This is a genomic window from Wolbachia endosymbiont of Rhagoletis cerasi (genome assembly GCF_018454475.1).
Classification (GTDB): Bacteria; Pseudomonadota; Alphaproteobacteria; order Rickettsiales; family Anaplasmataceae; genus Wolbachia; species Wolbachia pipientis.
Genome location: NZ_JADCNC010000005.1, coordinates 1 through 57,671, shown reverse-complemented (window position 1 = coordinate 57,671; position 57,671 = coordinate 1). Strand labels below are relative to the sequence as shown.

Genomic DNA, 57,671 nt, shown 5'->3' with positions numbered 1-57,671 from the left:
TTTTGTAACGAAATGTATAGAATTTGTAACATTAATTCGCGTGAAAACGAGCAGATTTCCATTTGGTCCCTCGTGACAAGAAACTTTGTTAACCACTTGAGGTAGAGAAGCAGATGACCTTACCCACAGAAATGATGAAGAAATTAGGAATATTTTTTACAAAAAGGACAATACTAACAAAAGAACTTTATTCTATTTAAAATATAAAGTTACAATAAATTTTCCTGTCATCTCCAAATAAATTACATTAACTTAGTATTGTATATTGTTAATAACTTAAAGAATACAACCATTTTCAGCAACAAAAACCAAAGGTCTTGAGATACAAGATATTTGTATGGTTATACCAACTCTCATTGTTGGCCAGTCAAATAGGAGACATTGCAGAGTTGTTTAATTGTGGAGCTGGCAAGAGAAGTAATAAATTTGCACAAAGCACCCTCAAGCAGAGCAATTGTATCGTATATTTTATTGCGCAAAATGTTCTGTTTTATATATAACCAAAGCCTCTCAACAGGATTTAGCTCAGGTGAGTACGGAGGTAGGTATATAATATCGATATTTTTAGGTACCTTTAAATTTTTTGACCTATGCCAACTAGCACAATCCATAACAAGAAAAGCCTCTCGTGTTTCTAGATATTGCGACATCTGCTCAAGAAATATGTTCATGCAATCAGTGTTGACATTTGGTGCAAATAAGCTAGAACTCTCTCCATTTCTAGGATTAACCGCACTATAGAGATAGAAATTTTGCCTACCTAATTTTGTTTTAATCTGTGTTCTAATCCCCTTTTTAAACCACCCATGTCCAACCTTTGAATGTGTGCCAAACCGTGATTCATCAAAGAAAAATAGCTCTTTTTCTGGATACTTGCTAATAGCTCCATTGAGATTTTTTTTTGAATTCCTCTTGTTTGCTTTTATCTTGTCCATTATGAACTGGTCTTGGTGTAATATATGAGAATTTCATCTTTTGCATATAGCGGTGTACTGTAGATTTGCTGATATTTAATCTGAACTTTTCCTGGATTCTTATTCTCATTTCTTTAATGGTAATATTAGGATTTTCTTCTATCCACTCTTCAATTTGCTGTAGTTGAACCTGATTTAATTTAGTTTTTCTACGGCGTTGTGGAGAAGCAAACAGTTTTTCTTCTCTGCCAAATTTCAAGAGTTTTACCCACGAAGTTAGTGCGCTTCTTGAAATGCAATATATTTTTGCTACAGCCGTTATACTGTACTTTTTTGCTGCAATTACAGCATTTAGTTTTTTTGAAACATATGCATTATTCCTTACTTTCTTCAGCATTTCTTTTGCTGATTCTACTACTTTTTCATCCAATAATTTTGATCTTAATGCCATTTATACCTCAACTATTTTACTTACTTCATTATGGCTTTTCTTCCATCTTTGTCCATCTGTTTGCCGTGTAATGGGAATTGGTATTACTATGATAGTTCCTTTTTTAAGAAAGTTTTAAATTTCATACCTAACAATAAACAACTTTAGGTTTAAATTTATGAAATCAGTTGTTATATACATCAGCAAATACGAATTTAACTGGTGTTATGGACTTAAATAAATTTACCGAAAAAGCAAAAAGTCTAATTCAAAGTGCTCAAATGAAAGCGTTGGGAGCTGGGCATCAGATTTTTATGCCTGAGCATTTACTAAAAGTGATGCTTGAAGATGAATCAGGTTTAGTTCAGGATTTGATAAACGCTTGTGGTGGAAGTGTGCAAAGTATTTCTGATGCTGTGGATAGCGCAATAAAAAAGTTGCCAGTAATTGAAGGTCCAGGAAGTGGTGGCCTTCAACTTTCAAGAGAAATAGCAAAAGTTTTTGAAGATTCAATTGGTATTGCAAGAAGAAATAAAGATTCATTTGTTGCTGTTGAGCGTTTACTACAGGGCCTCACTGCACAAAAAGATGATACTGTAGGCAAAATTCTGGCAGAGAATGGTGTGACTCCACAAAAACTGAACTCAGTTGTTGCAGAAATGAGAAAGGGCAGCAGTGCGGACTCGCCAAACAGTGAGGAAAAATTAAACGCGGCAAAGAAATATACAAAAGATGTTACAGAGCTTGCTATGCAAGGAAAGCTTGATCCTGTAATTGGTCGTGATGAAGAGATCAGAAGAACTATGCAGGTATCACTGAGGCGGACAAAAAATAATCCAGTGCTGATCGGTGAACCTGGTGTTGGAAAAACTGCAATAGTTGAGGGGCTTGCAAATAGAATTATTGCAAACGATGTGCCACTTGGTTTGCATGATGCAAAGGTCTTAGCTTTGGATCTTGGAGCACTAATTGCTGGCACTAAGTTTAGAGGAGAGTTTGAGGAAAGGTTAAAAGCAGTGATTAATGAGATTTCGAGAGCGGAGGGAAAAATTATATTATTCATCGATGAATTGCACACTTTAGTTGGAGCAGGAGCAACAAGTGGTGCAATGGATGCCTCGAATCTGCTGAAGCCTGCTCTTGCGCGTGGAGAAATTCGCTGTATAGGAGCCACAACTTTAGATGAATATCGTCAGCATATAGAAAAAGATCCTGCGCTTGCAAGGCGTTTCCAGCCCGTGTTTATTTCTCAACCAACTGAAACTGATACCATTTCAATACTGAGGGGTTTGAAGGAAAGATATGAGGTGCATCATGGTATAAGAATTACAGACGGTGCAATAATTGCTGCTGCAACGTTGTCCAATAGATATATAACAGATAGGTTTTTACCTGATAAAGCAATTGATTTGATTGATGAAGCAGCAAGCAGGGTGAGAATTGAAATGGATAGCAAGCCTGAAGTTATTGATGAACTTGAGAGAAAGGTTATACAGCTAAAGATTGAAGCAGAGGCTCTAAAAAAAGAAAGTGATGAAAATTCTAAACAGCGTTTAAAAAAGATAAATGAAGAGATCGAAAACCTAAATAGCAAATTTGCTGACTTAAACAGTAAATGGCAGATGGAAAAGAATAAAATAGCTAGAATACAAGAAACAGCCGAAAAATTAGATAACGCTAGAAAAGAGCTGGAATTGGCTCAGCGGAGTGGAAATTTAGGAAAAGCAGGAGAGCTGATGTATGGTGTGATCCCTCAGCTTGAGAATGAATTAAAAAATCAGGAAAAGGTTACTGATAGTTTCTTAAAGAAAGAAGTGACTGGAGATGATATTGCAAACATTGTTTCAAAGTGGACAGGAATTCCAGTTGATAACATGATGCACAGCGAAAAGGAAAAACTTCTCAACATGGAGAATGGAATAGGAAGAAGAGTAATAGGGCAGAAAGATGCAATAGAAGCGATAAGTAATGCAGTTAGGCGCTCCCGCTCTGGGGTGCAAGATACTAATCGACCTTTTGGTTCATTCTTATTCTTAGGCCCAACCGGGGTTGGTAAAACCGAACTTGCGAAAGCCTTAGCTGAATTTCTGTTTGACGATCAATCAGCGCTTTTGCGTTTTGATATGTCAGAATACATGGAAAAACATTCTGTTTCAAAGCTAATTGGCGCGCCTCCAGGGTATGTTGGCTATGAGCAAGGTGGCAGATTAACCGAAGCAGTAAGAAGAAGGCCATATCAGGTTATTCTGTTTGATGAAATCGAGAAAGCAAATCCAGATATATTTAATCTATTGCTGCAAATCTTGGATGAGGGTAGACTCACTGATAGTCATGGCAAATTAATTGATTTTCGCAACACCATACTGATTTTAACTTCTAACCTTGGCGCTGAGATAATGCTAAAAGGGAATGTTGATTCTGTAAGAAATGAAGTGATGCAAATAGTTAAATCAGCATTTCGTCCAGAATTTTTAAACAGGCTGGATGAAATTATTATATTCCACAGTTTAACCAGAGATGACATCTATAAAATTATAGATGTTCAATTTTCTTATTTACAAAAAACACTTGCTAAGCGTAAACTGAGTATAAGTTTGTCGCAGGAAGCTAAAGAACTAATAGCACAAACTGGCTATGACCCTGAATATGGAGCAAGGCCCTTAAAAAGGGTTATACAAGAGTGTATTCAAAATAATTTAGCTAAATTAGTTTTATCAGGGGAAGTAGTAGAAAATGATGAGCTAATAGTGTACGCTCTTGATAATGAAATCTTAGTTAAAAAGGTTTAAGTTCACTGTGTATTTTTGTTAAAAAAAATGTGTATAGATCATAATGTTGACACTGAGTCTTTATTTAAGTTAGCTGATCAAGAAAATCAGCAAGATAAAGAAAAAATTAAAAAATTTATTAAGTATTTTTATAGTTTTGTTTATAAAAGCGACCTAAAAGCCAATGATAAGTTTTTGCTATATATTGTAAACGATGCTTACAATTTTGTTTCTCAAAAAGAGAAAGATGAAAGTAAGTTAGTAGTAAGCAATATAGATGATATACCAGGAATAGAAGGCGATTTTACCACGATTAAGATAACAAACGATGATATGCCATTTTTGGTTGATTCTGTTATTGCAACTATTAAATCGCACAATTTAACCATATGCTATTACAGCAACAGCATAATTAACATTAAAAGAAAAGATGGCCTAATAGACGAGATTTACCCTTTGGAAGAAAGCAATGGAGTCAAAGAGTCAGTCATATATGTAATTATCAAAGGTATAAGTGACAGCTTTGTTGATACATTAAAAGAATCTCTACAGAAAACGCTGAAAGCGGTTAATTGCGTTGTGAAAGATTGGCACTTAATGCTCAAGAAACTTGATGAGGCAAGTCTTTCTGTCATCCCAGCTGGGATCCAGGAAAAGGACACGTGGATTCCAGTGTCCGCTACTCGAATGACACCAGACCGAAATCAAGAGCAAAAAGATTTTCTAGTTTGGTTAAAGAATAATAATTTTGTATTTCTAGGTTATCAAGAATATATTGCTGGTAAAGATGAAAAACTCGTCTGTGATGGCAAAAAGGACCTTGGCCTGATGAGAGTAGGTCAAAGTACGTTGATTCCTTCTGCAAACCTTGATTCCCTATACATATTGAGATCAGATCTAATCTCAATAGTCCATCGGCGTACATACATGAATTGTATAGGAGTAAAAGAATTTGATGACCAGGGTAATGTAGTAAAGGAACGGCGTTTTTTCGGGCTATTTACTTCTGTAGCGGAGGTCCAAGATATTCGAACTATTCCAATAATAAAAGATAAAGTTAAAGTTATAGAAAAAAATGCAGGATTTGTAACCGGGGGCCACAACAATAAAGCTTTGATTTCTATTTTGCAAGTGTTCTCTTGTGATGAATTATTCCAATCAAATGAAGACGAATTATTTAAAATTTGCATTTCGATCATGTCTCTTGCGATTAGGCCAAGGGTCAGATTATTTTTAAGAAGAGTCGGGGATTTTATTAGTTGCATAGTGCTGATACCGATGCGTTATGCTAGCGCTAGGCTAATGTTCAAGATACGTGACATATTGAAGGATGAGACAAGTGCAGGAAGTTCAGATATTTATAACAATCACATTATCAATGAATATGATTTGATGAAATTGCATGTAGTGCTAAAGACCAAAAATGCTAGCGTTCTTGATGATGAAGTTTTGCGTATCGAAAACAAATTAAGAAACATTACAGAAAAGTGGGAAGATCGTTTTATAGACAATTTATACAATACTTTTAGCACTGTTGAGGATATATTCATCCGTTATTGCAAGGCATTTCCAATAAGCTATCAAGAGAGTTTCGAACCTCATGACGCATATTACGATATGAAAAAATTGGAGATAGTGAGGAAGAAAGGAGTTAGCGAGGTCGATTTAAGACTTACTCGTGATAATCTTAATTATCAATTAAAGGTTTATACTCCAAACAATGGAGGCCTTGAATTATCGAAGATATTAAGGATCACTAAGAATTTGGGAGCTAAAATTCTATCTCATAATGGCTATTACATAGAAATTAACGGTGGAATATGGATACACCATTTTGTGTTGTCAAGAGTCGATGAATTAATAGACAACATTACTCTAAAAGAGCAATTTGAAATAACACTTGCGAAAGTGTTTAGCAAGGAAATTAAAAATGACTATTTCAATAGTTTGATCATTATTGCTGGGCTCAAGTGGAAGGAAGTGCTTCTGATTAGAGCGCTAAGTGCCTATCTAAAGCAGACGTCATTTAACTACAACCCAGAATATATCCAAAAGGTAGTCTCAGAGTATCCAAAAGTAGTAAAGTATTTGATACAACTATTTCATGCAAGATTTGATCCTAACATAGACATTGATAGAGCAGAAACTACGGACATTGTCAGAGAAAAAATTGAGGAACTTCTAAAAGAGATCAGCAATGTTTCACATGATTACGTTTTGCGCTCGATATTTAACTTGATAATGGCTATTTTAAGGACCAGTTATTATCAAGACGATAAACCATATTTATCTACAAAATTTGACTCAAGTAAAATAAATGGTTTGCCTGATCCTCGTCCGTATCGCGAATTGTATATTTATTCAAACCTTTTTGAGGGAATACATCTAAGAGGAGGGAAATTAGCCCGTGGTGGCTTAAGGTGGTCGGATAGGACGGAAGATTTTCGCACTGAAGTTTTGGGGCTCATGAAAGCTCAGATGACAAAAAATGCGGTTATTGTCCCTGTTGGTGCAAAGGGTGGATTTGTAATAAAGCAAGCTTATAAAGATAAGAATATTTTAAGAGAGAAAAGTGTTGAGTGCTATAAGAGTTTTATTAGAGGAATGCTTGATATTACTGATAACGTGGTTGATGGTGAAATAATTCCACCAGAGAATGTGATTAGGTATGATGAAGACGATCCATACTTGGTAGTTGCAGCAGATAAAGGCACTGCTTCATTTTCTGATTATGCCAACCAGATAGCCTCTGAATACAATTTTTGGCTTGGCGATGCATTTGCATCTGGTGGATCAGCAGGTTATGATCACAAAAAAATGGGTATTACAGCCAGAGGTGCATGGATTGCAGCACAGAGGCATTTTTGGAAAATGAATAAGGATATTTACCAGGATGCAACTGTTATTGGAATTGGGGATATGGCTGGCGACTTATTTGGAAATGGTATGCTGCTTTCAAAAAATATACATTTAATCGGCGCATTTAACCATATGCATATTTTTGTTGACCCAAACCCTGATGCAAAAAAGAGTTTCACAGAGCGTAAACGTCTCTTTGAGTTACCATTTTCAACTTGGATGGATTATAATAAAGATTTGATTTCTAAGGGTGGAGGAGTATTTGAGCGTAGCAGTAAGCAAGTAAACATTTCTCAAGAAATAAAAAAGTGCTTTGATATAACAGAAGATATGCTACCTCCAAGTGATTTGATTAGATATCTATTGAAAGCAAAAGTGGACTTCATATGGAATGGAGGAATCGGCACGTTTGTTAAGGCAAAGAGTGAAAATCATAGCATGGTCGGTGACAAAGCAAACGATGAGTTAAGAGTGAATGGTAAAGATATTAGAGCTTCTATGTTTATAGAGGGTGGAAATCTTGGTTGTACACAGTTTGGAAGAATAGAATATGCTGAAAAAGGTGGATATATCAATGCAGACTTTGTTGATAATTCAGCCGGAGTGATATGTTCGGACCTTGAAGTTAACATTAAGATTGCATTTGTTTCAGCTATGAAAGCAGGGGGTATTTCTTTAGAAAAAAGGAATGAAATACTGGCAAGTATGGTGGATGAAGTTGCATCCAAAGTGCTTGAGAACCACAACAAAATTGAAACAAAAGCATTACTTCTTGAGTGTTTGCAAGCTAAAGAGAGATTGGAGCAGCACCACAGGTTACTGCTCAGTTTAGAAAAATCTGGGCTGTTAAACCGAAGCGTAGAATTTCTTCCAGCTGACGAAGAGGTAGCAAGGATGTTAACCGGTGCAGAAGGTTTCAGTTCTCCTCAGCTTTCTATTCTAATATCTTATGCTAGAACAGCAATAAAAAATAAAATTATACATTCCGATCTGCCTGAAAAAGATCTTATATCTAATGACTACTTGCTAGGTTATTTTCCTAAAAAGATGTTAACAGAGTTTAAGGATTTCATATTAAAACACCAACTTCGTAGAGAAATTATCTCCACTTGCTTTGCAAATGATGTTGTAAATAGGATGGGCTGTATATTTATTAATAATTTAGTTGAGAATACTGGAATTAAGGTACACGAAGCAGTTAACATATATATCGTTGTTAACCACCTATATGATTTAAATAACCTGTGGCAGAAAATTGATGAATTGGATGGAAAAATTGATATTAACTCATACTTGCAAATAGTGAGAAATGTGCAGAAATTTATTGGCAGAGTATCGTTTTGGTTAGTAAAAAATCTTAGCTTTGTAGAATTGGATGATGTTACAAAATTTAAAGATGCAATTGAAACTTTAGGCCATGATGTTTTAGATGAACACCTGTTAAAGGTCTATAATCATGGATACACTTCTTTAGTGGAACTTAATATAGATAAAGATCTAGCAAAAAAAATTGCTGACCTGTGCGTTCTTACTTATGCACTGGATATTATATCTGTTGCTGAACAGACATCTTTGTCCATTCTTGATGCTGGTAAAATATACTTTGAGTTAAAGTCGCTGTTAAGATTCGATCTGATTAGAACAATTGCCATCAAGATGAAAAGCCGCTCTTCTTATTGGGATCGCAGCTTAGTTAATGATTTATTGGACGATTTAAGCAATTACCATCACAAGCTAGCTGTTAAAGTCATAAAAGCTACTGATAACCCCGAAGATAAGGTTCAAACCTGGGCTTGTAATGATAAGGACTACATAGAACGTTATAATAGTTTTTTAGATGAGATGGTTGCTTCTAAACTTGATTTAAGCAAATTAATATTTATAATCAGAAGGATTAAAGTACTTGCTTCATAGGAAAATGTTCAATATAGGTCTTTCAGAAATTTTAGTTGTAGCTTTAGTGAGCATAATTGTTCTTGATAAAAATAAGGTACCTGTATTTATTGATTTTATTAAGACTATATATAGGTATTTTACAATTGTAAAGTTAAAAGCCAAAAGGTTATTGAAGGATGCCGGAATTGAAGACTTATATAAAGAGTGTAATACTGAGAAAGTAAATTACATAGTTGGTAAAAATGGTAAGCTTTATCCTACTTATGATATAGATAATACATCTAAAGATAATGACAGCGAAGATTCTGGTAGTAGATGATGTACTATCTAATGTCAAGCTTTTAGAAGCTCGACTAAAAGCAGAGTACTATACGGTTATCGTAGCTCATGATGGTGAAGAAGCTATAGATTTAGTAGCAAAGCAACAGCCTGATATTATATTACTTGATATCATGATGCCAAAGATGAATGGCTTTCAAGTTTGTAAGGAGCTAAAGAGTGATCCCTTGACAACCCATATTCCAATAATTATGGTAACTGCACTGCATGACACTCATGATAGAGTGCAAGGTATTAATGCTGGCGCGGATGATTTTCTGACTAAACCAATAAACGAAACTGCTTTATCTGCACGAATTAAGTCTCTCACGCGCTTAAAAATGATTATAGATGAATTGCGTTTAAGAGGAGAAACCAACGCTGAGATTGGCGGAGTAGCAGGAAACAGTATTATGGATTATTCCAATCAGATTTTTGATGCTAACATACTTGTTGTAGATGAGGACGTCTTTCAGGCAGAGCAAATATATAATGTACTAAAGCAACGCTTTAGGTCAATTAAAATACTGAGTGATCCAATAGAGGCATTAAAGGTTGGTATTAAGGATAATTACGACTTGATCATTTCTGATATGCAGTTTTCCAAAACTGACGGCTTGCGTTTGTGTTCTGGGTTTCGTAGTAAGGTGGAAACACGTTATACACCAATTCTAATTCTTTCTGAGGATTATGATAAAAACAATTTAGTAAAAGCACTTGATGTAGGTGCTAATGATTATTTAACAGTACCTTTGGATGAGGGTGAGTTAATAGCAAGGGTTAACTCGCAAGTAAAACGCAAAAGATATCAAGATGCCTTGAGAATGAATTTATTCAATAATGCGGAAATGTCTATAAAGGACCCATTAACTAACTGTTATAATAGAAGATATTTTGATGCACACTTAAGAAACATTGTTAAGGACTCTGTAGAAAAAGATAGAAGGTTATCTCTTATGATACTTGATATAGACTATTTTAAGATGGTGAATGACAGTTTTGGGCATAGTGCTGGAGATGAACTTTTAAAGCAAATACAGAGAAGAATTTCTGAAAATATCAGAGTGACAGATTTACTAGCTAGATTTGGCGGTGAGGAATTTGTTGTTGTAATGCCAGATACCGATACATCAGATGCGTATACTATTGCGGAGAGAATACGAAAAATTATTGCTAAAGAACATTTTGTACTTGCGGATAAAAATACAACCCACGATGTAACTGTGAGCATTGGAATTGCAGAAATGCAAGAATCTGACCTTGACAATATTAAAGAATTTATAGTACGTGCCGACAAATATTTATATAAAGCAAAAAACAGTGGTAGAAATAGAGTGGTTACTGGCTAGATCTCTGAAATTAGACATATAGCTAAAGCAATGTATGTTTACAGATAGTGCAATTGTACTAATGTTGTGATTTGAGGGCAGTCTCCACCAGGAGGGTGTCATTCCAGTGCTTGACACTGGAATCCAGTTTTCCATATAATCTCATCAAAAATGTTTATTTTCTAGCTACTTTTATACTTATCAACTCAGTATGCTTACTTACAATTAAAATTCCTGGATCCCAGTGGGCTTTGTTGCATCGCTACTTATGAAAGGCTAACTATAATTAGGATTATAAGCAACCTATTGAAAATCTTGTTTTTTTGCAATCAATCTGATCAAATTTAAGAATAGTAATTTATTATTTATATTAATAAATTTAATTCTATTGAAAATAGCTAAAGCATTGAAATTCTTGAATTTTAGCCGGATTAGTGAGTGGTAGTGAAATTTCTTTTACTCAAATTTAGGTATTCACTGACCGTTCTTGTTATAAATACCAGAATAATAAGCTACTGATATTCTCCACCTTTTTTATCTTTAATCCATCATAGCTAGCGATGCAACAAAGCCATCCCAGTGTCAAGCACTGGGATGACACCATTTGTTGTAAACTCACTTTTACTCTATGGTTATACTACCTTGCTGCTATCCTGAACGGATACAGTGGGCTTATTAAATTATAGAATTACTTTAGCTATAGAATAAAATCTAGTGTTACTTCACGCCAAATGTGGTGGTGCTGAATAGGCAAGCCGGTTAATGGGCTACATTTATATACTGCACGCATTGCGTTATCTGCTATCGACCTGAAAAGTGGATTATCTCGATAGGAACTACTGTTTGCTACATCGGCCATAATTATCTCACCTTGACTGGATAATAATAAGTTGATTTTTATACTAAAATTTTCTTTGTAAGCTATGCTTTCAGGAATGCTCCAGCATTTTGTAAGTTTGTCTCTTATAGAGTTAATAATTTCTGTTACAACTAATTCATCCTTTTTGCTCTCAACGCTTTTTTCGTTTCCTATTTCATTCTTTGCCTCTCTGACATCCCTTCTTAGTTTCTTCTCTACACTTTTTTTTCTTTTTGGAACAGGAATGAATTCTTTACCCTCGTTAATAATGACTTCTTCTTGCATTTCGATAATTTGCCTCGGTTGTGCTACAACAGTGTGCCCAACTGTTTCTTTTTTCCTTTGTGGTATAGGAACAACTGACGTATCATTCGTTTGGGCTTTTGTTGAAGATAACGAAAAAAGCAAAAAACAACATAAAGACAAAAAAAGAATATAATTAGAATAGAAAAAACGCATATGTTAAGCAGCTTGTTTTACTGGTTTAAAGCTAATATTGCACGTAAAGTCAATATATTTTAGTTGATGGACAAGTTTGAAGTCAATAAGGAATCCCTTCAAAGCTGAAGGCAAGCGGAAGATTGTCTTCTCGACAGACAAAGGAATTGTATAATGGATTAAAAGGAACCGTATGACAAAAATTATAGGAAAAGAATATACAGAATTTTTAGAGCAGTTGAAGGATCATATTGCAACAAACCGTTATAAAGCAGCACTTGCAGTAAATAGTAAGCTTATTTTGCTTTACCACCATATTGGTACAGAGATCCTAAAACGCCAAAATCTGGGGAGCTAAGGTAATTGATCAATTAAGTAAGGATTTGAGAAGTACATTTCCAGAAATGAAAGGCTTTAGCACGAGAAATCTGAAGTATATGCGTAAGTTTGCCGAAGAATATCCTGATGTTGAATTTGTGCAGGAGCCTCTTGCACAATTAACTTGGTATCACAATATCACTCTTTTGGAAAAAATAGAAAGTCATGAAATAAGATTATTTTATGTAAAAAAAGCTATTGAACATACGTAACATTATGGTGATGCAGATAGAACTTAGACTACATAAACGTCAAGGAAAAGCAATAACTAATTTTAAAGAAAAATTACCATCTCCACAATCCGATCTAGCACATTACACATTAAAAGATCCGTATATTTTTGATTTTTTAAGTATAGGTAAGGATGCTCATGACAGAGAAGTAGAAAAAGGACTCGTAGGGCATATGGAAAAATTTCTGTTAGAACTCGGTGAAGGATTTGCATTTGTTGGTAGACAATTTCATTTAGATGTTGGTAATAAAGACTTTTATATTGATTTATTATTCTATCATTTAAAGTTACGTTGCTTCGTAGTGATTGAACTAAAAGATAAGGATTTTAAGCCGGAATATGCTGGTAAAATGAATTTTTATCTTTCTGCAGTTGATGATTTACTGAAGCACTCGACAGATCAACCTTCTATAGGGTTAATCTTATGTAAATCTAAAGACGATGTACTTGCTAAATATACACTCCGAGACATGACCAAACCAATAGGTCTTGCAGAATATCAAATCACTGAGAATCTACCAGAAAACATAAAAACAGCTCTGCCAACAATAGAAGAATTAGAAGCTGAATTATCGAAAGTTTCAGATAAGGAAAAGTAATGCTACTAAAATCATTCAAACAATTATTTAGCAAACCAAAAGCTCAGCATGGAGGCTCAGGAAGAAGAGTGGCAGCCAATAACTTACTCTCTCATAGCCTTGAAACTTTGGAAGCAGACAGTGACGGAGTAAGTGATTTTTATGGATTACACGCTCTAGGTGTACTATCCTATAATATCATACGGTCAATATACTCTAAATGAGATGGAAAGATGAAGGCATCATTATAGCTGCTAAAAAATACGGCGATAAAAACTTAATTCTCTCTCTGTTTACAAAAAATCATGGAAAGCGCAGGGGATTAACTAAGCTAACAAACAATAGCAATTATAAGTTTCAGATAAGTAATCTATTACATGCAGAATGGAGTGCTAAGTTACCTGAAAATCTAGGTTTTTTTAAGTGCGAATTAATCGAATCTCCATTCCATCATTTCTTTCAAGATAGGTTAAAAAGCATTACTATTGTTTCTTTCTCCTCTATTTTAGAAAAAGTGCTTCCAGAAAGTGAACCCTGTGCCGTGCTGTATGACAATTTTCGATATTTCATCGATGTAATTAAACACAACAATCAGTCTTGGCAAAGCCATTATCTTAACTTAGAGCTTCTGCTTCTTACGCAATTGGGATTCAAGTTAGACTTATCCAAATGCGCTGTAACAGGTGTTAAGGAAAATTTACAATTTATTTCTCCAAAAACTGGTAGAGCAGTGTCAAAAAAAGCAGGAGATTATTATGCAGATAAACTCCTACCTTTTCCACAAATGTTACATGATGTATACAATAATAACCTACAAAACAGCTACTCATTCCAAGAATTTCAGTTAGGACTGAAAGTTACAGGATATTTTTTAAATAAGTATCTATTTTTGCAGCTAGACATGAAATTTCCAGAGCTGAGAAACCTCATGTTGTCGCTTTAATCTTAGTTATCATTTTTTTGAAATCATTTCAGAAATCTATAGCTAACCCAAGCAACACGTCATACCGCGATTCATTCCATAACTGTACGAACATTGTGATTTTGGCCCATCAGATCCCAGTGCTTGACACTGGGATGGCTTTGTTGCATCGCTAGCTATGATGGATTAAAGATAAAAAAGGTGGAGAATATCAGTAGCTTATTATTCTGGTATTTATAACAAGAACGGTCAGTGAATACCTAAATTTGAGTAAAAGAAATTTCACTACCACTCACTAATCCGGCTAAAATTCAAGAATTTCAATGCTTTAGCTATTTTCAATAGAATTAAATTTATTAATATAAATAATAAATTACTATTCTTAAATTTGATCAGATTGATTGCAAAAAAACAAGATTTTCAATAGGTTGCTTATAATCCTAATTATAGTTAGCCTTTCATAAGTAGCGATGCAACAAAGCCCACTGGGATCCAGTTTTCTTTACAAATTCACCAAAAGTGCTTCATTCTATAACGCAAAACCCATACTTACCAAACCCAATGCATTACTTGCAATTAAGTTTCCTGGATCCAAGTAGTCTGGGCACTGCCGTCATAAAGGAACTAGTGTCAGCTACTTTCATGACACCCTTCTGGTAGGCCCAAATCGCAATGTTCGTACAGTTATGGAATGAACCGCGGTATGACGTAGGAAGATCTGAGCAAACTTTCAATCAGAAACAGCCAAAGATCTCTCTAAGATGTCAGTTTCTTTTGTATCTTCAACTTTACCGTCCTGGTCGAATGAAATTTGCAGAGACTTACTACTATACTTCCTTTTTCCTAAAAAATTGGCTTGTTTAATTTTATATGAGACATAGTACCAAACATTGTCATCGAACTTTGATACTAATGTTGGTGATCCTAAAGTGTGAACCACTTTTTCTTTATCGTCACCTACTTTTATCTTGCTCCACAATTCAACACTAATGCCAGGAGCTCCGTGATTGTGAATAGTGTGAGTGCAGCTCACTGTAAATAATAAAATAAAAGATATTAATACTCGCATTTCTGTTGATAAATTACTTGAAGCTATAATACACTAATAAATTATCTGCCGTCAAATTTCAAAAAAGTTAAATTGACTGATTCTCAATATCACTTAATATAATATTTACTTTAGAAAATAATAGGTGTCTTATGTCATTGTTAGAAGCAGATCCAATATACAAACCTTTTAATTACCCTTGGGCTTATGATGCGTGGCTACAGCAACAAAGGATACATTGGATACCTGAAGAAGTTCCGCTCGCTGATGACGTGAAGGATTGGAAAACTAAACTTTCAAGTGTAGAAAAAAATCTACTAACCCAGATCTTTAGATTTTTTACTCAGGCAGACATTGAAGTAAATAACTGCTACATGAGGCATTATTCAAATATATTTAAGCCAACGGAAATATGCATGATGCTTGCAAGCTTTTCCAATATGGAAACTATACACATTGCAGCTTATTCTTATCTTTTAGACACAATTGGCATGCCAGAAAGCGAGTATCAAGCATTCTTAAAGTATGATGCTATGAGAAAGAAGTATGAATACATGTTAGAATTCGAGGAAAGCAAAAAACACGATAAAAAACATGTAGCTAAAACTCTAGCGGTGTTTGGTGCATTTACCGAGGGGTTGCAGTTATTCGCATCATTTGCAATTTTGCTCAATTTTCAACGCTTTGGAAAAATGAAAGGCATGGGACAAATAATTGCCTGGTCAGCCCGTGATGAAACTTTGCACACCAATTCAATTATCATGTTGTTTAATACATTTATTAAAGAGAATAATGAAATTTGGGACAACGAGTTTAAAGAGGAATTATATTCTGCATGTCGCACCATCGTTGAACTTGAGGACGAATTCATAAAGCTTGCCTTTGATTTAGGAGATGTTGAAGGACTATCCGCAGAAGAAGTGCGCAATTACATACGCTACGTAGCAAACAGACGGTTAATGCAATTAGGTCTTGAGTCCATATATGATGTCAATGATAATCCTATTCCGTGGCTTGATGAAATACTAAATGGCGTTGAACATACGAATTTCTTTGAAAATAGAGTAACAGAGTATAGCCGCGCAGCAACTCAAGGCACGTGGGAAGAAGCTTTTACTGAAAATGACACGAATAATAAGTGAATGCTAATTTCACTCTTTTTTGTCATTCCACTTTCATTACACCATTTGCTGTGCAGTTTAGACAGTTTTGCTTTACTTAACAACTAACTTACCATATATATGTCCATAGGACATTGGTATATAAGAACGTGCTACAACTATTAATCTTACTCACGGTCATCACTTCAGCTGCATTCTTTGGTCATTTAGTTCCAATGGAAGTAAAAACCTTCTTGTACTCAACGAGCCTTAGTATAAAAGAGGTTTTGCTATTTATAATGCCTTTTATTATTTTTGCGTTAATCTTTAGCAGTGTTAACAATCTTAAGCAGTCAGCTATAAAGTTCATATTGTTACTTATTATAATGATCTTCTTATCGAATCTGGCTTCAAGTTTAATAGCTTATTCTGTTGGGCATTTTATCATACAAAACACTTATTCAATACAAGATATAACGTATGAAGAAACAATTGTTCCCTTATGGTCGTTTAGACTGCCTGCATTGCTTTCTAATTTTTATGCCCTTGCTTGTGGATTTGTGTCCAGCATAGTAGTGTCCACACTGCTACCCAAAAAAAGCAGAGAGCTTTCGAACAAAATGTTAGATTTAACTCTCTTTATTTTGAAGACGTTTTTGACGCCGATTATTCCAATATTTGTACTTGGGCTTGGGCTTGCTTTAAAAATGCAGCATGATCAAGTTTTATCTATAATATTTAAGGATTACTCAATAATTTTCATTATTATAGCATCTGCAACCTACCTTTATGTTTTCCTCTTATATGGAGCAGCAAATTCATTCAAGATCACAAGCTGGATAGCTAGTATAGGCAATATGATACCGGCATTTATTACTGCAATGAGCACAATGTCTAGTAATGCAACTATGCCGCTTACTCTTGAAGGAAGCAAAAAAAATGTAAAGCAACCTGACATAGCATCGTCTGTTGTGCCAATAACTGCTAGCTTTCATTTAGTAGGTGATTGCTTTTTTATTATAATATTATCAATGATAATTGCCTCCGGTTATTCATTGTGCACAACAGACTATGTAACTTTCCTTCTCTATTTTTTGTTATTTAAGTTTGCTATCGTGGCAGTTCCGGCAGGAGGAATTATGGTAATGCTACCTATTCTTGAGAAATACCTCAAATTTTCTCCGGAAATGCTTTCGTTAATCATAGCACTGTATATAGTGTTTGATCCAATAATCACTTCAGCAAACGTTATGGGTAATGGTGCCTTTGCTATAATGTTTACAAAACTCTATGATAAGCTTAAGTAATGTCTATTTTAGCGATTGATACTGTAGGTATTGGTAGTTCAATAGCAATAGTTGATTATGATGGTAACTGTTTTGTAGAGCACAATTCCGCCAGCAACAATCATGCAGAATCATTTTTTCAAATTCTGAATACTTTGTTTGATAAGCACAACTATAATTATGATAAAATAGATCATTTAGTGGTAGTAGTTGGACCAGGAAGTTTCACTGGAATTAGAGTTGGTATATCAGCTGCACAAGGTATAAATCTTGCTACAAATAAGCCATTATACGGAGTTAGTGCGCTGGAAGTTCAAGCCTACGCAATATCTTTGCTTTGTACGAATAACAAAAAAAATATCAGAGCTATAGTCAAAAATGCTCAAGGGTTTTATACGCAGTTATTTGATTTCAATTTATTGCCACTATCTGCACCTGGATCCCAGTGTCACGCTACAAGCAGTACACATATGGATTGCAATTTAAATGCTAGCCATGCAGGGCTATTAGTCCGTTATAGATTAGAGAACAAGCAAAAATTAAATGAAGTTGAAGCTCTATATTTAAATGAGCCTCAGTATATGAAATCATTATAGACTATTCTTTCGCGTACATGCAATGTTACTAAGCTTGTGCATCTGGTTTACTATCTCTTGAGCTACTTCTTTTATACTCATATCTGAATTTTCTATCTCTATGGCACTTGGTGGTATAAATAAATCGTCAGTCCTAAATTTCTCTACAATGCTATTTAGATTAATCACCTTCCTATTTTTTCTTTGCCTTTTTAATGCAATACGCTTTTGTAATGTCGGTAGATCACACCTAAGTACCACAGGAAGGATTTCTGTGTTCATTTTTTTACTAAGCCTTACTATTGAATCATACATCCTCATGTTCTGGTCATTATTTTCCATCAACTCATCAATAAATATGTAATTTTTTGAGTGAATCGGATAATTTTCTATTACCTGAAGCATAATTTGCATAATGCCATATATTCTATCTTGAACTTCTTTAGGTATTTGATCACGTTCAAAGACACCATCGTATATAGAGCAAGCTTGAACATTGTTATAGAACTTACTATTTACAATTAATGCGTTTATCATATTAGATAATTCTATTGCTGTGGAAAGTTTACCACTTCCCGAAAGACCAGAGAGATATATGAAAAATCCTGCTGGCTGTTTTTTTGTGTTAATATTTACCATATTATTTTCAATCTTGAAACTTACATTTATAATAACATAAAAATGAAGCTTTAAAACATATGAAATATTATATAGAAAATTATTTTTGTAGTTAAGATATTATGTAATTTAAAAACATAAATTCTGTATATAAACTCTATAATAACGATAACTATTTTTAAGCAAGCTACAACACAAAAGTGTTTGGTATTCAGAAAGCAAGACAGAGTGGCATAGACTTATTAGTTTACTACAAGTCTCTTTTCGCGTATAAACCTTCAGAAGATTCTAACAGAGGATTGTGTTGTTAACAAAGAGCAGAGTAAAAAGGGATCTAGTCTATGCCTATCAGATTTTGTCCTACCTTAAGTTCGATGATCATACATATACTCACCTTTCAGTGCGTTCTGAAGATCAAAAGTCGTTTTATATTTATCCGTTTGGTATGCGTTTTGATGAAGTAGATGAACGTTCGTTAATGAAAGTATCATTTGATGGAGATGTAATTGAAGGCAAAGAATATCAATATAATAGAACTGGCTATATAATTCATGGTTTTGTTTATCAAGCAAGGAAAGATATTCAAGCAATTTTTCACTTGCATACACCTTCTATTGTAGCGGTTTCTTCTCTCAAAGATGGGCTGCTTCCTATAAGTCAATGGGCACTGCACTTTTACAATAAAATCTCTTACCATAATTATAATTCCCTAGCACTTAGCGATACAGAAGGAAAGAGGTTAATAGCTGATCTGAAAGAAAATTTTGTCATGTTAATGCGTAATCATGGATCTATAACGTGTGGTCGGACTATACAAGAAGCAATGTTTTACTCGTATCATTTAGAACAAGCGTGCAAAACTCAATGTTTAACGTTAGCAATGAATAAGGAGTTATCAATTCCAAGTGAAGAAATTTGCTCAAAAGCTGTAAAGGATCTCCTATCTTTTGAAAGCAATCTTGGTGAGAGGGATTGGCACGCATGGGTTAGACTAATTAAAAGTAAGTTGTAAGAGACTTTCGCACTACTATCTGTCATCCAAGTAGTGACCTTACCCAGAAAAAGTAGAGAGAAAGTTAAGACGTTTTTGGAGTAAAATAAAACGTTTTTTCAAAATATGACAAATAGAAGAGAATATACAGCAGAATTCAAATTAGAAGCTGTTAAGCTGGTTAAAGAAACAGGTCAAGCAAGTACAAAAATAGCAAAAGATCTAGGTATAGATGGCAGTATGTTAAGTAAGAAAATATGATGGAAAAATGTCTGGAGCATACGCATTTCCAGGCAAAGGCTCCTTATAACAAAGAAAGATTTGATCTAAAAAAAGAACTAACAAGAGAAAGAGACATCTTAAAAAAAGCCCTGGGCAAAGAAAAAGAGTAAAGTATTCTTTTATATAGAAATTGCTATAAAACACAGGAACTATGTAGGGTTTTGTACTGGTGGTATGGGTTGCTAAGGAAAAAAGCAGTAAAGAATTAGCAAAAGAAGGGCTTCTAGCAGATATTCAAAAAATACATCAAGCATTCTAAATGCAGATATGGAGCCCCTAAAATTCACGCTGAATTAAAAGCTTTAGGCAAAAATTAAAACAGTACAAAGTGTTATGCAAGAAAATGGCATTAAAGCCAAGCTTAGACGAAGGTTCAAAAATAAAAAACAGCAAATAAGCAACCGAGTTGTGGCTCCGAACACATTGGATCAAAATTTTACTACTGATCAGCCAAATAAAGTTTGGGATTACCTACATAAAAACTAAAGAAGGTTGTTGGCGGCAATAATTGACCTATATTCACGCATGGTGGTTAATGAGTAACATGATAATTAGTTATAGATTCTTTATTGATGGCCGTTGATAAACGCAAACCCGATAAAAATCTGCTGTTACATAGCGATCAAGGGTCACAGTATACCTCTCAAAATTACCAATTTCTATTGAATACAAAAAACATCATTTCCAGCATGAGCCATAAGGGCTGTTGTTACGATAACTCTGTTGCAGAAAAGTTCACTTAAAAGGGAGCTGCTTATTGATACTTCTCGCTCAACAAACCAGAACTGCCATATTTGAATACATAGAAATCTTTTATAACAAATAACGTAGGCATTCTACTATTAACTATTGCATTCCTGCACAATTTATTCTCATGATAAAAACGTCTTAACTTTCTCTCTACTTTTTCTGGGTAAGGTCACCTCTTTAGGTGCTCCTTTTTTCTTTCTTATACACACAAAAATCATATAGAATTGTAAATACAGCTTTTTTATTCTGATGCTTTTCAATTCTATAGCTCTGGTTGTCTCTCTATTACTATTTTTCTACATTATCGTAAAAAAACTGAGCGAAAAGAAAGCAAACCTTGAGGGTAATTTATGTAAATTAGAGCAAGAACTTCAAGAAACAAAGCAAAGTTTGCTTACGAAGAATGAAGAAATAGTTGATTTAAGGATCAAAAGAGCAGAACTTGAAGTAACTCTGCAAAAAGAACGTGAGGAAAAGAAAAAGGAAATAGAATTACTAACAAAAGCAGAGGAGAGATTAACAAACACTTTTAAAGCGCTCTCTCTTGATGCTTTGCAGGTAAATAACAATAATTTTCTGAACTTAGCAAAGGAAGTCATTGATAACAAATTAAAAGAAACGGAAAGCGATTTCAAAAAAAGACAAGCAACGATCAACGAAGTTGTAACGCCAATAAAAGAAAAATTAGAAAAATTCGATAATGAAATACGTGAGCTAGAAAAGGAGAGGGTAGGGGCCTATGAAGGTTTAAAGGAGCAAATTGGAGCGCTGATGAACCAAACTTCCAGCCTTGCTAATGCCTTGAGAAAGCCTCACATCAGAGGAAAGTGGGGTGAAATGCAGCTCAAAAGGGTGGTAGAAATGGCGGGAATGATTGAATATTGCGATTTTTTTACTCAGCCGTCAGTGGTTGATAAAAACGAGGATAATTTATTGCGTCCTGATTTAATAATCAAAATGCCATCTGGAAAGCAAATAATAATAGATGCTAAAGTGCCGCTTGATTCCTACATGGATGCTATATCACAAAATGATTTGCAAATACAAAAGGAGAAATTAAAGAATCATTCCCTGGCAATAAAAAAACACATAAATGATCTGGGTAAAAAAGAGTATTGGAATCAATTTGAAAATACGCCAGAACTTGTGGTGCTTTTCTTAACAGGGGAGGGGGTTTTTAGCGCAGCACTGGAATATGAGCCTGCTTTGATAGAGATTGGAGTGGAAAAAAAAGTGATCATTGCAACACCGATCACTCTAATTGCGTTGCTGAGAGCAATAGCGTACGGATGGAAGCAAGAGATGATAGCTGAAAACGCAAAGAAAATCAGTGAACTAGGTCATATTTTATATGAGCGCATTTGCACAATGGGTGAAAACTTTGATAATTTGCGCAGGAGCTTAAAAAGTGCTGTTGATCATTATAATAAAACTGCTGGCTCTCTTGAAGCAAGGGTGTTTCCTGCTGCTCGAGAATTCAATAAGCTTGGTATACATGCAAAAAATAAAAACTTAAGTGCTGCAAAGGAGTTAGAATCTTTACCACGCAGTTTACATACTGATACCAATTCCCATTACACGGCAAACAGATGGACAAAGATGGAAGAAAAGCCATAATGAAGTAAGTAAAATAGTTGAGGTATAAATGGCATTAAGATCAAAATTATTGGATGAAAAAGTAGTAGAATCAGCAAAAGAAATGCTGAAGAAAGTAAGGAATAATGCATATGTTTCAAAAAAACTAAATGCTGTAATTGCAGCAAAAAAGTACAGTATAACGGCTGTAGCAAAAATATATTGCATTTCAAGAAGCGCACTAACTTCGTGGGTAAAACTCTTGAAATTTGGCAGAGAAGAAAAACTGTTTGCTCCTCCACAACGCCGTAGAAAAACTAAATTAAATCAGGTTCAACTACAGCAAATTGAAGAGTGGATAGAAGAAAATCCTAATATTACCATTAAAGAAATGAGAATAAGAATCCAGGAAAAGTTCAGATTAAATATCAGCAAATCTACAGTACACCGCTATATGCAAAAGATGAAATTCTCATATATTACACCAAGACCAGTTCATAATGGACAAGATAAAAGCAAACAAGAGGAATTCAAAAAAAAATCTCAATGGAGCTATTAGCAAGTATCCAGAAAAAGAGCTATTTTTCTTTGATGAATCACGGTTTGGCACACATTCAAAGGTTGGACATGGGTGGTTTAAAAAGGGGATTAGAACACAGGTTAAAACAAAATTAGGTAGGCAAAATTTCTATCTCTATAGTGCGGTTAATCCTAGAAATGGAGAGAGTTCTAGCTTATTTGCACCAAATGTCAACACTGATTGCATGAACATATTTCTTGAGCAGATGTCGCAATATCTAGAAACACGAGAGGCTTTTCTTGTTATGGATTGTGCTAGTTGGCATAGGTCAAAAAATTTAAAGGTACCTAAAAATATCGATATTATATACCTACCTCCGTACTCACCTGAGCTAAATCCTGTTGAGAGGCTTTGGTTATATATAAAACAGAACATTTTGCGCAATAAAATATACGATACAATTGCTCTGCTTGAGGGTGCTTTGTGCAAATTTATTACTTCTCTTGCCAGCTCCACAATTAAACAACTCTGCAATGTCTCCTATTTGACTGGCCAACAATGAGAGTTGGTATGAGGAGCTGAAAGTAGATTAGGCATCTTAACAGGGAATGTTCAAAAAAGTGTGTCAAACCAAAAAAAAAGTAATAAATTGATATAAAAAAAATGGAGGTTTGACAATGAGTCAGAAAGTAGTAAACAGAACTACCGGTTTGGTAGATTACAAAGAACTGGAAGCAAATATACTGTCATCAATAAGGGAAGGCAGACCATTAACAGGAAGGGATGGAGCATTTACACCATTTATAAAAAAGCTGCTGGAGGCAAGTTTGGAAGGTGAAATAGAAAATCACTTATTAGCTGAAAGTGAAGAGAGGGTTTGGTTGGAAGAAGTGGAGTAGCGAATGGATATACAAAACGCTGGGTCTATATTCAGACTACAGAATAAGGTATTACAAACCGAAAGCATCACCAGCACAATATGTTATAAACTTTGGTAAAGAATCTGCTAGGAAAGCGTAGTGCGGATGCTGCGTTTGACGAGGCGGGAGCTGGAAACGTTAACATGGGAATTTGGATTGAGGCCTATTGTGAAAACAATGGATCAGCCACCAAACCCTAAAGTAGGCGCGCCAGTTCTTGACCCTACATATTTTTTTGAAGGTTAAATCCAGCTTAGGGTCGAGAAACTTAGATAAAGCCATAGCCAAAGTGTTTAAAAATATTAATAATTATACACACAATTATTCAACCATATTTTTGAAGATAGCTATGCCGCCGCGGTATCTCTTAGCCGCTAACAAGTAGCGGGATGACGATTGTTGGTAAATCTAAGTCAGTTTAGCTATAGGCAGCAATTTTCTGTATTTATTTTAAATTGAAGGAAGCTCAAATGAAAGATCATGTTTTGCTAAAAATCACAGAATGCAGTCTAACAGTGAACGGTTACGCTTTTGATCAAAAATGTTGTATAGTACACAATCAATTTTTCTGGATCCAAGTAGTCAAGGCACTGCCTTTGTGTTTGAGGCAAAATCGGCTATAACACTTAACATACTGCCTTTGCAAACAAATGTTCGTACAGTTATGTGTCAGCTACTTGCATGACGCCATTGCCTGAACGGGTACCAATGATTACCTATCAATCTCACCAAAAACTATATCGAGTGAGCCAATAATTGCTGCAACGTCAGCAAGCATGTGTCCTTTTGCCATAAAGTCTAAGGCTTGTAAATGCGCAAAGCCAGGTGCTCTTATTCGGCACCTATAAGGTCTATTGGTACCATCTGAAACTATATACACTCCAAACTCACCTTTTGGTGCCTCAACAACTGCGTAAGCCTCACCTTCTGGTACGTGATATCCTTCTGAATAGAGCTTAAAATGGTGAATCAGAGCTTCCATAGATTTTTTCATCTCTGCTCTTGACGGTGGAGAAATTTTTCTATCTTCAGTTTTTATTTGCCCTTCAGGCATTTTCTCTATGCACTGCTTCACCAAACTGATAGATTGCCTAATCTCTGCCATTCTAACTAGATAACGGTCATAACAGTCGCCATTTTGGCCGATCGGTATATCAAAATCTAGTTGATCATATATCTCATATGGCTGGCTTTTTCGCAAATCCCAAGCAAGCCCAGCAGCGCGCAACATTGGGCCACTAAAGCCCCAATCAAGTGCCTGTTTAATTGATATTTCACTAATTCCTACAGTGCGTTGCTTCCATATCCTATTTTCTGTTAAAAGTTCATCAACATCGTCTATATATTTTGGAAATTGCTCTATAAACTTTGCAATATCCTCAATCAAATCTTCTGGAACATCTGCTGCAATTCCACCTGGCCTGATGTAAGCTGCGTGAAACCTTGCACCTGAAGCTCTTTCGTAAAATTCCAGTATTTTTTCTCTTTCTTCAAAGAGCCATAAAAGAGGGGTCATTGCTCCAACATCAAGTGCTTGAGAAGAAACGTTCAGTAAATGATTTAGTATTCTCGTCAGTTCACAAAACAAGACACGTAAATACTTTGCCCTAATTGGCACTTCACATTGCAACAATTTCTCCACACAAAGTGAATATGCATGCTCTTGTGACATTGGTGATACGTAATCAAGGCGATCAAAATAAGGCAAAGCTTGAAGATACGTTTTATGTTCTATTAATTTTTCAGTACCGCGGTGCAAAAGCCCAATATGGGGATCTGCCCTCTCGATCACTTCACCATCCATCTCTAAAACAAGACGCAACACTCCATGTGCAGCTGGGTGCTGAGGTCCAAAATTTAACATCATTGTCTTTAGATCGGGCATGTCCAGTAGTTTAAGATATTAAAATTGTATAGGCTAAAGTGCGCTCAAAGTCAATAAACTTCTTGCATAGGCTACAACTATCATTCAATAGAAACAAAAACTTTTACAATGGCTAATAAGTGTTGGTAAAACCAAGTCACTTTAGCTATAGAATGACAAAAAAGGTTTGCATTAGCCAAATTTTTAGTTGAAGTAGCATAAGAGGTTAAAGGAAAAGCTTTGTGTTAATGGATTCATTTCAGGTATAGTATAGATAATACCACAATACTTATAAAATGGATCATGTTGTTAATGCGTATAATAGACTTGACACTCCTATAGTCAGGGGAGAAGGGGCATATCTTTTTGATAAAGATGGTAAAAAATATTTAGATTTTGCTGCAGGTATTTCTACAACTTCTTTAGGGCATTGTCATCCATACATTACAGATAAGCTGAAAGAGCAATCGAGCTCATTATGGCACTGCTCTAACATTTTCACTATTCCCGAGCAAGAAAGGCTTGCCGAGCGTTTAACAACCCTTACTTTTGCAGATAAAGTTTTTTTCTGCTCAAGTGGGCTTGAAGCAACAGAAGCTGCAATTAAGTTTATTCGTCGTTACTTTTATTCAAAAGGGCAAGCAAAACGTAATCGTATTATTACAATTGAAGGAGGCTTTCATGGCCGCAGTATTGCTGCAATTTCTGCTGGAGGCAATGAAAAATCACGCGAAGGTTTTGCTCCGCTCCTTTCTGGTTTTGATAAAGTGCCAAGAAATGACATTAAAGCATTAGAAGAAAAAATCAACAATGAAATAGCTGCTGTATTTTTAGAGCCCATACAAAGCGAAGGTGGAGTATATCCACTAGACGTAGAATATCTTCAAAAAGTAAGGGAAATAACAAAAGCTCAAGGAATAATTTTGTGCTTTGATGAAGTGCAGTGCGGATATGGACGCATCGGTTCTTTATTTCATTATCAAAATGTCGGCATTGAACCTGATATGCTAACCTGTGCGAAGGCTATGGGTAACGGTTTTCCTGTAGCTGCATGTTTAGTGAAAGATTATATAGCAGAAGCAATTACTCCAGGAACTCATGGATCAACCTATGGTGGCAATCCACTTGCCATGACTGTTGGTAATGCAGTGCTCGATATAATGCTAAAAGAAGGCTTTTTTGATCATGTTAAAAGAATTAGTAAATATTTAAAAGAAAAGCTGTTGCTTTTAGCTAAAGAATTTCCTGAGATGATTTTAGAAGTTCGTGGAGAAGGGTTACTAATGGGAATAGAACTAGCAACTCTTGTAGCTGATAAAATTATTAGTCGATCTCTTGATAAAGGTTTAATAATAACTAGGGTTTTAAACAACAAAGTAGTAAGGGTAACCCCACCACTTATCATTGAGGATGAGCATGTGAACGCAGCGTGTAATATGCTTTATGATTTGTTTTTTAAGATTAAAGGTATATAAAATTCGGCAATATAAATTCAGGCTTGCAAATGCCTCTCATAACATGTAAAATTAATTTTATTTTTTATCACAATAACATCGTACTTTAATGGATTGGTTATTGGTCTTAGTATCATCAGCAATTTTTGTTTTGTTAGTTTTATCGTTTTTGTTCTCAGGAGCAGAAATAGGCTTAACCTCAATTAGCCGTTCTCGAGTTAATAAGCTAAAGCTAGACGGTAACAAAAAAGCCAGGGTAATAGATCGCTTATTAAATAGGAAAGAATTGACAATAGGAACGGTATTGCTCGGCAATACAATTATTAATATTACTTGCTCTGCTTTATTTACAGCAATATTTATCAATCTTTTTGGAAATGAGGGCATTCTCCTATCAACAATTATAATGACATTTTGTATTTTATTGTTCTGCGAAGTTCTACCAAAAACTTATGCTATTCAAAATCCTGAAAAATTTGCATCATTTTCTGCTTATTTTGTATTGTTTTTTGTAAAGATTTTTTCTCCATTGACACTAGGTATTCAATTTATTGTTAACCTCATCCTAAAATTATGTGGGCTGCATAAAGATAAGGAAGTGATATCTGCAGCGGATGCAATGCGTAATATGATTACTCTTCACCGCAGTGAAGGAACTATGTTGCAACAGGATTTAGATATGCTAAGCAGCATACTTGATTTGGCTGAGACAGAGATATCACAAATTATGACCCATAGAAGAAACCTATTTTCTCTTGATATAGATCGGAATAAAGAAGAGTTAATAAGAGAGATTTTAACCAGCAGTCACAGTAGAGTACCTTTATGGCAGAAGGAACCAGATAACATTGTAGGTGTAATTCACGTGAAAGCTCTAATAAATGCTTTGCGTGAAAAGAATAATAAAGCGGAAGAAGTTGACATTACCCAAGTTATGTCAAGGCCTTGGTTCATACCAGAAAGTACACCGCTCAGCGTGCAACTTCACAACTTCCGTAAGAACAGGAAACACCTTGCATTTGTTATTGATGAGTATGGAGCACTGCAGGGAATTGTAACTCTTGAGGATATACTGGAAGAAATAGTTGGAGAAATTTCGGATGAACATGATTTGATTACGGAGAATTTTATAAAGAAAATATCTGATAATATGTATCACATAGAAGGAAAATCTACTATTAGGGACATTAACAGGCAGTTATACTGGAATCTCCCTGATGAAGAAGCTACAACTCTAGCAGGTATGATTGTGAATGAAATAGAGCGCATTCCTGACGAAGGCGAGGAGTTTTCCATGTATGGTTTTCGCTTTAAGATTTTAAAAAAAGATAAAAATATTATTACTGTTGTTGAAGTGCAAGTAAAAACTGGTAATATTAGTGGCAGCAATTAATTAGTGGAGTTTCATGGAAGATACAGTAAAAATAACGGCTGAAGAGTTGAAGGGTTACATAGAGAGAATCGAAAAACTTGAACAAGAAAAGAGGGATGTGCAAGATCACATTCGTGATGTATATGCAAAAGCCGCAGATGAAGGTTGGGATATAAAAGTGATGAAACAAATTATTAGGCTGAGGAAGATGGATGATGATGACAGAGAGGAACAAGAAATATTGCTTGATACCTATAAACGTGCATTGGGAATGAGCTACGAAGAAGAGTTAAGTGAATAGCAGAATTGTAATTGGAATAAGTGGAGCATCTGGTTCTATTTACGGTGTGCGTATTTTAGAAGCGTTGAAAGACGTCGATTATGAAACTCATTTAGTGATAAGTCGTGCTGGGAAAGTAACTTTAGCTCACGAGATTAAAGAAAAACTTGAAGATATTACATCACTTGCAGATTTTTACTATTCTGAAGAAAAGATTGGAGAAAAAATAGCAAGCGGCTCATTTAAAACCTCAGGGATGATTGTAGCACCATGCTCTATGAAGACAATGTCTGAAATCGCATCAGGTGTTACTTCCAATCTATTGACAAGGGCTGCAGATGTAACGCTAAAAGAAAGAAGAAAGTTAGTTCTTATGGTGCGAGAGTCACCACTGCATCTTGGGCATTTACAAAATATGTTAAAATTAACGGAGATGGGAGCAATTATTGCTCCACCAGTGCCTGCTTTTTATATTAAACCGAAATCGTTGGATGATATTATTAATCATTCTGTTGGCAAAGTATTGGATTTATTTGATATCAAATTACCCGACTTTAAGGAGTGGCAAGGAAGTGACAATTATTATTGATGGTAAAAAAATAGCAAACGACCTATGTGAGAGGCTATCACAAAAAATTGATATTTTAAAGAGAGAGTATAACATTTTTCCTTGCCTGAAAGTAATTCTCATGGGTAGCAATCCAGCAAGTCAGGTTTATGTTCGCAACAAACAGAAAAAAGCAGAATCAATAGGCATAAGTTCTGAGACCATTGTTTTGCCTGATAATATTTCAGAAGATGAATTAATTGAAAAAATCAATGAATTAAATGAAGATCCATCTGTGCATGGCATTTTAGTGCAATTGCCTTTACCAAATCATATTAGTGCAAGCAGAGTAATTAACACAGTAAGTGTTGAAAAAGATGTAGATGGCTTTCATGATGAAAACGTTGGCAAATTAGTTAAAGGTGAAAAAAACTGCCTTATACCTTGCACTCCTAAAGGTTCTTTGCATTTAATTAAGTCAATTGAAGAGAACCTTTCCGGTAAAAACGCAGTGGTAATTGGTAGGTCAAATATCGTGGGCAAGCCAATGTTTTACCTGCTATTGCAAGAAAACTGCACTGTCACCATCTTGCATTCACAAAGCAAGGATTTAGCTGAATATTGCTCTAAAGCGGATATAGTAGTTGCAGCAGTCGGAAAGCCAAATTTTGTTCAAGCAGACTGGATAAAGAAAGGTGCAATAGTGATCGATGTTGGCATAAATAGCGTTAACGTAGGAAAGCTTGTAGGTGATGTTGACTTTGAAGGAATAAAAGGGAAAGCCAAAGCTATGACCCCAGTACCCGGGGGCGTTGGCCCAATGACCATTGCATTTCTAATGATGAATACTGTTATTGCTGCTTGCTTGCAAAAGGGAGTTGATGCTTCTGATTTCATTGGTTGAGGTATGAAGAGGAAAGCTATATGAAGATAGAATGTACCATATCACAATTAATAAAAAATTGAGATTTTTGAAATTCCTCAGTAGTCAAATTTATTAAATATTTAGGATCATCATCTATTCTTTTTTCTCTACAAGTATAGCTAAAGTGGCTTAGGTTTACCTACAATTTGAAAAACAACAAATTCGTCATTCCGCTACTCGTTAGCGGAATCTATGCTGAGATACCGCGGCGGTATGACGTAGGGAAACCTTTCTTGGGTTAGCTATAGTTAGTGGAATTGCAAAGTTTCTAGGCATAAAAAGCTTTGAACCTAATATATGAGCCAAACTTGATTTTCCAACCGTAGATACACCTGTAATAAAAATAATAGTCTTCATTTTGTGAATTTACTTGCTATATGAACTATCGGAGAAATTTTTTTATAGTTTATAGTATCTGACCTTACCCAGAAAAAGTGGAGAGAAAGTTTGGAATGTTTTTCACAAAGAGAATGATGAATCAAAATGCTCAGGAATGCAATAGTTAATAGTGACGTTGTTTGTTATAAAAAATTTCTATATATTCAAATATAGCAGTTTTGATATGCTGTTTAGAGTGCCGAGAGGTGTCTATTGGTAACTCCCTTTTTAGAGAACTGAAGAAGCTTTCCACAACAGAATTGTCGTAACAACAACCTTTATAACTCATCTATGTTTTTTATGGATAAGAGATATTGATAACCTTGCGAAGTATATTGTGAACCTTGATCACTATGTAATAGTAGATTTTTGGCAGGTTTACGCTTGTTAACGGCCATTAATAAAGAGTCCATAACCAATTGTTTATTTATTGAACTGCTCATTGACCAGCCAACTACCATGCGTGAATATAGATCGATTATTGTTGCCAAATATAGCCATCCTTCTTTGGTTTTTATATAAGTAATCCCATACTTTATTTGGTTGATCGACAATAAAGTTTTGGTCTAATATATTGGGAGCTACTGTCCGTTTGTTGTTTCTTAATTTTAAATTTTCTTCTCAATATAGCCTGAATACCATTTTTCTGCATAATACTTTGCACTGTTTTTAAGTTGCAACTTTTACCCAAAGCCTTCAATTCAGCATGAATTTTAGGAGCTCCATATCTACATTTAGAAACTTGATATATTTTTTGAATAGCTGCGAGTAGCTCTTTATTTGCTGATTCTCTACTGCTTATTTTTCTTGTGGTCCACTTATAGTAGCCACTAGCAGAAAATCCTACATAATTCCTGTACTTTATAGCAGTTACTATATAAAAAAATATTTTACTCTTTTTGACTGGCCAGGGCTTTTTTTTAAATGTCTCTTTCCCTTGTTACTTTTGCTAACTCTTTCTGTAAATCAAATCTCTCTTTGTCATAAGGTGCTACATCTGGAAATGCATTTGCCGCTGACTTTTTTTCGTTATATTTCTTCATCCATTTTCCTAATACACTATCCCTTATTCCTAGATCTCTTGCTACTTTTGCAACTGGTTGACCTACCTTTCTTTGTTCATTTGCCAGCTTAACAGCTTCCAATTTGAATTCTGCCGTATATTCTCTTACCATTTCTAATCCTCCAAAATTTTATTTTACCCGAAAAAACTCCTTTCTTTCTCTCCACTTTTTCTGGGTAAGGTCAATATACCAGTGCCGAAAATAGTTGACAAAGATTGTGTATACTTATTACAATTGTTTGGGTACCAGAAGTTTTTACGGCAACAAAGTATGCACTAACTATAAGTAAGGAAGACTTTAAGCAGGCAATAAAAAAAATGAAGTAACGTTTAAAAGAGATTGAAGGAGAGAAGAAAAAGGTAAAAGGGAATACGGCAGAAAATGAATCTTATTACAAATAGCATAAAGGGCTTTTATTCTAGTGTTAAATCGGACCTAGATTGGCAAGCCAAACGTAGTCTTATTAGAACATTAGTAAAAGAAGTCAACATTGATCTTGATAAAGTAGATGTAGTATTTAAGATCAAAGAACTTGAAAACCCCGCCCAGAATGGACAAAATCAAAAGATGGTACATTGTCTAAGGGGTCTGGGCACTGGGATGACATCTTTTTTCTTGGTACAAATTACTCTTATGTCTCAATATTTGTACAGTTGTGTTATCGGCTGTTTGATGTTTACAACGCAGAAAGTTCATACGGTTGTAAGTCAAGCGGTAGGATGACAAGATTTTGCAAGGGTATTTTTTTTATAGGAGATGAATATGGAAATTTTTCTTGATAGCGTTGATTTAAATGAAATTAAAGGACTAAAGGAGTTCATTGACGGCATAACAACTAATCCTTCTTTAATAGCAAAGTCCGGGCGTAAAGATAAATACGAGGATTTAGTGCGTGAAATATGCTCTATTATAAAAGGGCCTGTTAGTGTTGAAGTTGTTGCAGATAGCCATGAAGAGATGATCACAGAAGGTCTGAATTTAGCAAAAATTGCTGATAATGTTGTGATCAAATTACCTCTTACACATGAAGGATTAATTTCTTGTAAAAAGTTATGGACAGAGCATAAAATACCTGTTAACATCACATTATGTTTTTCTCCTGGACAAGCACTGCTTGCCGCTAAGGTCGGTGCTTGTTTTATTTCCCCCTTTGTTGGTCGCCTTGATGATATAAGCTATGATGGCTTATCGCTAATAGAAGATATATGTACTATATATTCTAATTACGGTTTTGATACTAAAGTTCTTGTTGCATCAGTGAGAAGCCCAGCGCATGTAATAGAAGCTGCAAGGCTTGGTGCTGATTCAATTACTGTGCCAGCAAAAGTACTTAGACAATTAATTAATCACCCACTTACTGACCAAGGGCTAGCAATATTTGAAAAAGACTGGGGTGTAAAATAATAGACGGTTACAAATGAACATAAAAATTGGCGTATCCGTTCAGGCAATGGCGTCAACTTAAGAGCCTTCATTAGCAAACTCTCCTAAAGACATGATGGCGTTTGCTACCTTATTGCGGCTGCCCTGGTCGAATTTTAACTTTATAGCTAACCCAAGAAAGGTTTCCCTACATCATACCGCCGCGGCGCTAACGAGTAGCGGAATGACGAATTTGTTGTTTTTCAAATTGTAGGTAAACCTAAAGCTATAGAAAAAAAGAAGAACCAGTTTCTTAGTTCTTCATTGACATAATCCACTCCATATGCCATAATAAAATTTTATATCTTGGAGAAGGAAATGACATTAAGGTTAATACTACAAGAAGTCAACAGTAGTCCAGACCTGAGTGCAGAAAATGTAGTTGAGAAAATCAAAGATGAACTACAGCAGAAGCTTCCAGATATCTACAGTGAGTGGGAAAGTAACCAGTTTGATATAAATCACACATTTGAAGTACTTAATTGTGGTTTATTACTTATAGCAGCTAAAAATGGTTGTGGAAAAGTAGTAAAACACCTAATAAAAAGCGGGGCTAATGTTAATGTACAAGATGTATGGAAAAAAACCTCTTTACATTATTCTGCTCAGTATGGGTATACGCAAGTAGTAGAAGTTTTGCTAGAAGAGGGAGCAGACGTTAATGCACAAGATGAAGATAAAGAGATTCCTTTACATGTAGCTGCTGGCAAAAGAGATATAGAAATAGTGCAAATGTTATTGGAGAAAGTGGCAAATGTTAATCTACAGGATAAATCTGGAGGAACTGCTTTGCACTATGCTACATGTAATGCTAACATATGTACTCCTATGAAGGATGATAGTGCAGCAAAGATAGCGGGACTTTTATTACAAAGAGGAGTAGATGTTAATATAAAAGACGAGGATGGAAAAACTCCTTTGCATTATGCTATTGGTTATGAACTTATACAAACAATAGAAATGCTATTAAAAAAAGGTGCAGATGCTAATATAAAAGACAAGGATGGAAGGGCACCTTTATACTATGCTACTCTTAATTATAGTTACCGTAATATAAGGTTAGGAGGAAAACTGCTACTAGATTGTGACACAACTTTACTAGGTAATTTTTATGAACCTTACAAACCTAGTCCAAGGATGGCAAAACTCCTGCTAAATTATGGTGCAAATCCATCATGCATCCATAGACCTAAAGCTATAACAGCAGGAATTACTGTGGGTGTTATATCTGCTGTTGTAGTTCCACTAGTACTTGCCTATGCCACTGCATTACCTGCACTAGCAATAATTGGAATTACTGTAGCATCTGTACTGATAGTTGGTGGTATTACCTATGGAGTTGCATATAAGTCATCAGAGCATTCATTAAACAGTAAGCTAAGTGAGGTTAGCTGCAGTAATGTTGATGGAAATAAACAAACTGTATAACCATAATTATTAGTTCACTACAGTAACCGCACCATGGCAGTGTTTGTATTTCTTTCCGGAGTTGCAAGGACATTTGTCATTTCTTGAGACTTTGGGAAGTCTGCTATTTCTAGCAGAATGTAACCTATTGCCTATCTCTTGGTTGTCTGCCAACTTAAAGTGTGCTAAGCGGTGAATGGTGAGTTCCTTCCATTTTTCAAGCATTGACTCAAACATCAAGAAAGCTTCGCGTTTAAATTCATTCAGTGGATCTTTCTGCCCCATAGCACGTAAGCTTATGCTTTGTCTTAGGCTCTCTAGAACTGAAAGGTGTTCCCTCCATAAATGATCAAGTGTCATTATCATCATTTGCTTCACGATCGTATTCCACAAATCTGTAGTGTGCTGACTGTTGAAATATTTTTCTTTCTCAGTAAAAAATTCTTGTATCTTATCATTTATATAATTCAAAGCTTCTTGTTTATTCAAAAACTTTGCCAAGTCTTCTTTATCAAGCGTTATTCCATACCTTGTATGGAATTCTTTGGCTATATCTTCAACATAATCTTCGTAATAGCCACTTTGGATTATACCTTTTACTACGCTCTCATTTACTTCGCTATACACTTCAAATATATCATTAATTTCGTTGCCTAAGATATTGTTTCTCTGCTTAAAAATAACTTTACGTTGGTTATTGATTACGTCATCAAACTTAAGTAGAGATTTCCGCACGTCATAGTTTCTAGCTTCAACTTTCTTTTGCGCTTTCTCGAGTGCCTTATTGATCCATGGATGATGAATAGCTTCGTTATTCTTTAACCCTACTTTTTGTAAAAAGCTTCTCATTCTATCAGAGCCAAATATTCTCATTAGGTCATCTTCGAGCGATAAAAAGAACTTAGAAAGTCCAGGATCCCCCTGACGACCAGAACGGCCGCGTAATTGATCATCTATTCTCCTGCTTTCATGTCTTTCGGTTCCAACCACACATAAACCACCAGCTTTTATAGCAATTTCCTTATCTTTTTTTACTCTTTCAACTATTTCTTGGTATTTTTTTTCTCTTTCATCAGCATTTTTTATCTTCTTTAGCTCCACCTTTGCAATCATTTCAGCATTTCCACCAAGCTGAATATCAGTTCCACGTCCTGCCATGTTAGTTGCTATAGTGATACTACCTGGCACTCCAGCTTGCGCTATTATGTACGCCTCTTGTTCATGATAACGAGCATTTAATACTGAATGCTTAAGAGAATGGCTTTGCAAAAGCGCAGAAAGCTTCTCAGAGTTTTCGATGCTCACCGTGCCAACAAGGACCGGTTGAAGGCGTTTGTAGCATTCTTCTATAAACTTCAACACAGCATTAAATTTTTCCTTTTCTGTACCGTAAATTTCATCATCAATATCAACTCTTTTTACAGGTACATTGGTTGGAATTTTTACTACATTTAATCTGTATATATCACGAAACTCTTCTGCCTCTGTTGCTGCTGTTCCCGTCATTCCGGAAAGTTTATTGTACATACGAAAGTAATTCTGAAATGTGACCGATGCTAAAGTTTGGTTTTCATGCTGAATTTCAAGATTCTCCTTCGCTTCAAGTGCCTGATGAAGACCATCGGAATATCTTCTGCCCTCCATCATACGCCCAGTAAATTCATCAATAATCACTACCTTGCCATCCTTTACTATATAATCTTTATCAGCAGTAAACAGCTTATATGCACGTAATGCTTGGTCTATATAATGAGTCATTATCATGCTGTCAGTATCATAGAGCGAGGAATTTTCAGGAATGAGATTGTATGACCTTAGTAGTTCCTCCACTCGTGAAATACCATCTTCAGTCAAGAATACCGTTCTACCTTTTTCATCTACTTCATAATCGGAGTCAACTAATTTGGTTACTATTTTATTGATATGCTTATATATCTGATTGTTTTCCTCAACCGGGCCAGAAATAATAAGCGGAGTGCGAGCTTCATCAATGAGTATTGAGTCCACTTCATCAACTATTCCGTAGTGAAAGCCTCTCTGAACCATGTCTTCTTGAGAAAATTTCATATTGTCTCGCAGGTAATCAAAGGCAAGCTCGTTATTTGTGGAATACACGATATCTGCACTGTAAGCCTCTTTCCTCTCTTCGTCTGTCAAGTTATTCGTAATAAACGCAACAGAAACCCCAAGAGAATTATATAATTTGCTCATCCACTCTGTGTCTCGTTTTGCAAGATAGTCGTTAACAGTTACGACATGTACGCCTTTCCCTTCTAAGGAATTTAGATATGCTGCTAAAGTTGCAACGAGTGTCTTTCCCTCTCCTGTTTTCATTTCTGATATCATGCCATTGTGGAGCACCATTCCACCAATCAGTTGAACATCAAAGTGCCTCATGTTAAGAAATCTTCGAGAGGCTTCACGCACAACTGCAAATGCAGGTACGAGAAGATCATTTAACGTTTTCCCATTTTTCAATTCTCGATTGAATTCTTCAGTTTTACCAGCAAGCTCCTCATCAGATAAGCTCTGCATTTCTGTTTCTAATGCATTTATTTGCTGAACAATTTTCCTAAAGGATTTTATTATCTTCTTGTTTGTTGATCCAAATATCTTTCTTATAAAAAAGAATGACAACGTAAAAATAAAAAATATAAGAATGGCTGTCAAAATTAGCGGAGAATCTAGCATAAACTTAAGTAAAGTCTTATTTAATATGAGATTATATTACTAAATGCAGCCTACAGCAATGACATATTAGATTCGGGGAATCTTTATGCTTAAGACAGCAAACAAAATTGACCCTGTTCGGCACTGTTATTACAATGTTAAAGAATCTGTTGCATTATCTTAGGCACTTGGTGACTTTAATTTTTTATAGAAAGAAGTTATTCGTAGGTTTAGTAGGGTATGAATGTAGAAAACAAACAGTCTGAAGTACTTAGTAATCGTACATTTAAGAAGAGAGATGGCACATCAACAGGTGATCATGGTCGCAAGTATGAAGTAAAATTATTAATGCTGTATCTACTTCATGGGTTAAGTAGTAAAATTGACTTTTGGTTAGCATCAAACATAGAAGGTTTTGGAGCCTTTGATGATATTTTTTTTGAGTATAAAGATCAGAAGAACAAATCGAGAATTATCTTGGTTCAAGCTAAGCACTGCAATACACATCGCTCTTCGAAGAATATTACTTTTGAAGATTTGTTTATTGATGGAAATGATAGAAAGCAACAGAAAGAAGATTTCGGGTTAAACAAATATTTTGAATCTCATCCTGAGATTAAGCAAAACCCTGAGTGTAAGAACAGTGATATTACGCTTGTCATTCATACTAATGTCAATGTGAACCTAAAAAAAGGTACAGAGAAGCAAGGAAGCGTAGAAACATTAGAGAAGTATCTGGAAGAGTCAAAGTTAACAAATGATAACACTTTAAATATTTATGAAGGTCAAAAAGGAACGTGCTACAAAATAAAAAATCATACTGAACTGAAAAAATACTTCAGTTGTGGTAGTGACGATGAAATAGAAGATTTTTTACTTAGAATAAGGTTTGTAGTTGATCAACCTAATCATTCAAAATTAGATGATATTATTAAGAAAGAAATAGGGAATATATACAAAATATCAGGGGAAGAAGATATTGATACAGTTTTTGTCCGTGTATATGACAAGGTAGGGAAATGGTGGGCACAACAGGGTAGCAAAGTTTCTTATCTAACAAGAAAAGACGATTATTTTAGGGAAGTTATAGAACATCTTTATAGTCTCAAACCTAGAGAAGATCTATTTGAACGGTGGAACATTCCACCTAAAATAGCTAGTGGAAATTTCATTGAACGAGAATATCTCAATGAAGAAATAGTAAATCATCTAAAGACAAAAAATGAGCCAGTTATATTAACTGCTTTGTACGGGTTAGGTGGAGTAGGTAAAACACAGTCAGTGCTAGATTTTATTCAAAAACATGGGAAAGAATACAAGGCAATATGTTGGTTTAATGCAAAAGATGAAGATCAACTACTCAGTGAATATGTTAATTTAGGAAGAAAATTAAATATTATTCACGATGAAGACAACATTTCTATTGCACAGCGAGCTTATTATGTGAAAAACTGGCTAGAAGATTCTAAACGTGAAGGCTGGTTGTTGATTTATGATAATGTATCAAATTATGAAGTCATTTCTAAGCTCAGACCTACAAAAGGCGGCAAAATAATAGTTACGTCTCGTAATACTGAATGGCCACAAGGGAGTATAGGTGTAGACGTTTTTACTCCCCCAGAATCAGAATTATATGTTAAGAAAATTCTAGGCCAGGTTTCAGAAAGCGATAGGCCAAATATAGGTATATTGGCAGAAAAGTTAGGTAGATTACCTTTGGCATTAGCTCAGGCTTGCGCTTACATCAAAGAAAACAAAATGACTATCTCACGTTACTTAGAAATTTATGCAGAAAGGAAGCTTTATTTATTATCTCATAAAACACTACCTAAGGATTCTAACCATGAGCCTGTGTTTATTACTTGGGATATTACAATGGACGCAATTCGTAATGAGTCTAAACTAGCAAGCAAGTTGTTAGTAGCTTGTGCATATTTAGACAATGATATTCCTAAAGATTTGTTAAGAATATTTCCTGAGATTGTAGAGAACAATTCTGAAGAAAAACCTTTTGAAGAAGTATTAGGTATATTATTGAGATATTCGATGCTAGTGTCCAATGAGCAGAGTAGTAGTGTTTCTATTCACTGTTTAGTACAAGATGTAATTAGGCTAAAGTCAAAGGAAAGTGGAAAAATTAAAAAAGATATAAAAACCGTTTTTCAATTATTAAAAGAAAGCTTCCCTGACGACAGTGACAAATTAGAAGATTATGCTAAGAAACGACAGTTGTTACCACATTTAGAAACGTTCTTATCACATATAGATGATTGGCTAGGAAAAAATCCTTTAGAAAAGCAAACAATAGAGAAGGATTATCTTGTGGATTTGTTAATACGAATGAGTGATGGATATTATTACTTGGGTAATCCTAGAAGACAAAAGGAGTCGCTTGAACGGGTTTTACCTATCTTTAGAAAACATTATGGATCTGATCATTTTATAGTCGCCACGGCACTGACAAACCTCGGTATCGCTTGCGGGGATTTAGGTGATCACAAGAAAAAAAAGACGTTGCTTGAACGGGCTTTACCTATTTCTGAGAAACATTATGGCCCTGACCATTTCGAAGTTGCTGCCATACTGACAAACCTAAGTAGTTCCTACGGGACTTTAGGCAATCATGATAAACAAAAGGAGCTTCTTGAACGGACTTTAACAATTAAAGAGAAACATTATGGCCCTGACCATTTCGAAGTTGCTAGGACACTGGCAAACCTTGGTAACTCTTATAGGGCTTTAGGTACTCCTCAAAAAGCAAAAGAGTTGCTTGAACGGGCTTTACCCGTCCTTAAGAAACACTACAGTCCTGATCATCCTGAAGTTGCTATACCACTTGCAAATCTTGGTATTGCCTATGGTGCGTCAGGTAATCATGAAAAAAAAAGGAGTTGCTTGTGCGGGCTTTAATAATTCAAGAGAAACATTATGGCCCTGATCATTTTATAGTTGCTAAACTACTGACAAACTTAGGTGGCGTTTACATAGTTTTAGGCGATCCCAAGAAAGCAAAAACGCTGCTTGCACGAGCTTTAATAATTCAAGAGAAACATTATAGCTTTGGTCATTCTGGAGTTGTTAAAACACTGATAAATCTAGGTAATGCTTATGGAGATTTAGGTGATCACAAGAAAAAAAAGGAGTTGCTTGAACGGGCTTTACCTATTTCTGAGAAACATTATGGCCCCGATCATTTCACAATTGCTATAGCACTAACAAACCTCGGTATCGCTTATGGGGATTTGGGTGATCATAAGAAACAAAAGGAATTGCTTGAACGGGCTTTAGCAATTAATGAAAAACGTTATGGCCCTGACCATTTCGAAGTTACTGCCATACTAACAAATCTCGGCACCGCTCATTATGCTTTAGGTGATCCTCAGAAAGCAAAAGAGTTGTTTGAACGGGCTTTAGTTATCTTTAAGAAACATTACGATTCTGACCATTTTGAAATTGTTAAACCACTGGCAAACCTGGGTATCGTTTATGGTACTTTAGGTGATCCTCAAAAGGCAAAAGAGTTGCTTGAACGAGCTTTAGTAATTCAAGAGAAATATTATAAACCTAATCATTTTGAGGTTGCTAGGACACTAGTGAATCTAGGTAATGCTTACAGGAATTTAAGTGATCCTCAGAAGGCAAAAGAGTTGCTTGAACGAGCCTTAGTAATTCAAGAGAAACATTATGGCCCCAATTATTTTGAAGTTGCTATTACACTAACAAACCTTGGTGTCTTTCATGGGGATTTAGATGACTACGAGAAACAGAAGGGGTTACTTGAACGGGCTTTAGCAATTAATGAACAACATTATGGCCCCGACCATTTCGAAGTTGCTAGGACACTAGTGAATCTAGGTAACGCTTACAGGGATTTGGGTAATCCTCAGAAAGCAAAAGAGTTGCTTGAACGAGCCTTAGTAATTCAAGAGAAACATTATGGCCCCGATTATTTTGAAGTCGCTATTACTCTGACAAACCTTGGTATCTCTCATGTGGATTTAGGTGACTATAAAAAACAAAAGGAGTTACTTGAACGGGCTTTAGCAATCAAAAAGAAACATTACAGGCCTGACCATTTTGAAGTTGCTAGAACACTGGCAAACCTCGGTAATTCTTATAGGGTTTTAGGTAATCCCCAGAAGGCAAAAGAGTTGCTTGAACAGGCTCTAGCAATTCGAAAGAAACATTACGGCCTCGACCATTTTGAAGTTGTTAAATTACTGGCAACCCTCGGTATCGTTTATGGCACTTTTGGCGATCATCAGAAAGCAAAAGAGTTGTTTGAACGAGCTTTACCTATTTTTGAGAAACATTATGGCTCTGGTCATGTTCAAGTTGCCAAACTACTGGCAAATCTTGGTATTGCCTATGGCGCTTTGGGCGATCACAAGAAACAAGAGGAATTGCTTGAACAGGCCTTGCCTATTTTTGAGAAACATTATGGCCCTGATCATCCGGAAGTTGTGAAACTATTGGCAGAACTAGATGATATTTAGGTTTTTAGCAATACTAGACTAACAACAACTCATTTGAGCTACACTTCCAAAACTAACCTGTTTGGATCTTCTATATAATTTTTTATTTTAATGAGGAAAGTTACTGCTCCTTTGCCATCAACTATTCTGTGGTCGTAAGAGAGGGCAATGTACATCATAGGTCTGATTTCTACTGCATTACCAACAGCAACTGGCCTGTTTTGTATTGAATGCATTCCAAGTATTCCAGATTGCGGAGGGTTTATTATCGGAGTGGAAAGAAGTGAACCGTATACTCCACCGTTTGAGATGGTAAATGTTGCACCTTCCATTTCTGATACTTGTAATTTACCCTCACGAGCTTTTTTGCCAAGAGCAACTAAAGTCAACTCAATTTCTGCAAATGACATCTGATCGGCACCCCGAATAACTGGTACAACAAGACCTTTATCGGTGCCAACAGCAACACCTACGTCATAGTAATGTTTATATATGATTTCATCGCCTGAGATTTCAGCGTTAATTTCAGCAATTTCTTTCAATGCTTGCACCGCTGCCTTTATAAAAAACGACATAAAACCAAGTTTTATTCCATATTTTTTTTCAAAGGCGTCCTTATATTTTGCTCTTAGATCCATGACATTCTTCATGTCAATTTCATTGAACGTGGTCAGTATTGCAGCAGTATTTTGCGATGCTTTCAAACGAGCGGCAATTACTTGCCTTATTTTGCTCATTTTTACTCGTTCCTCTCTTTGCTCTCCATTTACTACACTTTTTGGCAATTCGTATTGTTTTATTGCAGGCTGTTCTGTTTTGTTTATATGGCCTATTACATCTGCTTTTGTTATTCTGCCTCCCATGCCAGTTCCTTTGACACTTTCTGCATTAATTGCATTTTCCTCCATAATTTTACGAGCTGATGGAGCATCTTTTTTGGCAGAACTTTCGCTTTTATCTTCTTTTTTTGCTTCCTCTTTTACTTCTCCCACGGAAAGCTTCGCTAACAATTGATCAGGACTTATTACATCATCTTCTTTTATAAGAAATTCAGTTATTTGCCCCGAAGCTTCTGCAGTTAATTCGAGTGCTGTTTTGTCAGTTTCAATTTCAAAGATCAAGTCATCTACTTTTACTGCTTCGCCAATATTTTTCTTTATTTTTACTATACCTTCCGTAACTGACTCACCACCAAGAGTTTTTGGCGCTCTGATTTCTATAATTTTGCTCATAAAACAACTTCCGTATAAAACTTTCTATAGATTTATACATGAAAAGAGACATGTAATAAACTAATAAATTCATTGAGGCTCTTATCATTTAGAAGTGGACCACAACTCCCAAATGTCATTCCAGCGCAGCCATAAAAATTCCTTGACAAACTCCGCCAGCCCACTTATCATGATAGTGAAGCTATTGTATTTGCTTTCGCCAATCTGCAGATTAAAAGGTAAGGATTACTTAATGTATCGGCGTCTTATGTTCAATTTTTTGCAGTATATAGATACTGTATGTCTTTACAAAACTTCATCTACGTCTAGATTTTTATCTAAATAAGCTGAACGCGCTTATAAAGCGTTACAAGACATCAAAAAATGCCAATACTCGACAGAGATAGTAAAAGACTAGCTAACTCGGGGATTCTTTGTCTTTTTTTCTGCTTAGTAAATTTCTTAAACATTTGCAGCGTAAGTTAGTTGCAATTAAAAGCAGCTGAATTTCGCTTGTCAAGCGTTTAAAACATAAAAAACGCCAATATTTTAAAGCGGATAATAACCCCAGGGCTTCTTTTGCCTTTTTTTTCGTTTGGTAAATTTCTTAAATATTTATAGTTGCAATTTAAGAGCCCGTAAAGGGTGTCATGCCAGTTTTCCATATAATCTCATCGAAAACATTGTATTTTAACGTAAAACATCTATTTTTATGCTTACCAACTTAATAAAATTCCTGGATCCCAGTGTCTGGGCACTGGGATGACACCATTCTTTTTTCTGGATTCCAGACTGGAATGACACCATCTTGGATGGAAACCAGTGTTTGGGCACTAGAATCCAGTAAGCTTATTTATGCATATAAAAGGTTATTATTTTGTAAAGTCAAAGTTGCTTTTGGTTTTAAGTTAAAGTACAATAAATGCAAAGGTTTATATAAACTGGATCCAAGTAGTTAGCTACTTGAATGACATCAGACAAACAATCGTACACATGCTAGTCAAAATAGGTACCAGAGGAAGCAAGCTTGCAGTTGCCCAGGCTTTGGAAGCAAAACAAAAGTTGCTGGATTCTTTTCCTAACTTATCTATTGAAATTGTTAAAATAAAAACTTCTGGAGATAAGTATGCAAACGCAAATCTTGCTGAAATAGGAGGCAAAGGATTATTCATTAAAGAAATTGAGACTGAATTGCTCGAAGATAATATAGACATGGCAGTTCATTCGCTAAAAGATATGCCTGCGTTTTTCTCAGGGGGTTTAACAATTCCTTGTGTTTTAGAAAGGCTAAGTTCATGCGATGCGTTTATTTCTCATAAACACAATAGCCTTGAGTCTTTGCCACAGCAGGCTACTATTGCCACTTCTTCAATAAGAAGAAAAGTTCAGTTGTTAAATGTTAGACCAGATTTAAATATAGTACCGCTACGTGGAAATGTAACAACTAGATTGCAAAATCAAAGTTTTGATGGAATAATTTTAGCTGAAGCTGGACTCATAAGATTAGAAAAACATCACTTAATTACAGAGGTATTGCCACCAAAAGTTATGTTAAGTGCAGTGGGACAGGGAGCGGTTTGTATTCAATGTAGAAGGAATGATGTAAAAATTATCGATCTTTTAGAGAAAATTAATAATAATATGTCTTTTATAGGAGTGAAATCAGAGCGCAGTTTTATGAAGACAGTGAATGGTTCATGTTTTACACCACTTGCAGCTTTGGCTGAATATGTGAGCGAAAATATGCTACACCTTCGTTGTATGTTAGCAAGTGGAAAAAATATATACTTCACTGAGCGCACTTCATTTATAGAAGATGCGGAGAAAATGGGTATGGATGCAGGATTAGAGTTGAAATCAAAATGCTTATAAGCTTACCTAAAGTACGTGGAATCTATCGTTATGATGTCTTAATGTCTAAAGCGACGTGGTTAAATGTTGGTGGACGAGCTGATGTATTATTTAAACCATGTGATATTGAAGATTTAACATACTTGATTAAAAATACTGAACTGCCAGTTAGCGTTATTGGTGCAACATCCAACATAATAGTGCGAGATAGTGGCATTCGAGGAATAACAGTAAAATTAGGTAAGGAGTTTGCATATATTAAAAGTAAGGGTAACAACTCTATTGTAGCTGGGGGAGCTGTGCTGCTCAGCAACCTTGCTCACTTTGCGGGAAATCAGCAGATTAGTGGGTTGGAGTTTCTAGTTGGAATTCCAGGAACAGTTGGTGGCGGAATAGAAATGAATGCAGGTGCATATGGTAGTGATATCGCAAGTGTTGTACAATCCATAAAAGCAGTGAATCTAGAGGATGGAAACCTATATGAGTTCTCCAGCGAAGAAATGGGGTATTTTTACCGTGGAAATAGCCTAAAAGGAAATTGGATTTTTGTTGAAGCTGAGTTTAAAGGAGTAAACTCAGAGTATGAGCTTATACTGCAAAGGTTAAAGGAAGTTATTGAGAGGAAAAATAAAAGCCAGCCAATAAGAGGAAAAACTGCTGGGTGCATATTCAAAAATCCAAAAAACTACCGAGCATGGGAGTTAATTGATAAATCTGGCTGCCTAGGGTTAAATATTGGTGGAGCTAGAATCTCTAAGAAACATTGTAACTTCTTGCTCAATTACGATAATGCAACTGCATCTGACTTGGAAAACCTTGGCAACAAAGTAAAAGATGCAGTAAAGGATAAATTTAATGTTGAACTTGAGTGGGAAATAAGGGTTTTGGGTAGCTATTAGATAGTTTTTATAGCTTATGTATATTCGTTCAGGAGAACGGCAAATAAGGTAAACAAGTAATCTAAAAAAATAATCATAGAGAAACCGTGAGGTAATGTGGTTAATCTTGTAGAACTTTGCAAGAATCTAGAGAGAAAAATAGCAAAGTTATACCAATTCTCATTATTAGTGAATCAAATAAGCGATATTGTAGAGTTATTTAATTGTGGAGTGAGAAAGAAAGGCAATAGTATGGCTTTTTTTCCATTGTTATCTATCCGTTTATTGTGCAGTGGGAATTGGTATTAGCTGAACGGACACTATTGTTATACTATATCTTATATACAATTGTGCAATATGGACAATGGCAACAAATTTACTAGCGAAATTCAGTGATTTATGATTGATAATTAAAGTTCTTAATTAGTAACCGTTCACACTTAATTCTTCAATCTCACTAATAGAAAGGCCAGTAAATTTGACAATAGTGTTGACATCAACATTGTTAGCCAGCATTGCTTTTGCGACTTCGATTTTTCCTTCGATTTTCCCTTCCTCTTTACCGATTTTGATGCCTCTTTCTTCGCCAATTTGGATGCCTTTTTCAGTAGCAAGGTCAAGTCTGTATTCAAGAATGGCTTCTTCTTTCCGTAGATCCATTATTCTTTCTTCATAAGCTACTAAATCTTTTTCATTCCAGCTAAACCTGTCTAATTCATCGTAGGCTAACTTTATTATTGGTGCTTTTTCTGCTATTTTCCTTAAGTCTTCTTCCGTAGTTTCATCTGCATATTTGAAGAAAAATAACCAACGATCCACTATGCTTTCTAGCTGTTCTTCCTTATTCTTAGGAAATTTAGGTAGTTCAATAAATACAAATTGAAAATCTTTTAAGTCATGCTCATTGGTTTTCTCATCTCTTATAGTGTGGCTGGATATATAATCAAGCTTATCAGGAAATAAATTACAATTAGAGATAGCAATAAAGAAAACCTTCTTTAAATCAATGTACTTACCAGATTTATCAGCTTGCCTTGAGTAAGCCTTAGCAGCATATAGTTGAGCTCGTTTTTCGAAGCCTTTATCGCGAGTGAGCTGCATTTCAATCACATACCTAGCCCCACTAGAGTCCCTGCAAAGAACATCAACTATACTTTGCTTATCAGAGGCAATTTCAGGATCCATTATAGTACTGAGGAATTCCACTTCTTGTATAGTATTTATCTCGGTAAACCCTAAAATATCATTCAAAAAATGTATGAGAATATTCTTATTTTTTTCAGTGCCAAATATTTTTTTGAAGGTCAAATCCAGCTTAGGGTCGAGAAACTTAGATAAAGCCATAGCCAAAGTGCTTAAAAATATTAATAATTATACACTATTATTAACAATTATTCAACCATATTTTTGAAGATAGCTATGCCGCCGCGAACCGTCATACCGCCGCGGTATCTCTAGATCCCGCTAACAAGCAGCGGGATGACGAATTACTTAACCGTCATACCACCGCGAACCGTCATACCGCGATTCATTCGCGGTATCTCGGCATAGATTCCGCTAACTAGTAGCGGAATGACGATTGTGTATCGTGTTTTGCTAAAAATCACAGAATGCAGTCTGGTTACCTTATTAGAAGTTTAGCTTTAACTTTAAATGGACTACTCAACCGTGACAGACTTAGCTAAATTTCTTGGACAATCTGCATCTAACCCTTTTTTTGCTGCAGTAAAGTAAGCAAGGAATTGCATAGCAACACTGTAGATGATTGGAGAGATAAAATTATCAGTGTCTGGAAGTTGCACCACATCTGCGCAAACTCCCCTTAGGAATGGCGCTCCTTGTTTATCACTGAAGGCAATTACTTTGCCTTTTCTTGCAATAATCTCTTGTATATTAGATAGCGTTTTAAAGAATAAATCATCATAAGGGATAATTGCTATAACAAGCACAGTAGAGTCTATTAAAGCAATAGAACCATGCTTCATTTCTCCCGCTGCAATACCAGTTGTATTGATATATGAAAGCTCTTTTATTTTCAATGCGCCTTCCATTGCAACTCCGTATGAACTTCCTCTGCCGATTAAAATAACGTTATTGTGTTCTAATATACTGCCCGATATATGTTGTATTTTCATCACATTCAAAACGTGCTCAACATACTCGGGAATAGAATTGATAGCACTGCTTAGCTGTTTTATTCTCTCTCCACCCAGTATACCTTTTATTTTTCCAAGCTCCACGGCAAAGCATGCTAAAGTTGCAAGTTGCGCAGAAAAGGTTTTTGTTGAAGCAACACCAATTTCTGGCCCAGCAAGAGTATGTAACACAATATTTGAGATCTTTTCAATGCTGCTGCTAAATGTATTAGTTATACTTATGATTGTTTGCTTCTGTGATTTCGCATAACGCAGCGCTTCTATGGTATCTGCAGTTTCGCCAGATTGAGAGATAAATAACCCAATGCTGCCTTCTTCCAGCTTGACGTTGCTATACCTAAATTCTGATGAGATTTCTAGATATACTCGAACTTGAGCGACATTTTCCAGCCAATACTTTGCTATTAGCCCAGCAAAATAAGATGACCCGCATCCAACTATAGTAATGTAACTCAGCTCAGAAAACAATTTTTTGTTAGCAAATATTACCTCTTTATATTGCTTGTAAAATTGATTTATTGTTTTGTTTAATGCACGCGGTTGCTCAAAAATCTCCTTTAGCATGAAGCTAGGGTAACCATTTTTGCTAATTAGAAAATCACTTGGACTACTATTTTCTATACTGCGTTTAACTTGTGTACCATTGTTGTATATACTAACTCCACTAGATTTTATCACTGCAATGTCATCATCTTCCAAATGCGATATTTTTTCCACAAATGCACTTAAAGCATTAGAGTCAGATGCAGCAAACACTGTGTTACAGTTATAGCCTATTGCTAAAGGCAAATTTCTCTTTGCAACAAATAAGGCGTCTGGATATTCTGCAAATAATAAGACCAAGGCAAATGAGCCGTGTAGGTTGTTTAAACACTTAAATAGAGAATCAACTGGCGACAATCCTTCATCGAGATATAAGGTTAGCATGTTTGGTATGATCTCTGTGTCAGTGTCAGTATGGAATGACATGCCCCTTTCTTCTAGGCCCTTTTTTAGCAGATTGTAATTCTCAATTATGCCGTTATGAGCAACAACAACGTTATTTGTACGAATGGGGTGAGCATTTTTAAGGCCTGGGACTCCATGTGTAGCCCAGCGAGTATGTGCTATACCAACTGTACTGTGAGACATCTTGCTGTCATCAACAACTTCACATAACCTTTCGACTTTACCTTCTGATTTTTTGACTTCTATCTTACCTTCGTTATTTATGATTGCTATACCTGAGGAATCATATCCCCTATATTCCAATTTTTGTAACCCAGTTAGTAAGGTTGGTATTACTGAATCACCGCTACTTACTACACCAAATATTCCGCACACAAATGGATCACCAAACAAACTTTTTTCTAAACATGTTAAGCATTTTTGCCTTTATTACTGGTTGATTTATATTCTTTTTATCATTCTTTCGATTTTACCTTTTTAATTGGTTTAGCTGCTACTTTTTGAGTTTCTTTGCTTAAAACCTCAGATATAGCGGACTTTAGAACTTTTATCTCAACTTTTGGTGCTATTTCTATTATAAATTGTGCATTTGCCTCATCAACTTTATTAACTTCACCTATTATTCCACCAGAAGTAATGACTGTATCACCACGTTTTATTTGATCTATCATCTTTCTATGTTCTTTTAGTTTTTTTTGTTGCGGGCGAATAATGAGAAAATAAAATACCACAAATATTAAAATCAATGGAGTAAAACTAGCAAAAGATGCGCCGATACTTGATGTATTGCTAGTTGCATCTGCTGCAAAAACTTCAGAAATGAGCATATTTAATCCTAATTGTTAATGATAAAAACAAACCTATTTAAGTATTAATTACAATACCATGCCATGTCAAGTTTGGTGAAGGCGTTTCTCAATACCGGCAATAATACTGCGAATTCTAAGTTATGCTAAAACTAATATGGCGGGAGTGATGAGACTTGAACTCACGACCTCATGCGTGACAGGCATGCGCTCTAACCAACTGAGCTACACCCCCCTAATTTCTTTTTAGCATTTTCGGGCTTCAACTTTAAAGCTAATAAACATGTTGCCCTTTGTCAATATTTTTTGTTTGCGCTTTGCTGTCTTTTCTATTACTATGTAAATAATTTAATTTCACACATGGCTTGTACAAGTAGTCCCATTAGGGTTATGCCATGGAAGATAAACTATTTGGAGGAATGATATATGACAAATTTGCCTAAAGTCACTGTGCGTGATTTAGCTGAATCTGGTGTACATTTTGGTCACAAAATTAGTCGCTGGAACGCAAAAATGGCTCCATACATATATGGAGTGCATCAAGAAAATCGTATACATATAATTGATTTGCGAAAAACACTACCATTGCTACAGGTGGCCATGAAGGCTTTATATGACGTTGCATTTCAAGGTGGTCGCATTCTATTTGTTGGTACAAAGTTTCAAGCTTTTGATATTATTGCAAGTGAAGCGATTCGTTGTGGTCAATATTATGTGAATCATCGTTGGCTTGGTGGTATGCTTACTAATTGGGGCACTGTTTCTTCTTCGATAAAAACCTTGATGCAATATGAGAAAATATTAAATGACGAGGATAGCATTTTAACAAAGAAAGAATTGGGAAACATTGAAAAGAAAAAGCAAAAGCTTGATAAGGCGCTTGGCGGTATTAGAGAAATGGGAGCAATTCCTGATATCTTATTCATCATTGATACTAATAAAGAGCATATAGCGGTTAAGGAGGCTAAGAAGTTAGGAATTCCAATAGTTGCAATACTTGATACTAATTCTGATCCAGATGGTATTACTTATCTAATACCTGGAAATGATGACTCAAGAAAATCAATAGAGCTCTATTGTAAATTAGCTACCGACTCTATATTAGCTGGAATAGAGTCTAGTCTAGCAAAATCTGGAGTTAAGATTGATGATATAAGGGGTGATGAGTTTATTCAAGAAAAAGAAGACGGTATTGTGCAAACTAAAAAGAGACGTAGTAAAGTTTACAAAGAAGAAGAAAGGGAGGTAGTAACAAATGAAGATGAATCCAGATGATATAAGAGAATTACGTGATAGAACAGGGCTTGGCTTAAGTGACTGTAAAAAAGCATTAGAAGAATGTGATGGTGACATTAAGAAAGCCGTTGATAAGTTACGTACAATAGGTCTTGCTAAAGCTGACAAAAAATCTGATAGAGTAGCTTCAGATGGACTCGTTGCTATGTGTTTGACTGAAAATTATGGTGCATTGGTTGAACTCAATTGCGAAACAGATTTTGTTGCAAGGAATGAGAAATTTATAGAGTTAGTTTCAAATTTAGCATCAATTGCTCATCAAGAACGCTGTACTAGCGTTGATGAGTTAAAAAATGCCAAGTATGAAAGCATTGGCACAGTGCAGGAAGCTATTATGAATGGTACGTCAGTTCTTGGTGAGAAGCTAGAGTTAAGCAAGCTTTGTTACTTAGAAGCTAAGGATGGAGTTATTGCTGGCTACGTACATGGTGATGTGTGTGGCTTAGGTAAGATTGGTGCTTTAATTGCATTGCAATCATCTGGTGATAAGGCGAAGCTACAAGAGATTGGGAAACAAATAGCTATGCATGTAGTTGCTATGAAGCCTGAAGCTTTGTCTATAGATGATTTAGATCAAATGAAGTTGAAAAATGAACGTTCTATAATTGAAGAGCAAGTGAGGGGCTTAAATAAACCTGAAGAAGTAGCAAAAAAAATAGTAGATGGACGAATGGCTAAGTACTATGAAGAAGTTGTTTTACTAGAACAAAAGTTCATAAAGGATGATAAAATGAAAGTTTCTGATTTTATAAAATCAAGCGAGTTGAGTGCTGTTAAACTCTCTAATTACAAGTTACTTGTTTTGGGTGGTGCAAACTAAATGGTAAAAAATGTTTCCCTCAACAAATGAAAAAAGCGAAATAAAATATTCCAGAGTGTTATTTAAAATCTCTGGTGAGGCTTTGATGGGATCAAAGCAATTTGGTCACGATATGGAGACTATAGGTGAGTTATCTAAAGGCATAGTTGAAGTTTGTAATCTTGGAGTTCAGGTATGTATTGTTGTTGGTGGTGGTAATATCTTTCGTGGCACATCTGCGTCTTTAAGTGGTTGTGAAAGAGCAAGCAGTGATTATATTGGAATGCTTGCAACTATAATCAATGCTTTAATTTTACAAAACTTTTTAGAAAAAAATTTAGTAGCTTCGAGGGTATTATCTGCAATACCCATGGCCACTGTATGTGAGCCTTACATAAGAAGGAAAGCTATTCGTCATTTAGAAAAAGGTAGAGTGGTAATTTTTGCAGCAGGCACAGGCAACCCATTTTTTACTACAGATACAGCTGCGGCTTTACGTGCTGTTGAAATGAATTGTGATGTTATTCTAAAGGGTACGCAAGTAAGTGGTGTATACTCCGCTGATCCGAAAAAAAATGAGGATGCTGTAATGTATGATAAGCTTTCTTACACGGATTTGTTGACTCGTGATTTAAAAGTTATGGATGCATCAGCAATTTCACTTGCTCGTGAGAATTCTATTCCCATTATAGTTTTTTCTTTGAAGGGAGAAAAAATAGTCAATATTATTAAGGGTCAAGGTACTTATACTATAGTTTCAGATTGTAAACATTAGGTAATTTATGTTAAATGAAATAAAAACTAAAACAAAGGACAGGATGCTAAAAACTATTCAGTCCTTTCATGATGATATTAAAGGTGTACGCACTGGTAGAGCTAGCGCATCGTTGCTTGATGGTATAGTTGTAAATATCTATGGTGGACATCAAAAGTTAAATCAGGTTGCAGGCGTTTCAGTTATAGATAACAAAACTCTATCAATTAAAGTTTGGGATATCGGTGTTATAGGTGAAGTAAAAAATGCTATATTAAATGCCAACTTGAATTTAAATCCTGTTGTTGAGGGTAATACCATACGTATAGCTCTTCCAGACTTAACACAAGAAACCCGTGAAAAATTAGTGAAATTGTTGCATCAGTTTGCTGAAAATGCACGGATTGCCATTAGAAATATACGTAGAGATATTATAGAAGAAATAGAAAAAATGAAGGAAAATAAAGAAATCTCAGAAGATGATTTTCATGGTGCTAAGAAGGAAATACAAAATATTACTGATGATAATATAAAAAAGATTGATGGTGAATTGTCCATCAAAGAAAAGGATATACTGAATCACTAAATGATATGGAGAAAGCTTACATAGCAAATGATGTCATTCCAGTGTTTGACACTGGAATCCAGTCTTTACTATACAACTATCTGATGCACTTGTTTGAAATCAAATTTCCTGGATCCCAGTGTCGGAGCACTGGGATGACACCAATTTTGCATTCAAGTATCAACTATTGGTGTCACTACAGTAACTCTCTTCCTGTCATGCAAGTAGCTGACACCTTCCAGGTGTCCATTGAAATCCAAAAAATTTCACTCAAGTCAAAATTAGGTTAAATTTAAATGTTGAATCAAGAATCTTTACCGAAACATTTAGCAATTATTATGGATGGTAATGGTAGATGGGCGAACAATCAAGGAAGGGTAAAAATTGATGGTTATAAAAAGGGCAGTGAAGTTGCATACGATATTGCCAAGTATTGTACGGACTTAACCATACCCTACTTAACTTTGTATGCATTCTCTATGGAGAATTGGCTTAGACCTAAAAACGAAACTGACTGTCTATTTGATTTATTTTACTCCGTTTTAACTAATGAAGATAAAGTCAATTTCATTTACAATTGTAACATTAAGTTGAATTTTATTGGCAATTTAAGTCTGTTACCCAGTAAAATATTGGATCAAATTAAAAAAGCAGAAGAAATGACACATAAGAACGATGGTTTATTACTCACTGTGGCAGTCAGTTACGGAGCAAAGCAAGAAATTACACAAGCTATAAGCAATATTATAAAAGAAAATATTGCTTATGTATCAGAAGAGGAATTTGAAAAATTTCTGTATACTAAAGATTTGCCAAAATTGGATTTATTAATTCGCACTGGCGGCGAAAAAAGGTTAAGCAACTTTTTATTATGGCAAGCAGCTTATGCTGAATTGTATTTTTGTGATACTTTATGGCCTGATTTTTCTTGTCAAGATTTGAGTAAAGCATTAGAAGATTATACAAAAAGAGAGAAAAAATATGGTAGATAATAATTTTATAATTAGAATGTTGTCCTCAATAGTAATATTATTCATATTTTCCTTTGCTACATATTTTAGTGATTTATCGTTTTACCTATTGATTTTTTCAATAGCAGTTTTATCTTCTTTTGAATGGTATAATCTAACCCAAGGAAATAAAATTTTATACGTTTTTGCATTATTATTGATTGCACTACCAAGCGCCTCATTAATATATTTATATAATCTACCACAGGGAAAATACGCATTAGTATGGTTCGTCTTAACCATTTGGGGAATTGACGTTACTGCCTACCTATTTGGTAAGAATTTTGGTGGAGCTAAAATTTGCCCAATTCTTAGCCCTGGAAAAACTTGGACAGGACTTCTTGGTGCGATTTTAGCTGGAGTAGTGTGCACAATTTTTGGATCAATATTTTTTGGTCTATTTTCAATTTTTTATTCTCCAATCATTGGCCTTGCAATTGCTATTCTAGCGCAACTTGGCGATTTCACTGAGTCGCTTGTTAAAAGAGTTTACGGTGTTAAAGATAGTGGAAATATGATACCTGGCCATGGGGGAGTGCTCGACCGTATGGACAGTTTCATTTTTACTGCCCCTCTTATTGCTATTTACATAAGCTAAGTCTGCAGAAGAAATAAAGTGCCATTAGAGATCATCCCTAGTCAGCTCCCCAACCGCTTCTACAGTGCAGTCATGGACAAACGTCTTTTCACAATAAGGGCAGGCTATTTCCTCTTCTTCTCCCATATCTAAATATATTAATGGATGGCCAGAACCCTCATCATTCTCATCACCATGACAACAAACTTTTCTATTATTAACCCTCACTTTTGACATGCTACTCCTTTAGCTTATAACATTTTATATATTAAATATACCTATCCAGAAATAAAAAACAACAAGCACTATTCTCCATTTTTTATCCTATTCAGGTTAATCAATTCGCTTTGAACGCCTTTTGATACAAATTTGCTAACATCTTCTCCTAATCTTGCTATTTCCTTTACAAAACTTGATGAGATAAATTGAGTATCTTCAGAAGCGGGAAGAAATATGGTTTCGATTTCAGGAAGAAGTTTATAATTTACCCAACTCATTTGAAACTCGTAATCAAAATCCGACACTGCTCTTAATCCTCTAATAATAACAGAAGCATTCTGCTCTTTGGCAAACTTCACTAGCAACCCATTAAAAGATATAACATCTGCATCAATTCCTAGTCCTTTAATTTCATTTTCAGCCATGCTTGTGCGTAGCTTTGTGTCAAAGGCAGTATGCTTATTAACGTTTTCTGCAACCCCTATTATTAATTTATCGACTAGTTTACACGCTCTTTTGATTATGTCAATATGCCCAAAAGTTATAGGGTCAAATGTGCCAGGGTAGATTCCTGTTCTGTTATTAATGTTCATCCTTTATTTTTATATAAACTACTTTAAAAACTTTTGATAGACATGATAACATTTTTTATCTAAAAATGAAAGTATACAGTTGGCCTGATAGCTCAGTTGGTAGAGCAAAGGACTGAAAATCCTTGTGTCGCTGGTTCGATTCCTGCTCAGGCCACCTTCTCTTTCTTGGCAAACTTGCCTTTTTGTTATAAAATACTCTATATCGTAATATAAATATTAGGGAGGCAAGTCATAGTATATAAATATTATAATAAACTATTTAATATCTTATTAATTATAGTTCTATTATTTAGCAATATTACTTATGCTGGCGTTAGTGAAAAACCGGCATCTCAACATGTAACCAGAAAAGAAGAACCAGCGTCAACTGTCTTGACGGCAGAAAATACAGTAAATAATGACATAGTTGTTGGTTTGTTGAAAACGGAAGAAGCACATGAACTTGGGCTATCTCAAAATATCTATGAGATGTTTAATAACTTTGGGGTTAAGACTGTACTGATTGATTATAATAAGATAATTAGCCTTAAAAAAATTCAGACAGAGTCACTTAATCTCGCAAAACAAGATGAAACATTGGCAAAAAAGCTAACATTAGACCGAATAAAAGTTGAAGTTGCACAATTCATTAAAGAGCACAAAATAAATAGGATATTTATTCCGGATAATTTACATTCAGCACCCACTCCTTATCGCCAGCTTGTTACTGAAGCAATTGTAAAAATAGTCGATGATAACCCTGCAATTCATTTGCTTGGCATATGTGAAGGCATAATGAATGCAAAGGGAATTGAAGTAGTGAGTGTTGTGAGTGATGAAGAGAAGCAAAGATCTCATTTAAAATCAGCACCTAATCCACAGAAAGAGGATGTACCTCTCCAGCAGATAAAGATCGTTCCAAATAGTCGTTTAGCAGAAGTAGTAGCCAAATTCCTAATACCTAATGAAAATGGCTGGTTTTCAACATATTTTCCAGATGCTCATTCAGGAGCAGTAAGTAATACACCAGAAAATAGAAGAAAATTGGAGTCACTTGGATATAAAGTTGCAGCATTTTCCAGTGAGGGGGTAATAGAGGCTATTGAAGATAAGCATGGTAATGTTCACTTTCAAAGTCATCCAGAAGCCCTTGTTGTGAAGTCAGATAAAAACCTCTATTTATCAAATCACAAGGAACGTCAAGTGTCTACACTAGTTGCTATAGCGATTATGAATGATTTTCTTTATCGTGCTTAATGGCTATAGCTTTAGGCTTACCGACGATTTGATAAACGATAGATTTGTCATGTATCCGTTCAGGCAATGGCGTCAACTTAAGGAAAAATATCAGCGATAGTGTATAAAATTTCTCTCCAAATTTTTTATCATTAAATTATCCAAAGAGTGCAAGGGACAGCACTTTTGTTTCTATTTTATTGCAACAAAAAAGTTTAAAATGTGTCTTTTTTAGGTGAGGCATGCAAAAAGGAAAAGATCTTATCTTACAAATTAAAAATGCAATATACTCGAAAACTTTTCAGAAAATCCATTGTGTTGAGTTTTACACGAACAAGAAAACTTCCTTTTTCGACAGTATTTTCTATGATTTTAAAGTTAGTTAAAAAAAGTTTGGGAATAGAATGTGAACTTATGGAGCCATTGACATGTACCCTCAAAGCAAGCTTTTTCTAAAGCAAGGTATAAGATTTGCCATACAGGCTTTCAAGAATTTAAGCATCCAAACAGCCTATCAGGATGAACCTGAGTTGGAGAGGCTATAGACTTATTGCAGCAGATGGTTCTGGTATGAGATTACCCAGCTCTGGGGAAATTGTATCCGAGTTTGAACCAAATGGAAACTGACCTTACCCAGAAAAAGTGGAGAGAAAGTTTGGAATGTTTTTCACAAAGAGAATGATGAATCAAAATGCTCAGGAATGCAATAGTTAATAGTGACGTTGTTTGTTATAAAAAATTTCTATGTATTCAAATATTGCAGTTCTAGTTTGTTGAGCAGAGTGTTGTGAAGTATCAATAAGTATTTCTCTTTTCAATGAGCTAAAGAAGCTTTCCACAACAGAATTGTCGTAACAACAACCTTTATGACTCATCTATGTTTTTTATGGATAAGAGATATTGATAACCTTGCGAAGTATATTGTGAACCTTGATCACTATGTAATAGTAGATTTTTGGCAGGTTTACGCTTGTTAACGGCCATTAATAAAGAGTCCATAACCAATTGTTTATTTATTGAACTGCTCATTAACTACCATGCGTGAATATAGATCGATTATTGTTGCCAAATATAGCCATCCTTCTTTGGTTTTTATATAAGTAATCCCATACTTTATTTGGTTGATCGACAATAAAGTTTTGGTCTAATATATTGGGAGCTACTACTCTACTGTCCGTTTGTTGTTTCTTAATTTTAAATTTTCTTCTCAATATAGCCTGAATACCATTTTTCTGCATAATACTTTGCACTGTTTTTAAGTTGCAACTTTTACCCAAAGCCTTTAATTCAGCATGAATTTTAGGAGCTCCATATCTACATTTAGAAACTTGATATATTTTTTGAATAGCT

At 35.2% G+C, this 57,671-nt stretch carries 51 protein-coding genes, 2 tRNA genes and 6 pseudogenes (1 of these 59 running past the window's edge); 43 read left to right on the top strand and 16 right to left on the bottom strand.

The window, feature by feature from the left end; genetic code table 11:
• Positions 1-76: the 3' portion of a hypothetical protein gene (locus INQ25_RS01455; protein ID WP_173862872.1), read on the top strand. Its footprint begins 68 nt before the window's first position; 76 of the gene's 144 nt are visible here — the last part of the coding sequence; its start codon lies off the left edge, out of view; the stop codon is at positions 74-76.
• A 277-nt stretch (positions 77-353) separates the two neighbouring features.
• Here the strand turns inward: INQ25_RS01455 and INQ25_RS01450 are convergent.
• A protein-coding gene (locus INQ25_RS01450) for an IS630 family transposase (protein ID WP_213862882.1) occupies positions 354-1,365 on the bottom strand; the annotation gives its coding sequence in 2 pieces (ribosomal slippage) (positions 354-902 and positions 904-1,365; 1,011 coding nt in all).
• Between the two features lie 206 nt (positions 1,366-1,571).
• Between INQ25_RS01450 and clpB the strand changes: the two genes are divergently transcribed.
• From clpB to INQ25_RS01425, 5 genes are all read left to right on the top strand, one after another.
• Entirely contained in the window at positions 1,572-4,133 is a 2,562-nt protein-coding gene (gene clpB / locus INQ25_RS01445) for an ATP-dependent chaperone ClpB (RefSeq protein ID WP_213862881.1), read from the top strand.
• Positions 4,134-4,160: 27 nt separating this feature from the next.
• Positions 4,161-8,885: an NAD-glutamate dehydrogenase gene (locus INQ25_RS01440; RefSeq protein WP_213862880.1), complete on the top strand. Its 4,725-nt coding sequence runs from the start codon at positions 4,161-4,163 to the stop codon at positions 8,883-8,885.
• A 4-nt stretch (positions 8,886-8,889) separates the two neighbouring features.
• Complete coding sequence (tatB, locus tag INQ25_RS01435; RefSeq protein WP_213862879.1) at positions 8,890-9,186, top strand: Sec-independent protein translocase subunit TatB; 297 nt, start codon at positions 8,890-8,892, stop codon at positions 9,184-9,186.
• Positions 9,158-10,534 carry a PleD family two-component system response regulator gene (locus tag INQ25_RS01430; RefSeq protein ID WP_213862878.1) on the top strand — a complete coding sequence of 459 codons (1,377 nt, stop codon included), beginning with the start codon at positions 9,158-9,160 and terminating at the stop codon, positions 10,532-10,534. Before tatB ends, INQ25_RS01430 begins: the two co-directional genes overlap by 29 nt.
• A gap of 95 nt (positions 10,535-10,629) precedes the next feature.
• Complete coding sequence (locus tag INQ25_RS01425) at positions 10,630-10,785, top strand: hypothetical protein (protein WP_213862877.1); 156 nt, start codon at positions 10,630-10,632, stop codon at positions 10,783-10,785.
• 218 nt (positions 10,786-11,003) lie between these two features.
• Here INQ25_RS01425 and INQ25_RS06595 read toward each other — a convergent pair whose 3' ends face one another.
• The gene (locus INQ25_RS06595; protein ID WP_281410241.1) at positions 11,004-11,132 is read right to left on the bottom strand and encodes a hypothetical protein; all 129 of its coding nucleotides are present in this window, start codon (positions 11,130-11,132) and stop codon (positions 11,004-11,006) included.
• Positions 11,133-11,210: 78 nt separating this feature from the next.
• Positions 11,211-11,831, bottom strand: coding sequence for a hypothetical protein (locus INQ25_RS01420; protein WP_213862876.1), 621 nt, complete (start codon positions 11,829-11,831; stop codon positions 11,211-11,213).
• Positions 11,832-12,003: 172 nt separating this feature from the next.
• Between INQ25_RS01420 and INQ25_RS06765 the strand changes: the two are divergent.
• The 4 genes and pseudogenes from INQ25_RS06765 (at position 12,004) to INQ25_RS01400 (ending at position 14,096) form a co-directional block, all read left to right on the top strand.
• A pseudogene (locus INQ25_RS06765) lies at positions 12,004-13,019 on the top strand (PDDEXK nuclease domain-containing protein).
• Positions 13,019-13,222 carry a hypothetical protein gene (locus INQ25_RS01410; protein WP_213862875.1) on the top strand — a complete coding sequence of 68 codons (204 nt, stop codon included), beginning with the start codon at positions 13,019-13,021 and terminating at the stop codon, positions 13,220-13,222. The pseudogene INQ25_RS06765 and the gene INQ25_RS01410 overlap by 1 nt, the downstream one beginning before the upstream one ends.
• Complete coding sequence (recO, locus tag INQ25_RS01405) at positions 13,219-13,941, top strand: DNA repair protein RecO (protein WP_213862874.1); 723 nt, start codon at positions 13,219-13,221, stop codon at positions 13,939-13,941. The genes INQ25_RS01410 and recO overlap by 4 nt, the downstream gene beginning before the upstream one ends.
• Positions 13,942-13,958: 17 nt before the next feature.
• A complete protein-coding gene (locus INQ25_RS01400) occupies positions 13,959-14,096 on the top strand; it encodes a hypothetical protein (RefSeq protein ID WP_213862873.1) in 138 nt (45 codons plus the stop codon).
• Positions 14,097-14,650: 554 nt separating this feature from the next.
• Here the strand turns inward: INQ25_RS01400 and INQ25_RS01395 are convergent.
• Positions 14,651-14,989 carry an outer membrane protein assembly factor BamE gene (locus tag INQ25_RS01395; RefSeq protein ID WP_006279908.1) on the bottom strand — a complete coding sequence of 113 codons (339 nt, stop codon included), beginning with the start codon at positions 14,987-14,989 and terminating at the stop codon, positions 14,651-14,653.
• Positions 14,990-15,120: 131 nt separating this feature from the next.
• On the opposite strand from INQ25_RS01395, the gene INQ25_RS01390 reads away from it, so the two are divergent.
• From INQ25_RS01390 to tsaB, 3 genes are all read left to right on the top strand, one after another.
• A complete protein-coding gene (locus tag INQ25_RS01390) occupies positions 15,121-16,110 on the top strand; it encodes a ribonucleotide-diphosphate reductase subunit beta (protein WP_006280119.1) in 990 nt (329 codons plus the stop codon).
• 128 nt (positions 16,111-16,238) lie between these two features.
• Positions 16,239-17,375 (top strand): cation:dicarboxylate symporter family transporter, encoded by a 1,137-nt coding sequence (locus tag INQ25_RS01385; protein WP_213862897.1) that lies wholly within the window; start codon positions 16,239-16,241, stop codon positions 17,373-17,375.
• Entirely contained in the window at positions 17,375-17,950 is a 576-nt protein-coding gene (gene tsaB, locus INQ25_RS01380; protein WP_010962437.1) for a tRNA (adenosine(37)-N6)-threonylcarbamoyltransferase complex dimerization subunit type 1 TsaB, read from the top strand. Before INQ25_RS01385 ends, tsaB begins: the two co-directional genes overlap by 1 nt.
• On the opposite strand, the gene INQ25_RS01375 is transcribed toward tsaB, so the two are convergent.
• Positions 17,945-18,568, bottom strand: a complete 624-nt coding sequence (locus INQ25_RS01375; RefSeq protein ID WP_010082279.1) for a DEAD/DEAH box helicase family protein — start codon at positions 18,566-18,568, stop codon at positions 17,945-17,947. The two genes, tsaB and INQ25_RS01375, sit on opposite strands and share 6 nt — an antisense overlap.
• Before the next feature lie 280 nt (positions 18,569-18,848).
• Here INQ25_RS01375 and INQ25_RS01370 point away from each other — a divergent pair, with 280 nt between their 5' ends.
• The 6 genes and pseudogenes from INQ25_RS01370 (at position 18,849) to INQ25_RS01340 (ending at position 24,270) form a co-directional block, all read left to right on the top strand.
• Entirely contained in the window at positions 18,849-19,559 is a 711-nt protein-coding gene (locus INQ25_RS01370; RefSeq protein ID WP_010082280.1) for a class II aldolase/adducin family protein, read from the top strand.
• Between the two features lie 105 nt (positions 19,560-19,664).
• A pseudogene (locus tag INQ25_RS06930) lies at positions 19,665-20,646 on the top strand (IS3 family transposase).
• A 173-nt stretch (positions 20,647-20,819) separates the two neighbouring features.
• A complete protein-coding gene (locus INQ25_RS01355; protein ID WP_213862872.1) occupies positions 20,820-22,187 on the top strand; it encodes a DNA recombination protein RmuC in 1,368 nt (455 codons plus the stop codon).
• A gap of 28 nt (positions 22,188-22,215) precedes the next feature.
• A protein-coding gene (locus INQ25_RS01350; protein WP_094745768.1) for an IS630 family transposase occupies positions 22,216-23,227 on the top strand; the annotation gives its coding sequence in 2 pieces (ribosomal slippage) (positions 22,216-22,677 and positions 22,679-23,227; 1,011 coding nt in all).
• A 115-nt stretch (positions 23,228-23,342) separates the two neighbouring features.
• Positions 23,343-23,537 (top strand): annotated as a pseudogene (locus tag INQ25_RS01345) (IS256 family transposase); the annotation flags it as partial.
• Positions 23,538-24,126: 589 nt separating this feature from the next.
• Complete coding sequence (locus INQ25_RS01340; RefSeq protein ID WP_153296793.1) at positions 24,127-24,270, top strand: hypothetical protein; 144 nt, start codon at positions 24,127-24,129, stop codon at positions 24,268-24,270.
• 27 nt (positions 24,271-24,297) lie between these two features.
• On the opposite strand, the gene INQ25_RS01335 is transcribed toward INQ25_RS01340, so the two are convergent.
• Entirely contained in the window at positions 24,298-25,470 is a 1,173-nt protein-coding gene (locus INQ25_RS01335) for an NADH-quinone oxidoreductase subunit D (protein WP_010962676.1), read from the bottom strand.
• A gap of 275 nt (positions 25,471-25,745) precedes the next feature.
• On the opposite strand from INQ25_RS01335, the gene INQ25_RS01330 reads away from it, so the two are divergent.
• From INQ25_RS01330 to folD, 5 genes are all read left to right on the top strand, one after another.
• Positions 25,746-26,924: an aspartate aminotransferase family protein gene (locus INQ25_RS01330; RefSeq protein WP_006280246.1), complete on the top strand. Its 1,179-nt coding sequence runs from the start codon at positions 25,746-25,748 to the stop codon at positions 26,922-26,924.
• Between the two features lie 88 nt (positions 26,925-27,012).
• The gene (locus INQ25_RS01325) at positions 27,013-28,296 is read left to right on the top strand and encodes an HlyC/CorC family transporter (RefSeq protein WP_007549013.1); all 1,284 of its coding nucleotides are present in this window, start codon (positions 27,013-27,015) and stop codon (positions 28,294-28,296) included.
• Positions 28,297-28,309: 13 nt separating this feature from the next.
• Positions 28,310-28,576 carry a DUF2312 domain-containing protein gene (locus INQ25_RS01320; protein ID WP_010082293.1) on the top strand — a complete coding sequence of 89 codons (267 nt, stop codon included), beginning with the start codon at positions 28,310-28,312 and terminating at the stop codon, positions 28,574-28,576.
• Positions 28,569-29,144 (top strand): UbiX family flavin prenyltransferase, encoded by a 576-nt coding sequence (locus INQ25_RS01315; RefSeq protein WP_010082294.1) that lies wholly within the window; start codon positions 28,569-28,571, stop codon positions 29,142-29,144. Before INQ25_RS01320 ends, INQ25_RS01315 begins: the two co-directional genes overlap by 8 nt.
• Entirely contained in the window at positions 29,128-30,006 is an 879-nt protein-coding gene (folD, locus tag INQ25_RS01310; RefSeq protein ID WP_213862871.1) for a bifunctional methylenetetrahydrofolate dehydrogenase/methenyltetrahydrofolate cyclohydrolase FolD, read from the top strand. The genes INQ25_RS01315 and folD overlap by 17 nt, the downstream gene beginning before the upstream one ends.
• 480 nt (positions 30,007-30,486) lie before the next feature.
• On the opposite strand, the pseudogene INQ25_RS06925 reads toward folD, so the two are convergent.
• Positions 30,487-31,580 (bottom strand): annotated as a pseudogene (locus tag INQ25_RS06925) (IS3 family transposase).
• A 270-nt stretch (positions 31,581-31,850) separates the two neighbouring features.
• Between INQ25_RS06925 and INQ25_RS01285 the strand changes: the two are divergent.
• The 3 genes from INQ25_RS01285 (at position 31,851) to INQ25_RS01275 (ending at position 34,319) form a co-directional block, all read left to right on the top strand.
• Positions 31,851-32,192: a hypothetical protein gene (locus INQ25_RS01285; protein ID WP_213862869.1), complete on the top strand. Its 342-nt coding sequence runs from the start codon at positions 31,851-31,853 to the stop codon at positions 32,190-32,192.
• A 39-nt stretch (positions 32,193-32,231) separates the two neighbouring features.
• The gene (gene fsa, locus INQ25_RS01280) at positions 32,232-32,873 is read left to right on the top strand and encodes a fructose-6-phosphate aldolase (protein ID WP_007552982.1); all 642 of its coding nucleotides are present in this window, start codon (positions 32,232-32,234) and stop codon (positions 32,871-32,873) included.
• 336 nt (positions 32,874-33,209) lie between these two features.
• Positions 33,210-34,319, top strand: a complete 1,110-nt coding sequence (locus tag INQ25_RS01275) for an ankyrin repeat domain-containing protein (RefSeq protein ID WP_209472768.1) — start codon at positions 33,210-33,212, stop codon at positions 34,317-34,319.
• 9 nt (positions 34,320-34,328) lie between these two features.
• Here INQ25_RS01275 and secA read toward each other — a convergent pair whose 3' ends face one another.
• Positions 34,329-36,989 carry a preprotein translocase subunit SecA gene (gene secA / locus INQ25_RS01270; protein ID WP_246484050.1) on the bottom strand — a complete coding sequence of 887 codons (2,661 nt, stop codon included), beginning with the start codon at positions 36,987-36,989 and terminating at the stop codon, positions 34,329-34,331.
• A 219-nt stretch (positions 36,990-37,208) separates the two neighbouring features.
• On the opposite strand from secA, the gene INQ25_RS01265 reads away from it, so the two are divergent.
• Complete coding sequence (locus tag INQ25_RS01265) at positions 37,209-39,878, top strand: tetratricopeptide repeat protein (protein ID WP_213862868.1); 2,670 nt, start codon at positions 37,209-37,211, stop codon at positions 39,876-39,878.
• Positions 39,866-41,464 carry a tetratricopeptide repeat protein gene (locus INQ25_RS06585; RefSeq protein WP_343231077.1) on the top strand — a complete coding sequence of 533 codons (1,599 nt, stop codon included), beginning with the start codon at positions 39,866-39,868 and terminating at the stop codon, positions 41,462-41,464. Before INQ25_RS01265 ends, INQ25_RS06585 begins: the two co-directional genes overlap by 13 nt.
• Before the next feature lie 38 nt (positions 41,465-41,502).
• Here INQ25_RS06585 and odhB read toward each other — a convergent pair whose 3' ends face one another.
• Positions 41,503-42,675: a 2-oxoglutarate dehydrogenase complex dihydrolipoyllysine-residue succinyltransferase gene (gene odhB, locus INQ25_RS01255; protein WP_213862867.1), complete on the bottom strand. Its 1,173-nt coding sequence runs from the start codon at positions 42,673-42,675 to the stop codon at positions 41,503-41,505.
• Positions 42,676-43,400: 725 nt separating this feature from the next.
• On the opposite strand from odhB, the gene INQ25_RS01250 reads away from it, so the two are divergent.
• The 4 genes from INQ25_RS01250 (at position 43,401) to INQ25_RS01235 (ending at position 45,692) form a co-directional block, all read left to right on the top strand.
• Entirely contained in the window at positions 43,401-43,613 is a 213-nt protein-coding gene (locus INQ25_RS01250) for a hypothetical protein (RefSeq protein WP_213862866.1), read from the top strand.
• A 34-nt stretch (positions 43,614-43,647) separates the two neighbouring features.
• Entirely contained in the window at positions 43,648-44,526 is an 879-nt protein-coding gene (gene hemC / locus INQ25_RS01245; RefSeq protein WP_213862895.1) for a hydroxymethylbilane synthase, read from the top strand.
• Positions 44,517-45,404, top strand: coding sequence for a UDP-N-acetylmuramate dehydrogenase (gene murB / locus INQ25_RS01240; protein ID WP_213862865.1), 888 nt, complete (start codon positions 44,517-44,519; stop codon positions 45,402-45,404). Before hemC ends, murB begins: the two co-directional genes overlap by 10 nt.
• 96 nt (positions 45,405-45,500) lie before the next feature.
• Positions 45,501-45,692, top strand: a complete 192-nt coding sequence (locus INQ25_RS01235; protein WP_070356842.1) for a hypothetical protein — start codon at positions 45,501-45,503, stop codon at positions 45,690-45,692.
• Positions 45,693-45,806: 114 nt separating this feature from the next.
• Here INQ25_RS01235 and INQ25_RS01230 read toward each other — a convergent pair whose 3' ends face one another.
• From INQ25_RS01230 to INQ25_RS01215, 4 genes are all read right to left on the bottom strand, one after another.
• On the bottom strand, positions 45,807-46,727 hold the full coding sequence (locus INQ25_RS01230) for an Rpn family recombination-promoting nuclease/putative transposase (protein WP_213862864.1): 921 nt from the start codon (positions 46,725-46,727) through the stop codon (positions 45,807-45,809).
• 314 nt (positions 46,728-47,041) lie between these two features.
• Positions 47,042-48,862 (bottom strand): glutamine--fructose-6-phosphate transaminase (isomerizing), encoded by a 1,821-nt coding sequence (glmS, locus tag INQ25_RS01225; RefSeq protein ID WP_213862894.1) that lies wholly within the window; start codon positions 48,860-48,862, stop codon positions 47,042-47,044.
• 80 nt (positions 48,863-48,942) lie between these two features.
• A complete protein-coding gene (gene yajC / locus INQ25_RS01220) occupies positions 48,943-49,314 on the bottom strand; it encodes a preprotein translocase subunit YajC (protein ID WP_015589055.1) in 372 nt (123 codons plus the stop codon).
• A gap of 137 nt (positions 49,315-49,451) precedes the next feature.
• A tRNA-Asp gene (locus tag INQ25_RS01215) sits at positions 49,452-49,528 on the bottom strand.
• 191 nt (positions 49,529-49,719) lie between these two features.
• Between INQ25_RS01215 and rpsB the strand changes: the two genes are divergently transcribed.
• The 7 genes from rpsB to INQ25_RS01175 are packed head-to-tail and all read left to right on the top strand — an operon-like array spanning position 49,720 to position 54,315.
• On the top strand, positions 49,720-50,568 hold the full coding sequence (rpsB, locus tag INQ25_RS01210; protein WP_015589054.1) for a 30S ribosomal protein S2: 849 nt from the start codon (positions 49,720-49,722) through the stop codon (positions 50,566-50,568).
• Entirely contained in the window at positions 50,549-51,409 is an 861-nt protein-coding gene (gene tsf, locus INQ25_RS01205) for a translation elongation factor Ts (protein ID WP_213862863.1), read from the top strand. Before rpsB ends, tsf begins: the two co-directional genes overlap by 20 nt.
• A gap of 10 nt (positions 51,410-51,419) precedes the next feature.
• Entirely contained in the window at positions 51,420-52,163 is a 744-nt protein-coding gene (gene pyrH, locus INQ25_RS01200) for a UMP kinase (RefSeq protein WP_155968561.1), read from the top strand.
• Positions 52,164-52,170: 7 nt separating this feature from the next.
• Positions 52,171-52,728: a ribosome recycling factor gene (frr, locus tag INQ25_RS01195; protein ID WP_213862862.1), complete on the top strand. Its 558-nt coding sequence runs from the start codon at positions 52,171-52,173 to the stop codon at positions 52,726-52,728.
• 5 nt (positions 52,729-52,733) lie between these two features.
• Positions 52,734-52,997 (top strand): hypothetical protein, encoded by a 264-nt coding sequence (locus tag INQ25_RS06860; RefSeq protein WP_010962657.1) that lies wholly within the window; start codon positions 52,734-52,736, stop codon positions 52,995-52,997.
• Positions 52,998-53,003: 6 nt separating this feature from the next.
• The gene (gene uppS, locus INQ25_RS01180) at positions 53,004-53,699 is read left to right on the top strand and encodes a polyprenyl diphosphate synthase (protein ID WP_006279327.1); all 696 of its coding nucleotides are present in this window, start codon (positions 53,004-53,006) and stop codon (positions 53,697-53,699) included.
• Entirely contained in the window at positions 53,689-54,315 is a 627-nt protein-coding gene (locus INQ25_RS01175; protein WP_213862861.1) for a phosphatidate cytidylyltransferase, read from the top strand. The genes uppS and INQ25_RS01175 overlap by 11 nt, the downstream gene beginning before the upstream one ends.
• A 24-nt stretch (positions 54,316-54,339) precedes the next feature.
• Here INQ25_RS01175 and INQ25_RS01170 read toward each other — a convergent pair whose 3' ends face one another.
• Both INQ25_RS01170 and coaD read right to left on the bottom strand, forming a co-directional pair.
• Positions 54,340-54,531, bottom strand: coding sequence for a zinc-finger domain-containing protein (locus INQ25_RS01170; RefSeq protein ID WP_151808017.1), 192 nt, complete (start codon positions 54,529-54,531; stop codon positions 54,340-54,342).
• Between the two features lie 68 nt (positions 54,532-54,599).
• Positions 54,600-55,106, bottom strand: coding sequence for a pantetheine-phosphate adenylyltransferase (gene coaD / locus INQ25_RS01165; protein ID WP_213862860.1), 507 nt, complete (start codon positions 55,104-55,106; stop codon positions 54,600-54,602).
• 81 nt (positions 55,107-55,187) lie between these two features.
• On the opposite strand from coaD, the gene INQ25_RS01160 reads away from it, so the two are divergent.
• From INQ25_RS01160 to INQ25_RS01150, 3 genes and pseudogenes are all read left to right on the top strand, one after another.
• Positions 55,188-55,260 (top strand) — tRNA-Phe (locus INQ25_RS01160).
• 218 nt (positions 55,261-55,478) lie between these two features.
• Complete coding sequence (locus tag INQ25_RS01155; protein WP_213862859.1) at positions 55,479-56,342, top strand: gamma-glutamyl-gamma-aminobutyrate hydrolase family protein; 864 nt, start codon at positions 55,479-55,481, stop codon at positions 56,340-56,342.
• A 221-nt stretch (positions 56,343-56,563) separates the two neighbouring features.
• Positions 56,564-56,942: pseudogene (locus INQ25_RS01150) on the top strand (IS4-like element ISWosp8 family transposase); the annotation flags it as partial.
• Positions 56,943-56,988: 46 nt separating this feature from the next.
• On the opposite strand, the pseudogene INQ25_RS06920 reads toward INQ25_RS01150, so the two are convergent.
• Positions 56,989-57,671 (bottom strand): annotated as a pseudogene (locus INQ25_RS06920) (IS3 family transposase); the annotation flags it as partial.

Coding starts and splice junctions, on each gene's coding strand:
- pyrH (WP_155968561.1), top strand. CDS start 51,420: ATGTTTCCCTCAACAAATGAAAAAAGCGAAATAAAATATTCCAGAGTG.
- yajC (WP_015589055.1), bottom strand. CDS start 49,314: ATGCTCATTTCTGAAGTTTTTGCAGCAGATGCAACTAGCAATACATCA.
- INQ25_RS01410 (WP_213862875.1), top strand. CDS start 13,019: ATGCTACTAAAATCATTCAAACAATTATTTAGCAAACCAAAAGCTCAG.
- INQ25_RS01335 (WP_010962676.1), bottom strand. CDS start 25,470: ATGCCCGATCTAAAGACAATGATGTTAAATTTTGGACCTCAGCACCCA.
- INQ25_RS01440 (WP_213862880.1), top strand. CDS start 4,161: ATGTGTATAGATCATAATGTTGACACTGAGTCTTTATTTAAGTTAGCT.
- INQ25_RS01395 (WP_006279908.1), bottom strand. CDS start 14,989: ATGCGAGTATTAATATCTTTTATTTTATTATTTACAGTGAGCTGCACT.
- INQ25_RS01230 (WP_213862864.1), bottom strand. CDS start 46,727: ATGGCTTTATCTAAGTTTCTCGACCCTAAGCTGGATTTGACCTTCAAA.
- INQ25_RS01285 (WP_213862869.1), top strand. CDS start 31,851: ATGAATCTTATTACAAATAGCATAAAGGGCTTTTATTCTAGTGTTAAA.
- secA (WP_246484050.1), bottom strand. CDS start 36,989: ATGCTAGATTCTCCGCTAATTTTGACAGCCATTCTTATATTTTTTATT.
- tatB (WP_213862879.1), top strand. CDS start 8,890: ATGTTCAATATAGGTCTTTCAGAAATTTTAGTTGTAGCTTTAGTGAGC.
- INQ25_RS01265 (WP_213862868.1), top strand. CDS start 37,209: ATGAATGTAGAAAACAAACAGTCTGAAGTACTTAGTAATCGTACATTT.
- INQ25_RS01330 (WP_006280246.1), top strand. CDS start 25,746: ATGGATCATGTTGTTAATGCGTATAATAGACTTGACACTCCTATAGTC.
- INQ25_RS01355 (WP_213862872.1), top strand. CDS start 20,820: ATGCTTTTCAATTCTATAGCTCTGGTTGTCTCTCTATTACTATTTTTC.
- INQ25_RS01375 (WP_010082279.1), bottom strand. CDS start 18,568: ATGGTAAATATTAACACAAAAAAACAGCCAGCAGGATTTTTCATATAT.
- INQ25_RS01170 (WP_151808017.1), bottom strand. CDS start 54,531: ATGTCAAAAGTGAGGGTTAATAATAGAAAAGTTTGTTGTCATGGTGAT.
- INQ25_RS01420 (WP_213862876.1), bottom strand. CDS start 11,831: ATGCGTTTTTTCTATTCTAATTATATTCTTTTTTTGTCTTTATGTTGT.
- INQ25_RS01390 (WP_006280119.1), top strand. CDS start 15,121: ATGTCATTGTTAGAAGCAGATCCAATATACAAACCTTTTAATTACCCT.
- clpB (WP_213862881.1), top strand. CDS start 1,572: ATGGACTTAAATAAATTTACCGAAAAAGCAAAAAGTCTAATTCAAAGT.
- INQ25_RS01275 (WP_209472768.1), top strand. CDS start 33,210: ATGACATTAAGGTTAATACTACAAGAAGTCAACAGTAGTCCAGACCTG.
- odhB (WP_213862867.1), bottom strand. CDS start 42,675: ATGAGCAAAATTATAGAAATCAGAGCGCCAAAAACTCTTGGTGGTGAG.
- INQ25_RS01430 (WP_213862878.1), top strand. CDS start 9,158: ATGACAGCGAAGATTCTGGTAGTAGATGATGTACTATCTAATGTCAAG.
- recO (WP_213862874.1), top strand. CDS start 13,219: ATGAGATGGAAAGATGAAGGCATCATTATAGCTGCTAAAAAATACGGC.
- coaD (WP_213862860.1), bottom strand. CDS start 55,106: ATGAACATTAATAACAGAACAGGAATCTACCCTGGCACATTTGACCCT.
- murB (WP_213862865.1), top strand. CDS start 44,517: ATGCTTATAAGCTTACCTAAAGTACGTGGAATCTATCGTTATGATGTC.
- hemC (WP_213862895.1), top strand. CDS start 43,648: ATGCTAGTCAAAATAGGTACCAGAGGAAGCAAGCTTGCAGTTGCCCAG.
- fsa (WP_007552982.1), top strand. CDS start 32,232: ATGGAAATTTTTCTTGATAGCGTTGATTTAAATGAAATTAAAGGACTA.
- INQ25_RS01325 (WP_007549013.1), top strand. CDS start 27,013: ATGGATTGGTTATTGGTCTTAGTATCATCAGCAATTTTTGTTTTGTTA.
- INQ25_RS01320 (WP_010082293.1), top strand. CDS start 28,310: ATGGAAGATACAGTAAAAATAACGGCTGAAGAGTTGAAGGGTTACATA.
- INQ25_RS01340 (WP_153296793.1), top strand. CDS start 24,127: ATGTTGTATAGTACACAATCAATTTTTCTGGATCCAAGTAGTCAAGGC.
- frr (WP_213862862.1), top strand. CDS start 52,171: ATGTTAAATGAAATAAAAACTAAAACAAAGGACAGGATGCTAAAAACT.
- uppS (WP_006279327.1), top strand. CDS start 53,004: ATGTTGAATCAAGAATCTTTACCGAAACATTTAGCAATTATTATGGAT.
- tsaB (WP_010962437.1), top strand. CDS start 17,375: ATGTCTATTTTAGCGATTGATACTGTAGGTATTGGTAGTTCAATAGCA.
- tsf (WP_213862863.1), top strand. CDS start 50,549: ATGAAGATGAATCCAGATGATATAAGAGAATTACGTGATAGAACAGGG.
- INQ25_RS06860 (WP_010962657.1), top strand. CDS start 52,734: ATGGAGAAAGCTTACATAGCAAATGATGTCATTCCAGTGTTTGACACT.
- rpsB (WP_015589054.1), top strand. CDS start 49,720: ATGACAAATTTGCCTAAAGTCACTGTGCGTGATTTAGCTGAATCTGGT.
- INQ25_RS01175 (WP_213862861.1), top strand. CDS start 53,689: ATGGTAGATAATAATTTTATAATTAGAATGTTGTCCTCAATAGTAATA.